Source organism: Stenotrophomonas sp. PD6, assembly GCF_049199305.1.
In the GTDB taxonomy this organism is placed as follows: Bacteria; Pseudomonadota; Gammaproteobacteria; order Xanthomonadales; family Xanthomonadaceae; genus Stenotrophomonas.
The window spans coordinates 525510-581458 of the sequence record NZ_JBLZQD010000001.1; the positions used below are offsets into that span (position 1 = coordinate 525510).

50 protein-coding genes and 9 tRNA genes (1 of these 59 only partly in view) are annotated in these 55949 nt (G+C 64.7%); 36 read left to right on the forward strand and 23 right to left on the reverse strand.

Features of this window, described 5'->3' with window-relative positions; genetic code table 11:
• Positions 1-129: 129 nt before the first annotated feature.
• Positions 130-2949 carry a beta-glucosidase family protein gene (locus ACOZHM_RS02125; RefSeq protein ID WP_421567296.1) on the reverse strand — a complete coding sequence of 940 codons (2820 nt, stop codon included), beginning with the start codon at positions 2947-2949 and terminating at the stop codon, positions 130-132.
• A 360-nt stretch (positions 2950-3309) separates the two neighbouring features.
• On the opposite strand from ACOZHM_RS02125, the gene ACOZHM_RS02130 reads away from it, so the two are divergent.
• Both ACOZHM_RS02130 and ACOZHM_RS02135 read left to right on the forward strand, forming a co-directional pair.
• Positions 3310-3723: a type II toxin-antitoxin system MqsR family toxin gene (locus ACOZHM_RS02130; protein ID WP_421567297.1), complete on the forward strand. Its 414-nt coding sequence runs from the start codon at positions 3310-3312 to the stop codon at positions 3721-3723.
• Positions 3724-3725: 2 nt separating this feature from the next.
• Positions 3726-4205, forward strand: a complete 480-nt coding sequence (locus tag ACOZHM_RS02135; RefSeq protein ID WP_421567298.1) for a type II TA system antitoxin MqsA family protein — start codon at positions 3726-3728, stop codon at positions 4203-4205.
• On the opposite strand, the gene ACOZHM_RS02140 is transcribed toward ACOZHM_RS02135, so the two are convergent.
• On the reverse strand, positions 4169-4639 hold the full coding sequence (locus ACOZHM_RS02140; RefSeq protein WP_421567299.1) for a winged helix-turn-helix transcriptional regulator: 471 nt from the start codon (positions 4637-4639) through the stop codon (positions 4169-4171). The two genes, ACOZHM_RS02135 and ACOZHM_RS02140, sit on opposite strands and share 37 nt — an antisense overlap.
• Before the next feature lie 74 nt (positions 4640-4713).
• Here ACOZHM_RS02140 and ACOZHM_RS02145 point away from each other — a divergent pair, with 74 nt between their 5' ends.
• The 6 genes from ACOZHM_RS02145 (at position 4714) to ACOZHM_RS02170 (ending at position 12825) form a co-directional block, all read left to right on the forward strand.
• The gene (locus tag ACOZHM_RS02145; RefSeq protein ID WP_421567300.1) at positions 4714-5895 is read left to right on the forward strand and encodes an MFS transporter; all 1182 of its coding nucleotides are present in this window, start codon (positions 4714-4716) and stop codon (positions 5893-5895) included.
• A 103-nt stretch (positions 5896-5998) separates the two neighbouring features.
• A complete protein-coding gene (gene imuA / locus ACOZHM_RS02150) occupies positions 5999-6616 on the forward strand; it encodes a translesion DNA synthesis-associated protein ImuA (protein ID WP_421567301.1) in 618 nt (205 codons plus the stop codon).
• A gap of 9 nt (positions 6617-6625) precedes the next feature.
• Positions 6626-8044, forward strand: a complete 1419-nt coding sequence (locus ACOZHM_RS02155) for a Y-family DNA polymerase (protein ID WP_421567302.1) — start codon at positions 6626-6628, stop codon at positions 8042-8044.
• Positions 8041-11157, forward strand: coding sequence for an error-prone DNA polymerase (locus ACOZHM_RS02160; RefSeq protein WP_421567303.1), 3117 nt, complete (start codon positions 8041-8043; stop codon positions 11155-11157). Before ACOZHM_RS02155 ends, ACOZHM_RS02160 begins: the two co-directional genes overlap by 4 nt.
• Positions 11158-11332: 175 nt before the next feature.
• The gene (locus ACOZHM_RS02165; RefSeq protein ID WP_421567304.1) at positions 11333-11839 is read left to right on the forward strand and encodes a hypothetical protein; all 507 of its coding nucleotides are present in this window, start codon (positions 11333-11335) and stop codon (positions 11837-11839) included.
• A 218-nt stretch (positions 11840-12057) separates the two neighbouring features.
• Complete coding sequence (locus ACOZHM_RS02170) at positions 12058-12825, forward strand: YggS family pyridoxal phosphate-dependent enzyme (RefSeq protein WP_421567305.1); 768 nt, start codon at positions 12058-12060, stop codon at positions 12823-12825.
• A 92-nt stretch (positions 12826-12917) separates the two neighbouring features.
• Here the strand turns inward: ACOZHM_RS02170 and ACOZHM_RS02175 are convergent, their stop codons facing one another.
• On the reverse strand, positions 12918-13826 hold the full coding sequence (locus ACOZHM_RS02175) for a LysR substrate-binding domain-containing protein (protein ID WP_421567306.1): 909 nt from the start codon (positions 13824-13826) through the stop codon (positions 12918-12920).
• 98 nt (positions 13827-13924) lie between these two features.
• Here ACOZHM_RS02175 and ACOZHM_RS02180 point away from each other — a divergent pair, with 98 nt between their 5' ends.
• Entirely contained in the window at positions 13925-14092 is a 168-nt protein-coding gene (locus tag ACOZHM_RS02180; protein ID WP_421567307.1) for a hypothetical protein, read from the forward strand.
• Positions 14093-14209: 117 nt separating this feature from the next.
• Here the strand turns inward: ACOZHM_RS02180 and ACOZHM_RS02185 are convergent, their stop codons facing one another.
• The 3 genes from ACOZHM_RS02185 to ACOZHM_RS02195 all read right to left on the reverse strand — a co-directional run bounded on the left by ACOZHM_RS02185 (position 14210) and on the right by ACOZHM_RS02195 (position 17593).
• Positions 14210-16387 (reverse strand): hypothetical protein, encoded by a 2178-nt coding sequence (locus ACOZHM_RS02185; RefSeq protein WP_421567308.1) that lies wholly within the window; start codon positions 16385-16387, stop codon positions 14210-14212.
• Between the two features lie 114 nt (positions 16388-16501).
• Positions 16502-16906: a VOC family protein gene (locus tag ACOZHM_RS02190; RefSeq protein WP_421567309.1), complete on the reverse strand. Its 405-nt coding sequence runs from the start codon at positions 16904-16906 to the stop codon at positions 16502-16504.
• Between the two features lie 138 nt (positions 16907-17044).
• Positions 17045-17593, reverse strand: coding sequence for an acyloxyacyl hydrolase (locus tag ACOZHM_RS02195; protein WP_421567310.1), 549 nt, complete (start codon positions 17591-17593; stop codon positions 17045-17047).
• Between the two features lie 271 nt (positions 17594-17864).
• Here ACOZHM_RS02195 and ACOZHM_RS02200 point away from each other — a divergent pair, with 271 nt between their 5' ends.
• From ACOZHM_RS02200 to ACOZHM_RS02210, 3 genes are read left to right on the forward strand one after another with little or no spacing between them, the layout of a single operon-like run.
• Positions 17865-18329, forward strand: coding sequence for a DUF2975 domain-containing protein (locus tag ACOZHM_RS02200; protein WP_421567477.1), 465 nt, complete (start codon positions 17865-17867; stop codon positions 18327-18329).
• On the forward strand, positions 18329-18547 hold the full coding sequence (locus tag ACOZHM_RS02205; protein ID WP_421567311.1) for a helix-turn-helix domain-containing protein: 219 nt from the start codon (positions 18329-18331) through the stop codon (positions 18545-18547). Before ACOZHM_RS02200 ends, ACOZHM_RS02205 begins: the two co-directional genes overlap by 1 nt.
• A complete protein-coding gene (locus tag ACOZHM_RS02210) occupies positions 18547-20079 on the forward strand; it encodes a TerC family protein (RefSeq protein ID WP_421567312.1) in 1533 nt (510 codons plus the stop codon). The genes ACOZHM_RS02205 and ACOZHM_RS02210 overlap by 1 nt, the downstream gene beginning before the upstream one ends.
• 7 nt (positions 20080-20086) lie before the next feature.
• Here the strand turns inward: ACOZHM_RS02210 and ACOZHM_RS02215 are convergent, their stop codons facing one another.
• Positions 20087-20482: a RidA family protein gene (locus tag ACOZHM_RS02215; protein ID WP_421567313.1), complete on the reverse strand. Its 396-nt coding sequence runs from the start codon at positions 20480-20482 to the stop codon at positions 20087-20089.
• 130 nt (positions 20483-20612) lie between these two features.
• Here ACOZHM_RS02215 and ACOZHM_RS02220 point away from each other — a divergent pair, with 130 nt between their 5' ends.
• The 3 genes from ACOZHM_RS02220 to ACOZHM_RS02230 all read left to right on the forward strand — a co-directional run bounded on the left by ACOZHM_RS02220 (position 20613) and on the right by ACOZHM_RS02230 (position 23181).
• Positions 20613-21533 carry a LysR substrate-binding domain-containing protein gene (locus ACOZHM_RS02220; RefSeq protein ID WP_421567314.1) on the forward strand — a complete coding sequence of 307 codons (921 nt, stop codon included), beginning with the start codon at positions 20613-20615 and terminating at the stop codon, positions 21531-21533.
• A gap of 245 nt (positions 21534-21778) precedes the next feature.
• Positions 21779-22522 (forward strand): hypothetical protein, encoded by a 744-nt coding sequence (locus ACOZHM_RS02225; RefSeq protein WP_421567315.1) that lies wholly within the window; start codon positions 21779-21781, stop codon positions 22520-22522.
• Positions 22519-23181 carry a hypothetical protein gene (locus ACOZHM_RS02230; protein WP_421567316.1) on the forward strand — a complete coding sequence of 221 codons (663 nt, stop codon included), beginning with the start codon at positions 22519-22521 and terminating at the stop codon, positions 23179-23181. The genes ACOZHM_RS02225 and ACOZHM_RS02230 overlap by 4 nt, the downstream gene beginning before the upstream one ends.
• A 66-nt stretch (positions 23182-23247) precedes the next feature.
• Here ACOZHM_RS02230 and ACOZHM_RS02235 read toward each other — a convergent pair whose 3' ends face one another.
• Positions 23248-23613 carry a hypothetical protein gene (locus tag ACOZHM_RS02235; RefSeq protein WP_421567317.1) on the reverse strand — a complete coding sequence of 122 codons (366 nt, stop codon included), beginning with the start codon at positions 23611-23613 and terminating at the stop codon, positions 23248-23250.
• 186 nt (positions 23614-23799) lie between these two features.
• Here ACOZHM_RS02235 and ACOZHM_RS02240 point away from each other — a divergent pair, with 186 nt between their 5' ends.
• Positions 23800-24924 carry a sensor histidine kinase gene (locus tag ACOZHM_RS02240; RefSeq protein ID WP_421567318.1) on the forward strand — a complete coding sequence of 375 codons (1125 nt, stop codon included), beginning with the start codon at positions 23800-23802 and terminating at the stop codon, positions 24922-24924.
• Positions 24921-25700: a LytR/AlgR family response regulator transcription factor gene (locus ACOZHM_RS02245; protein ID WP_421567319.1), complete on the forward strand. Its 780-nt coding sequence runs from the start codon at positions 24921-24923 to the stop codon at positions 25698-25700. The genes ACOZHM_RS02240 and ACOZHM_RS02245 overlap by 4 nt, the downstream gene beginning before the upstream one ends.
• A gap of 59 nt (positions 25701-25759) precedes the next feature.
• On the opposite strand, the gene map is transcribed toward ACOZHM_RS02245, so the two are convergent.
• The 8 genes from map to ACOZHM_RS02285 all read right to left on the reverse strand — a co-directional run bounded on the left by map (position 25760) and on the right by ACOZHM_RS02285 (position 35125).
• Positions 25760-26530, reverse strand: a complete 771-nt coding sequence (map, locus tag ACOZHM_RS02250) for a type I methionyl aminopeptidase (RefSeq protein WP_421567320.1) — start codon at positions 26528-26530, stop codon at positions 25760-25762.
• Positions 26527-26739, reverse strand: a complete 213-nt coding sequence (locus ACOZHM_RS02255) for a ParD-like family protein (protein WP_068852612.1) — start codon at positions 26737-26739, stop codon at positions 26527-26529. Before ACOZHM_RS02255 ends, map begins: the two co-directional genes overlap by 4 nt.
• Before the next feature lie 63 nt (positions 26740-26802).
• Entirely contained in the window at positions 26803-27705 is a 903-nt protein-coding gene (locus tag ACOZHM_RS02260; protein ID WP_421567321.1) for a cation diffusion facilitator family transporter, read from the reverse strand.
• A gap of 26 nt (positions 27706-27731) precedes the next feature.
• Positions 27732-30020: an Orn/Lys/Arg decarboxylase N-terminal domain-containing protein gene (locus ACOZHM_RS02265; protein WP_421567322.1), complete on the reverse strand. Its 2289-nt coding sequence runs from the start codon at positions 30018-30020 to the stop codon at positions 27732-27734.
• A 21-nt stretch (positions 30021-30041) separates the two neighbouring features.
• The gene (adiC, locus tag ACOZHM_RS02270; protein ID WP_421567323.1) at positions 30042-31391 is read right to left on the reverse strand and encodes an arginine/agmatine antiporter; all 1350 of its coding nucleotides are present in this window, start codon (positions 31389-31391) and stop codon (positions 30042-30044) included.
• 13 nt (positions 31392-31404) lie between these two features.
• Positions 31405-32838: a DcaP family trimeric outer membrane transporter gene (locus ACOZHM_RS02275; protein WP_421567324.1), complete on the reverse strand. Its 1434-nt coding sequence runs from the start codon at positions 32836-32838 to the stop codon at positions 31405-31407.
• A gap of 326 nt (positions 32839-33164) precedes the next feature.
• Positions 33165-33986, reverse strand: a complete 822-nt coding sequence (gene dsbG, locus ACOZHM_RS02280) for a thiol:disulfide interchange protein DsbG (protein ID WP_421567325.1) — start codon at positions 33984-33986, stop codon at positions 33165-33167.
• 68 nt (positions 33987-34054) lie between these two features.
• Complete coding sequence (locus tag ACOZHM_RS02285; protein ID WP_421567326.1) at positions 34055-35125, reverse strand: GlxA family transcriptional regulator; 1071 nt, start codon at positions 35123-35125, stop codon at positions 34055-34057.
• 217 nt (positions 35126-35342) lie between these two features.
• Here ACOZHM_RS02285 and ACOZHM_RS02290 point away from each other — a divergent pair, with 217 nt between their 5' ends.
• The 11 genes from ACOZHM_RS02290 (at position 35343) to ACOZHM_RS02340 (ending at position 40298) form a co-directional block, all read left to right on the forward strand.
• Positions 35343-35741 (forward strand): heavy metal-responsive transcriptional regulator, encoded by a 399-nt coding sequence (locus ACOZHM_RS02290; protein WP_421567327.1) that lies wholly within the window; start codon positions 35343-35345, stop codon positions 35739-35741.
• Positions 35738-38089, forward strand: coding sequence for a heavy metal translocating P-type ATPase (locus tag ACOZHM_RS02295; protein WP_421567328.1), 2352 nt, complete (start codon positions 35738-35740; stop codon positions 38087-38089). The genes ACOZHM_RS02290 and ACOZHM_RS02295 overlap by 4 nt, the downstream gene beginning before the upstream one ends.
• Positions 38090-38142: 53 nt before the next feature.
• A tRNA-Ala gene (locus ACOZHM_RS02300) sits at positions 38143-38218 on the forward strand.
• A gap of 54 nt (positions 38219-38272) precedes the next feature.
• Positions 38273-38348 (forward strand) — tRNA-Glu (locus tag ACOZHM_RS02305).
• A gap of 110 nt (positions 38349-38458) precedes the next feature.
• Positions 38459-38534 (forward strand) — tRNA-Ala (locus tag ACOZHM_RS02310).
• Positions 38535-38585: 51 nt separating this feature from the next.
• Positions 38586-38661: transfer RNA gene (locus ACOZHM_RS02315), tRNA-Glu, on the forward strand.
• Between the two features lie 63 nt (positions 38662-38724).
• Positions 38725-38800 (forward strand) — tRNA-Ala (locus tag ACOZHM_RS02320).
• Between the two features lie 52 nt (positions 38801-38852).
• A tRNA-Glu gene (locus ACOZHM_RS02325) sits at positions 38853-38928 on the forward strand.
• A gap of 119 nt (positions 38929-39047) precedes the next feature.
• Positions 39048-39123, forward strand: a tRNA-Ala gene (locus tag ACOZHM_RS02330).
• A 56-nt stretch (positions 39124-39179) separates the two neighbouring features.
• A tRNA-Glu gene (locus tag ACOZHM_RS02335) sits at positions 39180-39255 on the forward strand.
• Positions 39256-39341: 86 nt separating this feature from the next.
• The gene (locus tag ACOZHM_RS02340) at positions 39342-40298 is read left to right on the forward strand and encodes an SOS response-associated peptidase family protein (protein ID WP_421567329.1); all 957 of its coding nucleotides are present in this window, start codon (positions 39342-39344) and stop codon (positions 40296-40298) included.
• Positions 40299-40305: 7 nt separating this feature from the next.
• Here the strand turns inward: ACOZHM_RS02340 and ACOZHM_RS02345 are convergent, their stop codons facing one another.
• Positions 40306-40686: a response regulator gene (locus tag ACOZHM_RS02345; RefSeq protein ID WP_421567330.1), complete on the reverse strand. Its 381-nt coding sequence runs from the start codon at positions 40684-40686 to the stop codon at positions 40306-40308.
• A 125-nt stretch (positions 40687-40811) separates the two neighbouring features.
• Here ACOZHM_RS02345 and ACOZHM_RS02350 point away from each other — a divergent pair.
• The 3 genes from ACOZHM_RS02350 to ACOZHM_RS02360 all read left to right on the forward strand — a co-directional run bounded on the left by ACOZHM_RS02350 (position 40812) and on the right by ACOZHM_RS02360 (position 42667).
• Positions 40812-40898 (forward strand) — tRNA-Leu (locus ACOZHM_RS02350).
• An 85-nt stretch (positions 40899-40983) separates the two neighbouring features.
• On the forward strand, positions 40984-42342 hold the full coding sequence (locus tag ACOZHM_RS02355) for a DUF6538 domain-containing protein (RefSeq protein WP_421567331.1): 1359 nt from the start codon (positions 40984-40986) through the stop codon (positions 42340-42342).
• Positions 42343-42394: 52 nt separating this feature from the next.
• Positions 42395-42667 carry a hypothetical protein gene (locus ACOZHM_RS02360; RefSeq protein ID WP_421567332.1) on the forward strand — a complete coding sequence of 91 codons (273 nt, stop codon included), beginning with the start codon at positions 42395-42397 and terminating at the stop codon, positions 42665-42667.
• 70 nt (positions 42668-42737) lie between these two features.
• Here ACOZHM_RS02360 and ACOZHM_RS02365 read toward each other — a convergent pair whose 3' ends face one another.
• The 3 genes from ACOZHM_RS02365 to ACOZHM_RS02375 form a co-directional block, all read right to left on the reverse strand.
• Positions 42738-43394, reverse strand: coding sequence for a hypothetical protein (locus ACOZHM_RS02365; RefSeq protein ID WP_421567333.1), 657 nt, complete (start codon positions 43392-43394; stop codon positions 42738-42740).
• A gap of 104 nt (positions 43395-43498) precedes the next feature.
• Entirely contained in the window at positions 43499-44179 is a 681-nt protein-coding gene (locus tag ACOZHM_RS02370; protein ID WP_421567334.1) for a S1 family peptidase, read from the reverse strand.
• Complete coding sequence (locus tag ACOZHM_RS02375; protein ID WP_421567335.1) at positions 44176-44613, reverse strand: hypothetical protein; 438 nt, start codon at positions 44611-44613, stop codon at positions 44176-44178. The genes ACOZHM_RS02370 and ACOZHM_RS02375 overlap by 4 nt, the downstream gene beginning before the upstream one ends.
• A 287-nt stretch (positions 44614-44900) precedes the next feature.
• Here ACOZHM_RS02375 and ACOZHM_RS02380 point away from each other — a divergent pair, with 287 nt between their 5' ends.
• The 4 genes from ACOZHM_RS02380 to ACOZHM_RS02395 all read left to right on the forward strand — a co-directional run bounded on the left by ACOZHM_RS02380 (position 44901) and on the right by ACOZHM_RS02395 (position 51242).
• A complete protein-coding gene (locus ACOZHM_RS02380) occupies positions 44901-45575 on the forward strand; it encodes a recombinase family protein (protein WP_421567336.1) in 675 nt (224 codons plus the stop codon).
• Positions 45576-45643: 68 nt separating this feature from the next.
• Positions 45644-47959, forward strand: a complete 2316-nt coding sequence (locus ACOZHM_RS02385; RefSeq protein ID WP_421567337.1) for an AAA family ATPase — start codon at positions 45644-45646, stop codon at positions 47957-47959.
• A gap of 385 nt (positions 47960-48344) precedes the next feature.
• Positions 48345-49358, forward strand: coding sequence for a hypothetical protein (locus tag ACOZHM_RS02390; RefSeq protein ID WP_421567338.1), 1014 nt, complete (start codon positions 48345-48347; stop codon positions 49356-49358).
• 1338 nt (positions 49359-50696) lie between these two features.
• Complete coding sequence (locus ACOZHM_RS02395) at positions 50697-51242, forward strand: hypothetical protein (RefSeq protein WP_421567339.1); 546 nt, start codon at positions 50697-50699, stop codon at positions 51240-51242.
• 145 nt (positions 51243-51387) lie between these two features.
• Here the strand turns inward: ACOZHM_RS02395 and ACOZHM_RS02400 are convergent, their stop codons facing one another.
• Together ACOZHM_RS02400 and ACOZHM_RS02405 are read right to left on the reverse strand one after the other, a co-directional pair.
• Positions 51388-53319, reverse strand: a complete 1932-nt coding sequence (locus ACOZHM_RS02400; protein ID WP_421567340.1) for an endonuclease NucS domain-containing protein — start codon at positions 53317-53319, stop codon at positions 51388-51390.
• Positions 53320-53995: 676 nt separating this feature from the next.
• The gene (locus ACOZHM_RS02405) at positions 53996-54625 is read right to left on the reverse strand and encodes a hypothetical protein (RefSeq protein WP_421567341.1); all 630 of its coding nucleotides are present in this window, start codon (positions 54623-54625) and stop codon (positions 53996-53998) included.
• A 339-nt stretch (positions 54626-54964) separates the two neighbouring features.
• Between ACOZHM_RS02405 and ACOZHM_RS02410 the strand changes: the two genes are divergently transcribed.
• Entirely contained in the window at positions 54965-55408 is a 444-nt protein-coding gene (locus ACOZHM_RS02410; protein ID WP_421567342.1) for a hypothetical protein, read from the forward strand.
• 14 nt (positions 55409-55422) lie between these two features.
• Here the strand turns inward: ACOZHM_RS02410 and ACOZHM_RS02415 are convergent, their stop codons facing one another.
• Positions 55423-55949, reverse strand: the end of a protein-coding gene (locus tag ACOZHM_RS02415; RefSeq protein ID WP_421567343.1) for a DUF1214 domain-containing protein. Its footprint extends 853 nt past the window's final position; the window shows 527 of its 1380 coding nt (coding positions 854-1380); the start codon falls outside the window, past its right edge — the gene reads right to left on this strand; its stop codon occupies positions 55423-55425.

Below are 55949 nucleotides of genomic sequence, written 5' to 3' on the forward strand. Positions count from 1 at the left end.
GGGGGGGGGGGGGGGGGGGCGGGCCCCCCCCCCCCCCCCCCCCCCCCCCCCCCAAACCAGACTCACTCGCAGACCAGGGCTTTTGGTAGCAATGCGTGAGCGCAAGAAGCGCCCACGCATCACATCACATCAACGAACCACACCACCACTCAACACCATCGGCGTGGTCTGCAGCGGTTCGTTGGCCGAGCGCGAGAGCTGCAGTTCGTAGCGGCCTTCGGCGATCTTCCACTGCTTGTCGGCCGTGTCGAAACTGGCCAGCGCCTTGGGTTCGGCTTCGATGCGGATCCGGCGCGATTCGCCCGGCTGCAGCGTGACCTTCTGGAAACCGATCAGGCGAATCGGCGTCGTGCTGCCTTCGGGCAGCTTCAGGTACAGCTGCGCCACGTCCGCACCGGCCACCTTGCCGGTGTTGCGGATGTCGACCGTGGCCACCAGGCGCTGGCCCATCGCCGTGTAGCTCAGGTTCTCGTACTGGAACTGCGTGTAGGACAGCCCGTGGCCGAACGCGAACTGCGGCACCAGGCCCTTCGCCGCGAACCACTTGTAGCCGACGTTGGCACCTTCGATGTTGTAATCGATCGTGTCGTCCGGCTTCTGCTTCGGATTGAAGCCCAGGCCGTTCACGTGCGGGCGCGGCAGCTGGCTGGCGTCCACCGGCCAGGTGACCGGCAGGCGGCCGGAGGGATTGACCTTGCCGGTCAGCAGTGCCGCGATGCCTTCACCGCCGCGGATGCCCGGGTACCACGCCTGCAGTACCGCCGGCACCTGCTGCAGCCACGGCAGTTCCACCGGGCCGTTGGTTTCCAGCACCACCACCGTCTTCGGGTTGGCCTTGGCCACCCCGGCGATCAGCGCGTCCTGCTTGTCGGGCAACTGCATGTGCGGCAGATCGACCGATTCGGCCGACCACTGCGTCGCGAACACGATCGCCACGTCCGCAGCCGCTGCAGCGCGCGCGGCGGCGGCCACGTCACGGCCGTCCAGGTACTCGATCGTCGCGTCGGGGCGCTCGGCACGCAGTGCCTCCAGCGGCGACGACGGGTGGAAGATCACCGGGCCCGGCCAGGTCGTCGGCAGCACGCCCGGCACCGCATTGGTGCCCTTTGCCGTCCAGCCCACCATCGACGAACCACCGCCACCGATCACACCCTTGTCCGCATGCCCACCGATGATCACGATGCGCTGCACGTCCTTGCCCAGCGGCAGCAGATCACCGGCGTTGCGCAGCAGCACGCTGCCCTCTTCCACTGTGCGCTGCGCGGCCAGGAAGCCGGCTTCATCGTCGATCGGCACGTGCTGCGGCGGCAGGTCGAAGTTGCCGTGCGCGAACATCGTGCGCAGGATGCGCGCCACCATGTCGTTCAGCCGTGCCTGCGGCACCGTGCCACCGGCCACGGCCAGGCGCAGCGGTTCATCGAAGAACACCGCCTTGTCGAACACCTCGCCTGCCGACTGCTGGTCCAGGCCGGCCAGGGCCGCCTTCGAACCGCTGTGCACGCCGCCCCAGTCGGACATCACGAAGCCGGGGAACTTCCATTCCTGCTTGAGCACCTGGTTCATCAGGTAATCGTGCTCGCAGCCGTAGATGCCGTTGATGCGGTTGTACGAACACATCACCGAACCGGGCTTGCCCGCGTCCAGCGCGATCTCGAACGCCAGCAGATCCGACTCGCGCATTGCCTGCTCGCCGATCTCCGCGCTGTGGAAATTGCGCGAGGTTTCCATGTCGTTGAGCGCGAAGTGCTTCATCGTCGAAATCACGTGCTGGCTCTGCACGCCGCGGATCGATTCGCCCACCAGGCGACCGGCCAGCACCGGGTCTTCGCCGGCATATTCGAAGTTGCGGCCGTTGCGCGGGTCGCGCTGCAGGTTCACGCTGCCGGCCAGCAGGATGTTGAAGCGCTGCTGCCAAGCCTCGCGGCCCATCGTCGCGCCGCCCGCAAAGGCGATATCCGGATTCCAGCTCGACGCGGTCGCCGGGCCCGACGGCATCGCCGTGGCATGGTCGCCCTTGCGAATCCCACCCGGGTTGGTCACGCCCACGCCGGCATCGGCCGACTGCTGCGACGGAATGCCCAGTCGCGCCACGCCAGGCACGAAACCGGCCGAACCGACCGCGCCTTCCGGCAACGGCCCGCCGTCCTTGCCCAGCCCGAAGTAGCTGTGCAGCATCTGGAATTTCTCGTCCACCGTCATGCGCGCTACCAGCAGCTTGGCGCGCGCGTCGGCGTTCAGGCCGGTGTCCATCCACGGCGTCTCGCCGCCCGTCGGTGCGGTGTAGCCCAGGGTCAGCAACTGGCCGGCAATGCTCGCATCGTCGGTCAGGCGCAGCTTGACCGCCTTGCTGCTGGCCGCCTCGAAGCCTTGGCTGTAACCGGCACCCTTGGCCACCGGCGCGAACCCGGCGGCCGTGGCGGTGGCCGCGTCCGTGCCCAACAGCACGGCGGGTGCACCCAGCCGCGAGCTGTCCACCAGCGCCTTGACCGGTACGCTGTCGGCACCGCTGGCGCGCGTATACAGCGCCACCACGTTGCGCCCGTCATTGAGGCGCAGGTAGTTCAGGCCCGGTGCTTCCACGCCCGACTCGGCTTCCACCGGCAGCCGCGACAGCACGATGCTGCCACGCTGCTCGGCTGCCGCCGGATCGGCGCTGACGAAGCGATAGGTGTAGCCCAGCTGGTCGGCCAGTGCCGCCAGCGGGTCCGGCGCATGCGCGGTGTCCGAGGTGTCGGCCGGTCGGGTCACGTTGCCGATGGTCAGCGCATCCACGTCCAGCGCCTGCAGCTGCGCGGCGACGTCCTTGGCGTCCAGGTAATCGGGCGCCTTCTCCAGGCTCAGCACGGTGAAGGCGGCGCCACCGGCGACGGGGGCGGCGGCCAGCGCGGAGGCCGACAGCGACAGAGCGATGGCGGCCGTCAGGGCCAGGGGCTTTGTAATCGTTTTCATAAGCGGGCGAAACACCTTTGCTGACGCAGAAAATCCAGGGAGTCTTGCCGCAGAAGGGTGCAGCGCCGTCATGGCGGATGCCGGCGCGTTTCCGCACTCGGCATCGGGAACTACACAAGTGCGGCAGCTACGACCAGGCCCCTCCGCCCGTCGCTACAGCCACCCCACCTGCAGGGCGCCGTCACCGGCACCCATCCTGTGAAGAGTCGTCCACCGCGTTCATCCGTGTCAACAGCGCGTTCAGGTTCAGAACTCGGGGAGTGCTGCCTATCGAACAGCCCAGATGCATAGAAACGTTTGCCTTGCGGACAACGTTTTAACCTTTAAGGTGTATATTCATTCTGACCACGGACGGACGCGATGCTCACGTCGCCCCCTCACGCCCGGACCGGTGCATCGCCAGGTGGCACCACCCGACGCCCCGATGGAGTTTGGGAAAAGCAGACGCCTGAGTATCCGCTGTCACAGGTCAAACAGGTTGTGCGGCAACTGGGAGCCCGTGTTTTCGGATTCAAGGCAGTGGCTGGCATGGCTGCAATGGAACTGGCTCCGCATCAAGCAGTAAAGGCGATTCTGGCCCTGCAGCCTGATCAGTTCTTCAAATCCATGACGGCCAAGAACGACCCAACACACACCCTTTGGCAAGACGTCTATCACGGACCTACTGAAAACGGGCTGGCCTACATCAAGTTCATGCTCTGGTTTCCCCCTGCTGCATCCAGCACTGCAATCAGCCCCTCTCCCAAGCTCGTTATTTCATTCAAGAAGTTATGACCATGACGACTGAACATGACTGCCCCACTCTCGCCCCCGGTCAATGCCCGGCATGCGGCGCGACCGGTTCATTGGTTGCCTTCATCGGCACGCTGCCCCTTGCCAGCGGCGGTCGGTTGATCGAGGTCACCCACCTGGTCGGTGAGCGCTGTGAGCGCTGCGAAGAAAGATTTCTGGATGACGCCAGCCAGGCCCGCTATCTGGCTGCCGCAGATGATCTGGTGTACCAGGTCCGATTGGACGCCGGCGCGGAACTGCGGCGGGTGCGTCGAAAGCTGCGCCTGAGTCAGCATGAGGCCGCGGCCATCGCAGGGGGCGGCCCCAATGCATTTTCCCGATATGAAACGGGCAAGGCGCAGCCGGTGGCGGCGGTATTCAACCTTTTCCACCTCCTTGATCGCCATCCGGACCTGCTCGGAGAGATCCGGGAGGCAACCGCCCGCTTTCAACTCAAGGTCAAGCCGGCGCTCAAAGGCACCTGATCCGGCTTGATCACCTCGGTCTCGGCCGCCGCCACCGGCCGTCCGTCGGCGTCGCGCGGGAGCAGCGGCGCCAATGGCCGCCCGTCAGCGATCACCTGCAGGTGCGAACGCGGTTCAGCCGGGTCGAACAGGTAGCCCTCGCCCCACTGACGCAGCGCCACCACCAGCGGGAACAGCGCCTGGCCCTGCGCGGTGAGCACATAGTCGTGATACCGGCTGCCATCGGCGGCCGCCTGCTGGGTCAGCACATTGGCATCCTGCAGCGCCTGCAGGCGCTGGCTGAGCATGCTGCGCGACATTCCCAGGCCGCGCTGGAAATCACTGAAGCGGCGCACGCCATCGAACGCGTCGCGCACGATCAGCAGCGACCAGCGATCACCAATCAGGTCCAGCGCGCGCGCCACCGGGCAGGTCTGGTTGAGGTCTTCACTCATGGGGGGTCTCCTTTTGTAGTTTCATTTTAGAACCAAACGGCGCAGACTCAATTGGTTCTATTTTGAGACCATCAATGTCCACCTCGCTCCCCCTTCCCCGCCTCGCCTCCTCGCTGCTGATCCTGTTCGCCTGTGCCGCCGGACTCAGCGTGGCCAACGTCTATTACGCCCAGCCGCTGCTCGATGCCCTGGCCGCCGACCTGCACATCGGCGTGGCCTGGATCGGCGCGGTCATCGCGGCCACCCAGCTCGGCTCGGTAGCGGCGCTGCTGTGGCTGGTTCCGCTGGGCGACCGGAGGGAGCGGCGGCGGTTGATGCTGCTGCAGACCCTTGCCCTGGTGCTGGCGCTGCTGTGCGTGGCAGCTGCGGGCTCGGCGCTGGGCTTGCTGCTGGCCATGCTCGCGGTCGGCCTGCTCGGGACCGCGATGACGCAGGGGCTGATCGCCTACGCCGCCGCCGTCGCCGCGCCGCATGAGCGCGGCCGCGTGGTCGGTGTTGCGCAGGCCGGTGTGGTGGCCGGCCTGCTGCTGGCGCGGGTGGTCGCCGGTGGCGTCGCCGACCTGGGTGGGTGGCGTGCGGTCTACCTGCTTTCCGCCGCCCTCATGGTGGCGACCGGCGTACTGCTGTGGCGGCACCTGCCAAGGCTGCCGATGCCGACGGCATCGTCCCGGGTATCGCTGCCTGCCCTGCTGCGCCACAGCCCGGTGCTGCGCCGGCGCGGCATGCTGGGGCTGTTGATGTTCACCGCCTTCGGCCTGTTCTGGAGCAGCATGGCCTTGCCCTTGAGTGCGCCGCCCTTCCAGTTCGGGCATGCCGCGATCGGTGCGTTCGCGCTGGTCGGCCTGCTCGGCGCGCTGGCCGCCGCACGCAGCGGGCACTGGAGCGACCGCGGGCACGCCGACCGGGTGTCGCTGGGCGCCTTGCTGCTGTTGCTGTTGAGCTGGTGGCCACTGTCGGCGCTGCACGCCGGGGTGGGCTGGCTGGTGCTGGGGGTGCTGCTGCTCGACCTGGCCGTGCAGGCCCTGCATGTCACCAACCAGAGCCTGATCCTGGCCGCCGCGCCCGCACAGGCGCAGGCACAGGCGATCGCGGCCTACATGCTGTTCTATGCCGCCGGCAGCGGGTTGGGCGCGCTGGCGGGAAGCGCCCTGTATGCCGCCCACGGGTGGCCTGCGGTGTGTTGGGCGGGGGCGATGGTGTCGGCGCTGGCGTTGGGGGTGGGGATTGCTATTAGCAATTTTGCTAATAGCGGGTAGCATGTCGTTCTCAGCCCTTGATATTTCCGCTGCCGATACTGCCTGCCATGCACCGGTTCCCTGCCCGCTTCCCGCTGTTCCAGCCCGCCCAGGCGGTGCGCTGATGGCCGCCGTCATGGCCCTGGAGCAGCTGCTGGAAAGCCGCCAGGTCTGGCGCGGGCAACCGCGCGGAGCCCCGGCGGAACTGGCGACCCACCCCACCGGGCACCCCGCGCTGGATGCGCGCCTGCCCGGCGGTGGCTGGCCGCCGGCGGCGCTGTCGGAGGTGCTGCTGGCCGCGCCCGGCCAGGGCGAGCTGGCGCTGGTCTGGCCGACCCTGGCCCGGCTGAGCCAGCTGCGGCAGACCGTGGTACTGATCGCTCCCCCGCACCTGCCGCACGCCCCCGCCTGGGCCGGGGCCGGCGTGTCGCTGGGCCAGCTGCAGGTGGTGCATGCCACGCCGCGCGAGGCACTGTGGGCGGCCGAACAATGCATGCGCTCGGCCGCCTGTGCCGCCGTGCTGTGCTGGCCCGGGCATGCCGACGACCGCGCCCTGCGCCGGCTGCAGGTGGCGGCCGAAACCGGGCAGTGCCTGGGCCTGGCCTTCCGCGACGCCCGCCAGGCACGCAATCCCTCCCCCGCGCCGCTGCGCCTGCAGCTGGACGCCGGCCAGGTGCGGGTGCTCAAGTGTCGTGGCGGGCAGGCACCGGCGCAGCCGCTGCCGCTGGCTCTGGCACATTGAGGCGCCGCCATGCAGTGGGCCTGCCTGTTGCTGCCTCAACTGGCGCTGGACGCCGCCCTGCGCCAGCAGCCGGATCCGCGCGCGCCGCTGGTGCTGGTCACCGGCCCCGCGCAGCGCCGTGTGCTGCACGCGGTCAGCCCGGCCGCCCGCCAGCTCGGCCTGCGCCGCGGCATGCTGCTGTCGGCCGCGCAGGTGCTGACCCGCGACATGCTCACGGTGGATTACGACCCGCGCGCCGAACAGGACACCCGCCAGCTGCTGGCCAGCTGGCTGTACGGCATCAGCTCGCAGGTGAGCCTGGCATTTCCGCATGCGCTGGCCCTGGAAATCGGCGCCAGCCGCGCGTTGTTCGGTGACTGGCCGGCGATCGAACGGCGCCTGCGCGAAGGATTGAAGGAGCTCGGTTTCCGCCACCGCCTGGTCGCCGCGCCGAACCCGCATGCGGCCTGGGTGTTGACCCGCGTGCATGCGCAGCTGGGTGTGGATGCGGATGGGCTGGAGGCGGCGCTGGCGCAGATCCCGATCGACCGCAGCGGGTTGCCGGCCGAGGCCGTCACGGTATTGGTCCGTTCCGGGCTGCGTACGCTGGGCAGCGCCTTTGCATTGCCGCGCGACAGCCTGGCCCGGCGCTTTCCCGCGCAGGTACTGAGCCACCTGGATGCGCTGCGCGGCATCGGCACCCTCACGCCGCTGCAGTATTTCCGCCCCCCGGACCGGTTCGATGCGCGCATCGAGTTCGAGTACGAGATCGAATCGACCCAGGCGCTGCTGTTCCCGTTGCGCCGGCTGACCGCCGACCTGGCCGCGTTCCTGTGCTCGCGCGATGGCGGCGCGCAGCAGTTCGACCTGTGGTTCGAGCACGACCAGCATCCGGATACCCGACTGACCGTTGGCCTGCTCGCCCCCGAACGCGATGCGGCGATGCTGTTCGAACTGGCGCGCAACCGCGTCGACCACCTGCGCCTGCCCGCCGGCAGCCGGGGCCTGCGCCTGCAGGCCGAGCACCTGCCGCCGTTCGTGCCGGCCGCGCGTGACCTGTTCGACCCGCGTCCGCAGCAGGCGATGCCGTGGGAACAGCTGCGCGAACGCCTGCGCGCCCGGCTTGGCGACGATGCCGTGCAGGGCGTGGGGCTGCGCGCCGAACATCGCCCCGAACGCGCCACCGGCCCCGCCGCCCCGGCGAGCAAAGCCCCACCGCCCTTGCTGCCGCTGCGCCCCGGCTGGCTGCTGGCCCATCCCCAGCCGCTGTACGACCCGGACCTGCGCATTCTGTCGGGCCCGGAGCGGATCGAATCGGGCTGGTGGGACGAGGACGATGTGCGCCGCGATTACTACGTGGTGGAAACCGGCCTCGGCCAGCGCGGCTGGGCCTACACCGCCGCCGGGGCGCGGCATGGGCCGTTCATGCTGCACGGCTGGTTCGCATGAATAGCGCCCTGCCCGACTATGCCGAACTGCATTGCCTGTCGGCCTTCAGTTTCCAGCGCGGTGCCTCCATCGCCGAGGAGCTGTTCGCGCGTGCGAAGGAACAGGGCTACCAGGCCCTGGCGATCACCGACGAATGTTCGCTGGCCGGCATCGTGCGCGCCTGGCAGGCCGCTAAGAAACACGAACTCGCCTTGATCACCGGTGCCGAGTTCCAGGTCGAAGACGGCCCCAAGCTGGTGCTGCTGTGTACCGACCAGGCCGCCTATGCCGGCTTGTGCCAGCTGATCACCACCTGCCGCCGGCGAGCGCCCAAGGGCGAATACCGCTGCCTGCGCGAGGACTTCGATGCCCTGCCCGACAGCCTGCTGTGTTTGTGGCCGGCGCGTTCGCCCAGCGCGGCCGATGCGGCCTGGCTGCACGCGCGCTTCCCGCACCGGCTGTGGCTGGCGGTGGAGCTGCACCGCGACGCCGACGACGTGGAGCGGCTGGAATCGCTGCTGGAATTCGGCTACACCCACGACCTGCCGCTGGTGGCCAGCGGCGATGTGCACATGCACGTGCGCCGCCGCCGCGCGCTGCAGGACACGCTCACCGCGATCCGCCAGCACTGCACCATCGCCGATGCCGGCTGGCACCTGTTTCCCAATGGCGAACGCCACCTGCGCACCCGCCAGGCGCTGGCCGCGCTGTACCCGGCCGAGCTGCTGGAGGAAACCCTGCGCGTGGCCGAGCGCTGCCGGTTCGATCTTTCCCAGCTGCAGTACACCTACCCGCGCGAGCTGGTGCCCGAGGGCCATGACCCGGCCAGCTGGCTGCGGGTGCTGGTGGAAGACGGCATGCGCTGGCGCTGGCCGGACGGGGCCAGCGCCACCCAGCGCAGGCAGATCGAACACGAGCTCGGGCTGATCCACACCAAGCAGTACGAGTCCTACTTCCTTACCGTGCACGACATCGTGCGCTTCGCCCGCAGCCAGCAGATCCTGTGCCAGGGCCGCGGTTCGGCGGCCAACTCCTCGGTCTGTTTCGTGCTGGGCGTGACCGAGATCGACCCCAGCCACATGGAACTGCTGTTCGAGCGCTTCATTTCCGCCGAGCGCGACGAACCGCCGGACATCGACATCGATTTCGAACACGAACGCCGCGAGGAAGTGCTGCAGTACGTGTTCAACCGCTATGGCCGCGAACGCGCCGCGCTCACCGCCGTGGCGATCAGCTATCGCGGCCGCAGCGCGGTGCGCGATGTGGCCCGCGTACTCGGCCTGCCGCCGGACCAGGTCAACGAACTGGCCGCCTGCCTGGACCGCTGGAGCAGCCATGAGCCGCTGCCCGAGGCCCTGCGCGAACGCGGCTTCGACCCGGACACGCCGCTGATGCGGCGGGTGGTGGCGCTGACCGCCGAACTGGTCGATTTCCCGCGCCACCTGTCCCAGCATCCCGGCGGGTTCGTGATCTCCGAGCACCCGCTGTCCACGCTGGTGCCGGTCGAGAACGCGGCCATGGCCGACCGCACCGTGATCCAGTGGGACAAGGACGACCTGGATGCCACCGGCTTGATGAAGGTCGACTGCCTGGCGCTGGGCATGCTCACCGCCGTACGCAAATGCCTGGCGATGCTGGAGGCACGCGGGGTGCGCGGCCAGGACGGACGCGTGCTGGCCATGGCGTCCCTGCCGGCCGATGACACGCCCACCTACGACATGATCTGCCGCGCCGATACGCTGGGCGTGTTCCAGATCGAATCGCGCGCGCAGATGGCCATGCTGCCGCGCATGCAGCCGCGCTGCTTCTACGACCTGGTGATCGAAGTGGCGATCGTGCGGCCCGGGCCGATCCAGGGCGACATGGTCCACCCCTACCTCAACCGGCGAAAGCGGCTCAAGGAAGAAGGGATCGAAGAAATCGACTACCCGCCCGAACTGGAAAAGGTGTTCAAGCGCACCCTGGGCGTGCCGCTGTTCCAGGAACAGGTGATGCAGCTGGCGGTGGCCGCGGCCGGCTTCAGCCCGGGCGAAGCCGATGCGTTGCGCCGTTCGATGGCGGCGTGGAAGCGCCACGGCGGGCTGGAGCCGCACCGCGACAAGCTGCTGGCCGGCATGGCGGAGCGCGGCTACAGCCGCGAATACGGCGAGCGCCTGTTCGAGCAGATCAAGGGCTTCGGCAGTTATGGCTTCCCCGAAAGCCACGCGGCCAGCTTCGCGCTGATCACCTACGTGAGCTGCTGGCTGAAGTGCCACCACCCGTCCGCGTTCGCGGCCAGCCTGATCAACAGCCAGCCGCTGGGCTTCTACACCCCCGACCAGATCCTGCAGGACGCGCGCCGCCATGGCGTCCCGGTGCTGCCGGTGGATGTGCGCCACAGCGACTGGGACTGCACGCTGGTGACGGCCACGCAGGCCGATGCCCTGCCGGGCATCCGGCTCGGCCTGCGCATGATCGACGGCTTCAGCGAAGCGGTGGCCAACGAGGTGATGCAGGCCCGCGCACGGCAGGCCTTCGACAGCGTGGCCGATCTCAGCCAACGCGCGCGGCTGGACCGCCGCCACCAGGGACTGCTGGCCGACGCCGGCGCGCTCAAGGGGTTGAGCGGGCACCGCCACCGCGCGCGCTGGGATGTGTCGGGCGTGGAAAAGCCGCTGCCGCTGTTCGACACCGTCCGCGCCACCGCCGACCCGGTCGTGGCACTGCCGGCGCCGAGCGCGTTCGAGGACATGCAGGCCGACTACAACAGCACCGGCACCACCCTGGGCCAGCACATGGTGTCGTTCATCCGCGCCGAGCTGCAGGCGCGCCGCTGCCAGCGTTCCGACGAACTGGCGCAGCTGCCGCACGGGCGCAGCGTGCGCTTTGCCGGGCTGGTGCGCATGCGCCAGCGCCCGCAGACCGCGAGCGGGGTGACCTTCCTGACCCTGGAAGACGAAAGCGGCATGGTCAACGCGGTGGTCTGGCGCAAGACCGCCGACCGCCAGCACCGCGTGCTGGTGGAGGCGCAGCTGATGCAGATCGATGGCCGGCTGGAACGGGTGGATGGCGTGCAGCACCTGATCGTGCAGCGCATGCACAACCTCGATGCGCTCATCGACGGCGTGCGCACCCACAGCAGAGACTTCCATTGATCCACCGGCCACGTAGAGCGGGGCTCTGCCCCGCTGCTGTGGCCGCAACCCGCCATCTGCCCCGCTGCCACGCTGTGACCGATTTCACGCTGGCGACAGATACAGACTTTTCCGACTGGTGCCGCGAACACCGCTTCGGCTATCGTCGCTGCCATCCAAGGATCCGGAGCCGGTCATGTCGCGCGCACTCACCCTCACCACCCTGGCCGTGTCCAGCCTCGCACTGCTCGTGTCGGGCTATACCGCCGTGCGGCTGCATCAGAGCCAGTCCGACCAGCGCGTCATCACCGCCCGCGGCCTGATCATCCAGGACGGCAGCGGCCAGGCCCGGGTCATCCTCGGTGCGCCGCTGCCCGATCCGCTCAGCAAGGGGGTCTCGCAGGGCCCGCGTGCCTCGCCCTTGTCGGGCGTCGCACTGCTCGGTGCAGACGGCTCCGAGCGTGGCAGCTATGGCACCGCCGATGTGGGCGACGAAGCCACGCTGACCCTCGACGACGCCAACGGCACCACCGAAGTATTCAAGATCACCGCCAACCCCGACCGCGGCGCCACCCTGGTGATCAAGCACCAGAACAACACCGGCGCCATGCTCACCTCCTGGCAGGGCAAGCCCGAGCTGATCTTCCTCAACGACAACGGGCAGTCGCATTACATACGGCCAGGGACGGCTGCGGCGCCCTGACGGTGGGCGGCTTCGTTCTGGTTTAGACGCCGGTTGGGCGATGGGAGCCGCATTGCATTGGCCTTGGATGCTTGTGCCGCGCTGCGCGCGGTTGACACGCATGGCGTGTCACTACGAATTGTTACGGGCCCATTGGGATTGGATCAATCCACCATGCGGCAGCGACCGTTACGCGTCGGCGTGCGAAAATGCGTGCCGCGATTGTTCTGGAACATGCCATGTCCATCGTCTCCTCCTCCTGGCCGCAGGCCACCACCGTTGAGGATTTCCGTCGCAACCTGGACGCGGTGCAGGCGCGCATTGCCGCGGCGTGCGCACGCGCCGGGCGCGACCCGGCCGGGGTGCGGCTGCTGCCGGTCAGCAAGACCGTGGACGAGGCCCGCCTGCGTCTTGCGGTGGCCGCCGGGTGCACCACGCTGGGCGAGAACAAGGTGCAGGAAGCCAAGGGCAAGGCCGAGGCGATGGCCGATCTGGGCATCCAGTGGTCGGTGATTGGCCACCTGCAGACCAACAAGGCCCGCGACGTGGCCCGCTTCGCCAGCGAGTTCCAGGCGCTGGACAGCCTGCGCGTGGCGCAGGCACTGGACCAGCGGCTGGCACAGGAAAACCGCACGCTGGATGTATTCGTGCAGGTCAACACCTCTGGCGAAGCAAGCAAGTACGGTCTTGACCCGATCGAGGTGGCCGATTTCATCCAGCAGCTGCCGGCATTCACCCACCTGCGTGTGCGCGGGCTGATGACGCTGGCGCTGTTCTCTGCTGATCCCGAGCAGGTACGGCCGTGTTTTGTGCGGCTGCGCGAGCTGCGTGATCGCCTGCGCCCGACCCTGCCGGCAGGCATCCAGCTGGACGAGTTGTCGATGGGTATGTCCGGCGATTTCGAAATCGCCATCGAGGAAGGCGCCACCGTGGTCCGGGTGGGCCAGGCGATCTTCGGTGCGCGCACGACGCCTGACAGCCAGTATTGGCCGACGCCGGTTGGTTGATCCGGATCCGCGAAGCCACCCATGGGGTGGCTCTACCGCGGAATTGCCGTAGAGCCACTCCATGGGTGGCTGCGCAATACCGCATCGCGCCCTCACCCCCACGGCGCTACCAGCGTCTTCATATGCCGCGCATGCTCCACCGCCTGCGCATGCAACCACTCACGAAACGCCAGGAACCCCTGATGCGTTGACGAGCGCGGCGGATACACCAACCAATGCGACCAGCGCGTCTTCAGGCGCTGCGGCGACAACGCGATCAACTGCCCCGAATCCAGCAGCAGCCGCGCCCGCGTCACCCGCCCCAGCGCCACGCCGAATCCATCCAGCGCCGCACGGTGGTGCGCTTCGGAATCATTGAGCATTGCCACATACCGCGGCGGCGCCGTATCGCCGATCAACGCGAACCAGCGGTGCCATTCCCCGTCGGGATCGCCCAGCAGCGGCCACTGCGACAACGGCCGCGCGCCCACCCCGCCCATCCGTTCCACCAGCGAAGGACTCGCCATCGGCATCAGCCACTCGTCGAACAGCGGCTCGGCATGCAGCCCAGTCCACTGCCCGGCCCCGACCCGCAACGCGGCATCCACCTGCAGTTGCCGCTCGAAATCGGTCAGGCGCTCGCTGGACTCCAGGTTGAACTCGATCTGTGGCTGCGCGGCGACGAACGAACCCAGGCGCGGCACCAACCAGTTGGACGCCATCGACGGCAGCGCACTCACTGTGAGCACCCGGTCATGCCGCGCACCGAACGGCTGCAGCGCCTGTGCGATGGCATCCAGATGCGGCCCCACCTGCTCCAGCAGGCGCTGCCCCTCCGGCGTCACCCGCACCCCGCGTGGCTGCCGCTGCAACAACGCATAGCCCAGGCGTTGCTCCAGCTGGCGCATCTGGTGGCTGAGCGCGCTGACCGTCAGGTTCAGTGATTCGGCCGCACGGGTGAGGTTGCCCATGCGGGCGGCGACCACGAAATTCTGCAGCGGCTGAAGGGGGATGCGGGACATGGCGACTTGAATCCAATTCAAGTGAGGGTTGTGAAACTATCGCTTTTTCGTCGCCCATCCTGCCCCTATCGTCAATTCCACTCAAGTGGAGGACGGTCATGAACATCTACGCTGACTTGTTGTTCCTGCAGGGTCATATCGCCGATGCAGGGTTGGCGCGGCGGCTGGTGGAGCCGGTGGAGGAGGTGTTGGAGAGGGGTGTGCCGGTAGGTGGTGAAGCAGCCACCCAACAGAATCATGCCCCGTGCCCATGCGGTGAGTCCTAGGCGCGTGGCGACGCGTTCATCGGATGGGCGCACGCCGCTCATGGGGCGCGGGGTGGCTCTACCGGTTCAGTGTGCAGACGGAGACAGGTGCAGACACGGCGCGGCCGTTTCCTGACGTCAGGGAGCCGGGCTGGATTCGGGCAGCAGCCGTGGTCGCCCCTCGTACCATTCGCGGGCGCCGGCCAGGTGCCAGCTGCACTTGCCGCCGTCCATCTCGATGCCGGCGCCGAGCAGCCCCCAGCGCAGGTACAGGTCGCCGCGGCGCTGCGCCTGCTCCATATCGAGCCGCGCGCGCAGCGACAACCGCGCGTTCTCGGCCGTCAGGTCGTCCACCACCAGGTGTTCACGGCGCCAGCGCAGTTGCCCGCTGGCCTGCACCTCGCCCGAATCCAGCAGGCCCAGCACCCAGCGCGGGTATTCGCTGCGCTGTGCGAACACGCCCAGCAGCGGCCCGGCATCGCGCAGCCGCAGGTCGGCACGCGCGTCCACCTGGAACGGCGCCTGTGCATCGATATGCCCGCTGCGCACGGTCGCCTCGCCCCACCAGCCCGCCTTGGCCGTGTCATCGCCCACCTGCACGTTGCGCAGGCTGAAGGTGGTGCCCCCCAGATCGAACTGGCGGCTGTCGAAGTCGGCGCGCTGCACGCGTGCTTTTACCTGTGCGTCGCCACGCAGGGCCATGCCGGCTACCTGCATGCGAGCGCCGGTGCCGCGCAGGTCTGCCCGCCCCTGCCCGACCTGCCCGGCGCTATCCAGCGTGACGTCGCCACTGAGCAGCCCGGTGCCGCCCAGCAGCCGCATGTTGTCATTGCCCACGTAGCGGTTGTACGCGGTGAGGTCGGGCACCCGTGCATTGTCGAAATGCAGGCGCGCGCGCATGCCATCGCGCAGCTGCTGCAACCGCGCGTCTCCGCGCAGGGTCAGCGCCATCGCCTTGCCATCGAACAGCAGCGCCTTGGGTGCATCCGTCGGCGCGGCACGGAACTGGGGAATATCGACCTGCAGCTCGGCCTGTGGCGGCGCCCCGTCGACGATTCGTCCGACCGCCCGCGCCTCGCCCAGCATGCGCACGCCGGCCACCTCGGCCACCGCGGCAACCTTCGGCACATTCAACGTGCTGCCCGGCGCCAGTTGCCCGTCGGCGATGCGCAGGTCGCCCTCCAGCAGGCCACCGCCATCCAGGTGGAACCACGGCTTGCGCACGAACAGGTCCGAAATCCAGTTCAACGACTCGAACTTCCACGCGCCACGCACCTGGCCTGACAGGCGCGGCAGCAGCTCGGCCGGTGCGTCGAACGGAATCCTGCGCCCGGTCACGCGCAGGTCGGCGTGCAGTTCGCTGCCCGTCTCCGGGTCGCGTGGCAGCCGCGCCTGCACGCGCATGTCCTGCGCCACGTCCAGCTGCAGCGACAGCAGGCCACGGTCCGGGGCGTGCACGCCGGCATGCACCGGCACCCGCCAGACCACCCGGCTGCCGGGCTGCAGCACGCCGCGGTCCATCACCACGTCGGCCTTCAGCCGCGCTTCGGCCGGCATGCTGCCCACCTTGACGTGCGGGCCGGCAGTATCGATGTTGATCGCCTGGCTGCGCGCATCCACCTGCAGCTGCGCCCAGAGAATGCCGAACTTGCGCAGGCCCGGCGCGTCGTCGCGATAATGGCGCGGATAATGGAAGCGCGCGGACAGATGCGCGTCGTCGAGCAGCTTGACCCCGTCGTAGCTGACCGTGGCCTGCTCGAAACCGGCGGTGGAATCGAACAGCTCCGACGGCCCGCCGCGCAACTGCTTGAGGAAACCGACGGTACCGCTGCCCTGCCCGACCACCAGCAGCTTGCCGAAGCGCCCGCTACGGATGCTGTCGCTGTGGATCGCATCGAAGCGCAGGGTCCAGCCGCGATCGCTGCGTGGCGGCGGCGGAATTGCCTGCTCGACACGCTCCACTTCCGATTCCACGCCGCTGGCGTCGATCCGCGGAATGCGTACTTCGCGCCGGAACAGCGCCGTCAGCGAGATCCAGGCGCTGGCCCGGTCCGCACGGAAGATGTAGACGGTGCGGTTGGCCTGCCCGCGCATGCGGATGTTCCAGACCACCGCATGGCCCGGCAACAGGGTGAGGGCCGCGCCGGTCTGCATCGTGAACTTTTCAGGTTTGCGGTTGGTGACCGCATCGAACAACGGCGTGTTGAGAAACACGTTGCCGGCCACCAGGTACAGCGCGTACAGCGCCAGCAGTGCAAGCAACGCCACGCGCCATGGCCGGGGCCAGCGCCGGACGCGCTCGGGAATCAGGGGCATGGAGGTCTGCAACGAAGCGGAATGACGCCGCCACTATCGACAATTGCTCGCCTTGGCCGCGTGAACGGGGTTGCGGCATGCTATCCCGGTGCTTCAGCCACGCATGGCGTGGCTCTACCCTGCGCGGCGCTCCGGGTCCCACGCGGTCGGCTGCCACAGCTCCAGCTTGTTGCCATCCGGGTCGAGTATCCAGGCGAAGGACCCGTTCTCGTGCGTCTCCGGTCCGCTGACGATGGTCACCTCGGCCTGGCGCAGGTTCGCCAGCAACGCCTCCAGATCATCCACCCGGTAATTGATCATGAAAGGCGCATCGCTGGGACTGAACCACTGGCTGTCGGGCTCGGCCAGGGACCATACCGTCAGCCCACCGTCGTTGGCGGTGTCGTCGGGCCAGCGCAGCACCGCACCCCCGAAGTCCTCCAGCGACATGCCCAGATGCTGCTGGTACCACGCGGCCAACGCGGCCCGGTCGCCGCGACTCTTGAAGAAGACCCCACCGATTCCGGTCACCTTTGCCATCGCGATCTCCCTACGTGCGTGATGCCCCGGCGGGCCGCCGCAGGCTGGACCTGGCCGATCGTATGCCCTTGGACGCACAAATGAAAACGGCAGGCCGGTTGCCCGGCCTGCCGTTGACGGCTCAATGCAGCAGCGCGATCAGAAGCGGAACTCACCGCCGAGGCTGAAGGTGTCCACGTCCACGTCCACGCCATTGAAATCGGCCTGGCGGCGGTCGTAGTTCAGGCTCAGGCCCCAACGGCGGTTGAAGTCGTAGCCGACGTTCACGCCGTAGTACGGCTTGGTCGAGCTTTCGTCGTCGATCACGTCAAAGTCGTCTTCGCGCACCTGCGCGGTCATGCGCGCGATGCCGGCGCGGGCGCCGACGAAGAAACCGGTGTTGTCGGCGCCGAAGTTCTTCTTCGCCACCAGACCCACGCCGATCGAGACCAGGTCCAGCTGCTCGTCGTAGCCCAGGTCCTTGTTGTACAGCGAGCCGACATGGCCTTCAACGCCGATGTTCGGCGTGAACCAGTAGCCACCGCCGAGCACGGCAGCGGTATCCGACTCGCTGGCACGGTAGCCACCCACGCGGACTTCGGTGTCGCTGCTGCCCAGCTCGCCGCGGACAAAGGCGTGGCCGGCCATGGCATCGGTCGACAGGGTGGCCAGCGCGATGGCGGCGGCCAGAGTCACGTACTTCTTCATTCAGATCCTTCCAAAAGTGGTCTGCCCGTCTGGGCGGCGCCACTTTGCCGCGCATTCATGTAGATGTCAATTTTATGTTAATCCGACCTTCACGCCTCGAAGGATGCCTGCGACGCCACTGGACATGGGGCTGACTTATCGTTTATCAATAAATAGACGGCCATTGGCGGCCGTCCATTCCGGAGGCACCGTGGCACGCAGTACCGACCGACCCTCCCCGTCGGGCGACATCACCCAGTTCACCCACATCGCCATCCGCGCCGTCATGGCGGTGTGCTGGATCGGCATCCTGGCCGCGCTCTGCGCCCTGCCCGTGGTGTATTTCGACCGCAGCTGGCTGCTGCAGGCCGCCGCGGTCGATCCCCCGCACGCACAGGCCACACACTTGTTCACCCACTTCGCGCTGGGCCTGCTGGCGATCATCGTGCTGCTGACCATCGGCCTGGTGTTCCTGCGCCATCTGGCGCGCTTCGTCCGCGCCGTCCTGGGGGGCCACCCCTTCGCCCACGGTCATGCCGTACGCCTGCGCCGCATGGCCTGGCTGATGCTGGGCATGGAACTGCTGTCCATCGCGATCGGCCTGCATGCCAGCTGGATGGGGCCAGGCTTTGCATGGATGGAGGTGGGCGGCGGCATGTCCATCACCGGCCTCATCGCCGTGCTGATGCTGTTCGTGATGGCGCGCGTGTTCGATGCGGGTGCCGCGATGCGCGACGACCTCGACGGCCTGGTCTGATGGCGGTGGTCATCACCCTGGACCAGATGCTGCTCAAGCGCGGCATGACCCTGTCCGAGCTGGCCACGCGGGTGGACATCACCCTGGCCAATCTGTCGATCCTCAAGACCGGCAAGGCCAAGGCCATCCGCTTCTCCACGCTGGATGCCATCTGCCGCGAACTGAAGTGCCAACCCGGCGACCTGCTGGCGCACGACCCTGGTGAGGATGACCTGTAATGGACTGGCTGGCTGACCCCAACATCTGGATGGGGCTTGCAACCCTGGTGGTGCTCGAAATCGTCCTGGGCATCGACAACCTGGTGTTCATTGCGATCCTGGCCGACAAGCTGCCCCCGCATCAGCGCGACCGCGCCCGGTTGATCGGCCTGGGGCTGGCCCTGCTGATGCGGCTGGTGCTGCTGGCCGCGCTGGCCTGGATCATGAAGCTCACCGAGCCACTGCTGGCTCTGCTCGGCCACAGCTTCTCGGGACGCGACCTCATCCTGCTCGGCGGCGGCCTGTTCCTGCTGTTCAAGGGCACCATGGAGCTGCACGAGCGCCTGGAAGGCCGCGAGCACAACGACGGCGGGGCCAAGGTCTACGCCGGTTTCGCCACCGTGGTGGCGCAGATCGTGGTGCTCGATGCGGTGTTCTCGCTCGATTCGGTGATCACCGCCGTCGGCATGGTCGACAACCTCGGCGTGATGTACGCCGCGGTGACGATTGCGATGGCGGTGATGATGCTGGCCAGCAAGCCGCTCACCCGCTTCGTCAACCGCCACCCCACGGTGGTGGTGCTGTGCCTGGGCTTCCTGCTGATGATCGGCTTCAGCCTGGTGGCCGAAGGCCTGGGCTTCAAGATTCCCAAGGGCTACCTGTACGCGGCGATCGCCTTCTCGATCCTGGTGGAAGCATTCAACCAGTGGGTGCGCTTCAATCGCGAGCGCAATGAACAGCGCCTGCCGTTCCGCCAGCGCACCGCCGACGCCGTGCTGCGCCTGCTCGGCGCCTCCCGGGCGCAGCAGCGCGATGGCGATGAAGCGCACGGCGCGGGCACCGACGAAGAGCGCCTGGAACCGGCCGAGCAGGACATGATCCGCAGCGTGCTCGGTCTGGCCGACCGCCCGGTGTCCAGCGTCATGACCGTGCGTGCCGATGTGGAATGGATCGACCTCAGCCGCGGCCCGGAACATGCGATGGAACGCCTGGTGGCGTCGCCGCACACGCGCCTGCTGGTCGCCGAACGCGATCTGGACCAGGTGCTGGGCATTGTGCAGAGCCGCGACCTGTTGGCCGGCGTGCTGCAGGGCAAGCCCTTGCAGCTGCGCGAAAGCCTGCGCGCGCCCGCCTACGTGATGTCCAGTGCGAGCGTGCTGCAGGCGCTGGAGATCATCCGCGAGCACCCGGTGCCCGTGGCGGTCGCCGTCGACGAATACGGCTCGGTCGAAGGTCTGGTCACCGCCAACGACCTGCTGGCGGCGATCGCCGGCGACCTGGCCGACACCCAGGATGCGCGCTACGGCATCGAGGCGATCAGCGACGGCAGGTGGGACGCCGACGGCGCGCTCACCCTGGACGATCTGCAGCGGCTGGCAGGCATCGCGCTGCCGCGCCAGCGCGGCTACCAGACGCTGGCCGGGCTGGTGCTGCAGCACTTGGATCGCCTGCCGGTCGAAGGCGATGCGGTCGAGCACGCCGGTTACCGGCTGGAGGTGCAGGCCATGGACCGCCGACGGATCACCCGGCTGCGGGTCCACGCGATGCCATGACGCGGTCTTACTGCGGGGGCAGCTTGGCCACGACCTTGAACTCCACGTCGAAGCCGCTCAGCCAGGTTACGCCCACCGCGGTCAGCGTCGGGTGCGGCGCATCGCCCCAGTACTCCGGCACGATCGCCCAGACCCGCTCCAGGATGCGGTCGGGGTCGATCATGAAGACCGTCACATCGACCACGTCGGCGAAGGTGCACCCGGCCGCGGCGAGCACCGCGTTGAGGTTCTCGAACAGGCGGTGCACCTGCGCCTCGAGCCCGGGTTCCGGCGAGCCGTCCTCGCGGCTGCCGACCTGGCCGGACACGAACAGCAGGCCGTTGGCGCGCACGGCCGGGGAATAGCGGTAGCGCTGGTACAGGTCCTGCCGGCCGGCGGGAAAAACGACGTCGCGGGTGGTCATTGCAGTCTCCAGGGGCCGGTGGCCCAGTGATGTGATGTCGTCACGGTAAGCGCCGCACCGGCCCTTGATAAACGACCACGACTGACCATCACTGTTTGTAGAATCCAAACAATTCCCCGCAGGAGCGCAGATGGACCGGTTCGATGCCATGCAGGCCTTCGCCCGGGTCGTGGAGACCGGCAGCTTCACCAGGGCCGCGCAGACCCTGCACATGAGCCGTACCACCGTGACCCAGCTGGTGCAGCAGTTGGAGGCACGGCTGCGCGTGCGCCTGCTCAACCGCACCACGCGCCAGGTCAATGTCACGGCCGACGGCGCGGCCTACTACGAACACGTGGCCCGCCTGCTGGCCGCGCTGGATGACGCCGAGACCAGTCTGTCCAGCTTCGCCGCCAGCCCACGCGGCCGGCTGCGGGTGGATGTGCCGGCGCCGCTGGCGCGCTTCCTGCTGGTACCTGCCCTGCCCGATTTCCACGCGCAGTACCCGGACATCCAGCTCGACCTGGGGGTCAGCGACCGCAACGTGGATCTGATCGACGAGAACGTGGACTGCGTGATCCGCGGCGGCGTGATTGCCGACACCTCGCTGGTCGCGCGTCACATCGGCGACCTGCAGGCCGGCCTCTATGCCGCGCCGCTGTACCTGGACACCGTGGGCCTGCCTGACCATCCCAAGGCACTGGAGGCACCGCCGCATCGCATCGTCGGCTACCGCGGCTCGCGCCGCGCGGGCGCGATGCCGTACACGCTGCATCGCGGCGTGGAAACGCTCACCGTCAACGGCCACCATGTGCTGGCCGTCGACGACGGCAACGCCTACCTCGCCGCCGGCGTCGCCGGCCTGGGCGTGTTGTGGCTGCCCGACTACGTGGCCGCCGCGCATGCGCAGCGCGGTGAACTGGTGCGCGTACTTACCGACTGGCAGGTGGCGCCCATGCCATTGCACATCGCGTTCCGCCCCAACCGCCACGTCAGCGCCAAGCTGCGCGTGTTCGTCGATTGGGTGGCAGCGCTGATGGCCGGGCATGTACCGGTGATCGGGCGTCCCTGATCGCCGATCGGGCCAGCGCGGGATTATGTTCATGCGCATGACAGGTATTATCTTTTCCCGCAAGTGCATTTTGCGTTCCCATCCCCCACTGGCGGGGCGAATTCTGCTCGGTTAATCTCGCCGGGTTCCGGACATTTCCGGGACGGATCCTGGGGGGGGATCTGCCAGTCGCGGAGCGGCTGGTTTGGTACGGCCATGCATGGCGGACTCTCCTGGGCAACTATTACCCAGGGGGGAAATCTTTGATGAAGCGTTTCGCTTTTCGGCGTTGGTGTGTGGGTGTGGCCCTGATGGCCGGGTTGACCGGCTGCGTCAGCTTGCCACCGCAACAGGCGTACAACCGCGACGCCACGCCGCCGATCAAGACCATTGTCGTGCTGCCCACCCGCCCGTTCGAAACGGACGTGCTGATGATGAATCACCCCGGCGCCAATTTCGGTTTGATTGGTGGATTGATCGCGGCCGGCGACATGTCGAGCAAGCGCGGCCGCCTGCAAGCCGCTTTCACTGCAGCCAGCTTCGATCCCGGGCTGTACTTCAAGGAAAGTCTCACCCAGCGGATGGCCGAACGGGGCTACACCCTGGTGTGGCCCACCCACTTGATCGAGGCCAAGGGCGCCGGTACCGACCGCGGCGCGTTCGGACTGCGCAAGGGCTACGCGAGCAGCCCACAGGGCGATGCACAGTTGGACATCAGCCTCAACTTCGTCGGCTACGCCGCCGCTGGCGCCGGTGACAACGCTCCGTACCGGCCCATGTTCAGCGTCGCCGCACGGCTGATCAGTCCCGACGGCAAGCAGAATTACTTCACCGACTTCGTGGTGTACAACAACGTGCTCAACCAGCCCAAGGTGATCACACTGGAACCGGAGGTGCGCCGCTTCGCCTATGCGGATTTCGACGCGCTTGAGGCCGCTGGTGCCGAAACGGTGGAAGGCATGAAGCTCGCCATCGACCGCACCAGTGATGCACTGGTGCGCCAACTGTGAGCCGCCTTTCCATCCTGCTCCTGCTGGCGCTCGTCGCCAGCGGGCTGTCCGGGTGCGGCCGCCAGGTGTACCGGGCGGCGGTGCCCAACACCACCCTGAACTGCGTGAGCGGACTGGATGCGGTCTCCAGTCGTCCGCTGACCTACCTGGCGCCCAAGGAAGACGCGCTGGACCGACGCATGGAGTTCGCCGAGGTCGCAGCCTGCGTCACACTCGACGGCACGGCGCTGCCCGTAGCCCTTTACCGCCTGGATGCGCTCGAAGGGCCAACGGAGATCGATATCCGGGTACTGCTTTCCGAAGGCGGCACCTTCGCTGCCAGCGCCGAGCTGCTCGATGCCGGCTTCCAGCCGGTGAAGCACCACGGCTTCACCGACTTTGTCCGTCGTACCAACGAATACTCGCTGTCGGTATTCGTGGATCCAGCACGGCCGCAGGCGCCCCGCTACCTGCTGCTGCGTCCAGATGCCGCAGTCGTGGGCCAGGATGATCGGTCCATTACCTCGCAATCGTCGGCGTTCATGCTGCCCGGGGGCGGCGCCTACCGGTTTGGCAAGGAGACTACCCGCTCGCGTCCACTGATCGGCGCAGGCCAGCTCCAGGTCGTCGCCTACCGCGCTCGCCGCGCGGCATTCGAGAACGATGGAACCGCCCGCTAGCGTAGAGCCACCCCGTGGGTGGCTGCTCTTCGTTTCGGCACCGCGACAGCCACGCAGGGCGTGGCTCTACCGGTCGGCGACACCGCGGTCTGCGGCGTGCGTCGCGGTGCGGCGCGGCAGCGGCGCGATCACCAGCGCGTCGCCGGTGCATGCATCCACGTCGCGATAGAGCGCGGTGCGGCCGTTGCGGAACTGCAGGCGCAGGTCGAAACGGCAGCCGGTATCGGCCAGACGCACGGTGGTGGCGTCGCCGCCGCCGGCCAGCGTGTCAATCGGGCGCGGTTCGAACGTCGTTCCGCCGGCGGGGGCCACCGCGACGGCCACCACGCTGTCATGCGCACGGTTGATCAGGGAGAGGTAGCGCGCCTCTCCCGCTTGGGCGGTGGCGGCAGACAGCAGCGCGGCGATCAGGGCGGTACGGATCAGGGTCATGGCAACGGCTCCGGCGGTTGAGGTTGCCTGCATCACGCGCCCTGCCGCGTGTGGCCGCCACCCATCCGGGACGAATCGTCGCCATGGCGGGACCAATCGTAATGGGCCCTCATGGCGCTTCTCCACACAACACCACGCGCCTAAGATGGCCCTGCCCCGCCGTGCCGGGCGCTCCGGATACCGGCCATGAACGTTCGCCTTGGCAGCACCTCGATCAGCCTCTCCCGCTACCTCGTCCTGTGGACGGCGGTCGTGTTCGTCTTCGCCATCCAGCGTTCACTCAGCGATGGGCTGCATGGGCCGAGCTGGCCCTTCATCGACCACCTGCGCTGGGCGATGATCCAGTGGTACACCTGGGCCGCGCTCGCGCCGCTGGTATTCCGGCTCGCCGAACGGCACCCGATGAACCCGTCCCGGCGCTTTCGCGGACTCGGCGCGCAGGTGCTGGCCAGCCTCACCGTCACCTCCGCGGCGATGGTCATCGGCGCGCTGGCCTCCACCCTGTTCGAGCCTAGCGGGTTCTTCGAGCAGCTGTGGTACTTCATCGCGCAGCACTTCGCCACCGGGATGCTCACCTACTGGGCCCTGTTCTCGATCCAGCAGGCGCTGCACTTCCATGCCGAGAAGGCGCGCCGGGAAGTGGAGGCAAGCCGCTTGGCCACCGAGCTGGCGCAATCACGCCTGCTTGCACTGAAGTCGCAGCTGCAGCCGCATTTCCTGTTCAACACGCTGCACGCCATCATTACCCTGCTCGACGAGGACACGCTGTCGGCCGAGCAGATGCTGCTGCGCCTGAGCGAACTGCTGCGCGCGTTCCTGGAGGATTACGACGGCCAGGAGATTCCGCTGCGCCAGGAACTGGACCTGATCGAGCTGTACCTCGGCATCCAGCGCGTGCGCTTCAAGGACCGCCTCACCACCCGGACCTACATCGCCCCCGATACCCTGGACTGCGCGGTGCCGAGCCTGTTGCTGCAGCCGCTGGTGGAAAACGCGGTGCGCCACGGCATCGGCCAGCGCGTGGGCGGCGACGTGATCGAGATCGAGACCCGGCGCGAGGGCGACGTGCTGTGCATCGAAGTACGCAACCGCAACAGCACGCTGGCACCGGAGTCCGCTGCGCCGGACGGCCACGGCATCGGCATGTCAAATACCCGCCTGCGCCTGAAGGAGCTGTATGGCGACAACGCCGACGTGCGGCTCGACATGATCTGGCCCGAGGGCGTGGCCTGCCGCGTCCGCCTGCCGTTCCGCGCACTCGAATCCGACGATGAATCGCCCGAATTCGGCGGCAGGGTGACACCGGCATGAGCATCGGCGTGCTGGTGGTGGACGACGAGCCGATCGCGCGGCGCGCGATTGTGCGACTGCTGGCCGAGGACCCCGAGCTTGAACTGCTGGGCGAATGCGGCGATGGGGTGTCCGCGGTTGCCGCGATCCGCGCGCAGTCGCCGGACCTGGTCTTCCTCGACATCCAGATGCCGGCGATCACCGGCTTGGACGTGGTAGCCACCATCGGTGCCGAGCGCATGCCGGCCACCGTGTTCGTGACCGCCTACGAGCAGTACGCAGTGAAGGCCTTCGAGGCCAATGCCGTGGACTACCTGGTCAAGCCCTTCAGCCGCGAGCGCTTCGCCGCCACCCTGCAGCGTGCCAAACAGCGGCTGTCGAGCACCGGGGGCAGCAGCGCGCTGGCCTCGGCGCAGATCCTGCAGGCACTGGACGCGCTGCGCCAACGCGATGAGGTTCTGCAGCGCATTCCGGTGCGCGTGGACGAGCACGTGGTCCTCATCGACGTGGACGACATCGTGTGGATCAAGGCCGCCCGCAACACAGTGGAGATCCACCTCGCCGGTGGCATGCATGAGCACCGCGGCACCATGGCCGCCCTCGCCGCCCGGCTCGATCCGCGCCACTTCGCCCGGGTGCACCGTTCGGCCATCGTCAATATCCGCCGGGTCAAGGCGATCCACCCGTGGTTCAACGGCCACCATGTGGTCACGCTGGACACCGGCCAACAGCTGCGCATGAGCCGCTACCAGAACGAGGCGTTCCTCAAGCTGGTGTCCACCCGCACCACCCCGTAGCGCCGGGCTCTGCCCGGCTGCATTTCTTCGGTGGGTCTGGAGCCACGCATGGCGTGGCTCTACGCCTTTTGCATTCTCTCGTCGGCCCGCAACGTCAGCACCTCCACCCCATCGGCGGTGACCAGCACGGTGTGCTCGCTCTGCGCCGAGAGCTTGCCGTCGCGGGTGGTGACGGTCCAGCCGTCTTCGCTCATGTCGATCGCCGCGCGTCCCTGGTTGATCATCGGTTCGATGGTGAAGGTCATGCCCTCTTCCAGCACTTCCCCGGCGCCGCGCTTGCCGTAGTGCAACACCTGCGGTTCTTCGTGCATCTCGCGGCCGATGCCATGCCCGCAGAATTCGCGGACCACGCTGTAGCCATGCGCCTTGGCATGCTGCTGGATCGCAAAGCCGATATCGCCCAGCGTTGCCCCCGGCCGCACCACTGCGATGCCTTTCCACATCGCCTCGCGGGTCACCCGCACCAGTCGTTTGGCCTGGAAGTCGACCTCGCCGATCAGGTACATCTTGCTGGAATCGGCGATGTAGCCGTTCTTCTCCAGGGTGATGTCCAGATTCACGATGCTGCCGGCGCGCAAAATCTCTTCGGCAGACGGAACCCCGTGACAGACCACATTGTCGACGGAGCTGTTGAGCACGTAGGCAAAGCCGTACTGTCCCTTGCTCGCCGGTCGCGCGTGCAGCGTATCGACGATGAAGCGCTCCACCCAGTCGTTCACCTGCAGCGTGCTCATGCCTTCCAGCGGCAGCCGGTCCAGCGCCTCGAACACCGACGCCAGCAGCCGCCCGGACGCCCGCATCAGCGCCTGCTCTTCAACGGTCTTGATCACGCCACCGCCACCCGCAGCGCGCCCGGATCCACCCCGGCCGCCCGCAGTTCGCGGTTCACGATCTCCTGGTAGCTCATGCCTGGGTTCATCTCGCACAGCATGCCGACCTTGATCCAGAAACCGGCCTGCGCATTGATCGAGCGCCCGGAAACACCGCTGGCGCGGCGCAGGTTGTCGTGCAGTTCGTCGTCGATATTGACGATGCCCATGGCAAGTCCCGAATATGGAATATACACATCATATACGTTTCGTATATTATGGACCAGCCCCGCTCAGGTCCAGGCCGGGTCCGCCGTGAAGTCGATGGTCAGCCAGAACTCGCTGCCGCGCGCGTCGAGTCGCTCGGCAATCTCGTCGCGCAGCGCATCCACATTGCCGATGGTGCCGATCACGGTATCCGGGTGGGTCAGGATATGGATCTCGACAAAGCGCATGCGCCCCATCTTGGCCACGTGGCTGGTGAAATCCAGGTAGCCATGTTCGGCCACGAATTGCTTCATCACCGTCTGCACGCGCGCGTCCAGGCTGTCGGGCGCCACCTGCAGCACTTCGCGCATCGCCTTCCATGCGCCGCGCAGCGGCACCGGCAGCACCGCGATGCTGATCACTGCCAGCACCAGCGGATCCAGATAGGGAATCCAGTGTTCGTGCCCGCCACCGCGCAGCATCAGCGCGATCACGAAGGCCAGCACCACCGCCAGGCTCATCATCCCGCTCAGCAGCCAGGCACGAACGTCCAGCCACAGCAGCGCCGACTGCAGCCGAATCGCGCGGGTGCGCACGAATGCCGCCATGCCCAGGTTGCTCACGCACAGCAGGCTGGCCCACATCAACGCCGGCCCGGCCTGCACGGCGTGGCCGCCGGTGGTGAGCCCGATAATGGAATTGGCCACCGCGTAGATGCAGGCCAGGGCCAGGATCGCGCCGCCGAGGGCCTCCACCATGGGTTCCAGGTGCCAGTAACCGTACTGGAACCGCGTACTGCCCTCGCGTCCCAGCAGCCGCAGCACGGCCAGCGCCACCAGCGTCAAGGCGACGTCGACCAGGCTGTACACCCCGTCGAACAGGATCGCCTGCGATCCCACCAGCAGGCCGCCGGTGAAACCGGTGGCGCTGACCGCCACCGTCACCCCGATCGAGAATTTCAGGACCCGCTGTTCGCGTGTTGTCTCCATCACCTGCCGAAGACCCCGATCATGACTCAGGTCTTCAGCACCTCCACCTTGTAGCTCGGCACGTCGCCGTCACGGTCGATGATAAGCCCGTGCACGTCCGACTCGAAGCCCGGGAAGCGCGCGTTCTGCTCGCGGGCGATGCGCAGCGACTGGATGATCGGCTCGTCGGCAGCACCGAAACGCTCGCCCGGCATGATGGTTGGAATGCCCGGCGGGTACGGTACCAGCATGGTGCCGGCAATGCGCCCGCTGACCGCCTCGATGTCGATCCGTTCGATCTGCCCTCGAACGAGATGGTCGTACGCCTCGGCCGGGGTCATCACCGGTTCGGGCAGGTCCACGTACATCGCGCGCATCACCTGGGCCACCGCGAACTCGCGATTGAACCCGTGCAACGCGCTGCACAGATCCCGCAAGCCCCAACCGGCGTAGGCGACCGGATAGTCGGCGGCCAGCTGCGGCAGCGCGCGGGTCAGCGGTGCGTTGGTGTCGAACAGCTCCTTGAAGGCCATCAGCTCGGTGACCAGCGTGCTCCACTTGCCCTTGGTGATGCCCATCGAGAACAGGAACAGCACCGAGTACAGGTTGGTCTTCTCCACCGTGATCCCGCGCGTCCACAGGAACTTGCTGAGCACGGCGGCGGGAATCCCCAACTCGCCGAGGTCGCCGTCAATGGACAGCCCCGGCGTGAGCAGGGTCACCTTGATCGGATCGATCAGCACATAGTCTTCGACCAGTCCGTCGAAGCCATGCCAGTGCGCATCCGGCTGCAGATACCATTCCGCCCGCTTGGCCACCATCGGCGCGGGCGCATCGCCCTTGGCCAGCGAGCGCTCCAGTTTGTCCGGCTGCCATACGCTGAACCACCAGTCGTCGCGGCCCAGGTCCTCGCGCACGTGCAGCATGGCGCGGCGGAACGCGATCGCCTCATCGTGCATCTCCTGCACCAGCGACTCGCCGGCCGCGCCTTCCATCATCTTCGAGGCCACATCGCAGGCCGCGATCACGCCGTAGTGCGGGCTGGTGGTGGTGTGCATCATGAACGCCTCGTTGAAGCGCTCGGCATCCAGCGTGCGCGTGGCCGCGTTGCGCACGTGGATCATCGAGGCCTGCGAGAACGCGGCCAGCAGCTTGTGGGTGGAATGGGTGGTGAAGATGATTGCGTCCTGGCCACGCGGCTTGCCCTTAGCCATGCCGTAGTGGTTTTCATAGAACGGATGGAACGCGGCATACGCGTACCACGCTTCATCGAAGTGCAGGAAGTCCACCGCGCTGCCGATTTCATCGGCGATCTTCTCGGCGTTGTAGCACAGCCCGTCATAGGTGGAATTGGTCACCACCGCGATGCGCGGCTTCGAACCGGCACGGAACGCTTTGCTCGCCAGCGGATTGGCGGCGATGGCCTGCTGCAGTGCCTCGGGCGTGAACTGGTCCAGGCTGATCGGCCCGATGATGCCGTGCGCGTTGCGGCTGGGGGTGAAGTACACCGGCACGCCGCCGGTCATGATCAGCGAATGCAGCAGCGACTTGTGGCAGTTGCGGTCGACGAATACCACGTCGCCACGGCCGACCGTGCCATGCCAGACGATCTTGTTGGCGGTGGAGGTACCATTGGTGACGAAGAAGGTATGGTCGGCGCCGAAGTTGCGCGCCGCTTCATCCTCGGCTTCCTTGATCGGCCCGCTGTGGTCGAGCAGCGAGCCCAGCTCCGGCACCGAGATCGACAGGTCGCTGCGCAGCGTGTTCTCGCCATAGAACTGATGGAAGGCGCGCCCCACCGGCGACTTGGTGAAGGCCACCCCGCCGGCGTGGCCCGGCGTGTGCCACGAATAGTTGGATTCGGCGGTGTGGTGGATAAGCGCCTTGAAGAACGGCGGCAGCAGCTGCCGCATGTAGTCCTCGGCCGCGCGCATCACCTGGCGGGAGATGAAGCTCTTGGTGTCTTCGAACAGGAAGATGTAGCCGTGGATGTACTTGAGCAGCTTGCTGGGCACTTTTTCGATGGTGCGGCGCTCGCCGTACAGGAACACCGGCAGGCCAGCGCGGCGCGCGCTCTGTTCGCGCAGGAAGCCCAGCAGGCGCTGGAACTCACCGGGCTCATCCTCGGTGCCGTCGATGGAGATCAGCACCGCCGATGCCGCCACATAGGTGCGGGCGCCCGCCTGCGCGTCGGCCAGGGTGAGCCCGCACAGCACGCGCTGCTCGCTGCCGCGCAGCTCCTCGACCAGCGCACGGATCAGGATGCCGCCGATGCGCGGCGATTCGTAGTCGGCATCGATGACGATGACCGGGTAATCCAGAGACTTGAAGTACACAGCATTTCTCCTGGGGGAAAGTCACGAAAGCGTCGTGCTGCCGGGCGTGCCCAGCGGCGGCAGCTGGCCACGCTGGCGGCGGCGCTCCTCGCTGAAGAACGGGTAGAACACGGTGATGAACAGCACGAACAGGAAGGCGTACTGCACGATGCTGCCGGACGAGCCGAAGATGGCCCACAGGCAATACACGACGGTGATGCTGGTCAGGAACCAGAAGGCGCCGGTATGCACCAGGGTGTGCGAACGTTCGACCACGAAGTAGCAGGCCACGCAGGAATAGATGTACGGCAGCAGGGTCAGCACCACCGCCGCGGAGGTGATCACATCGAACTGCGCCGAGGCCGTCTCCGAGGTGGAGGTCACCAGCACCGCGATCGTCATCAGCACCGCCACGATCAGCACGCCCTTCACCGGCACGTCATCCTTGTTGGTCTTGCTGAAGATGCCCGGGAACAGGCCGTCGTCGGAGGCGGCCTTGGCGCTCTGCGCGGTCAGCAGGATCCAGCCGCCCAGCGAACCGGCCGCGCCGACGAACGCGCACAGGCTGACCAGCGCCCCGCCCCAGCCGCCCACCGCATTGGCGGCCGCCAGCGCGAACGGTGCGTCGGACACCTGCAGGTCGCCATTGGGCACCATGCCCATGATCACCGACGAGCTGGCGATGTAGGCCACGGCCGCCAGGAACACGCCGGCCAGGGTGGCGCGCGCCACGTTCTTCTCCGGGTTCTCGACCACACCGGCGGTGACCGATGCCGATTCCACGCCGATGAAGGCCCACAGCGTCAGCGCGGCCGCACTGGAGATCGCACCGAAGTTGGATTCGCCCGACACGTTGTAGGCGCCCTTGAAGATGGTCGGGTCGAAGAAGAACCAGCCGAAGATGGCGATGCCCAGGATCGGCACCAGCGCGAAGCTGGTGGTCACCGTCTGCACACGGCTGACGAATGCCGGGCCGATCACGTTGGCGAAGCTGAGTGCCCACACCAGCACCAGCACCGCGATGCAGCGCGGCAACGGCTGGGACAGGATGGGGAAGAAGTAGCTGAAGTAGCCCACCGCCGCGATCGGGATGGCCACGTTGCCGATCCAGTTGGCGAACCAGTAGATGGTGTTGGTCTGGAAGCCCATGTAGGGACCGAACCAGTCGCGCGCATAGGCGTAGGGGCCGCCCGCCATGGGCGCCAGCTTGCCCAGCTTGGCGAACACGAACGCCAGCAGCAGCGCGCCGGCGGTGGTCACCAGCCAGCCCCAGATGGAGGCGGTGCCGATCTTGGCCAGGCTGGAAGGCAGCAGGAACACGCCCGAGCCCATCATGTTGCCGGCCACCAGGAAGGTGGCACCAACCACCCCGATTTTCTTCGCTTGCGCCATGACGGTCTCTCCGCTACTTGATGAAGTTGTATTGCAGGCTGCCCTGCAGTCGCATCGTGTCGCCGCGTTGCCCATCCTGTTGTTCGAGCTGCCCGTACAGCAGTTCCATGCCCATCGTCCACGACGGTGCCGGGCTCCAGATCAGGTTGAAGACGCCGTAGCGGCTCTGCCGGAACGCGTCCGCCGCCAGCGCGGCGTTGCGTGCCATCGTCAGCTGGCCGTAGATCAGGTTCGATCGCCACAGCGGCGACCAGTAGTGGGTGTAGCCGACGAAACCGCCCTGAAGCGAGAGTGCGTGCAGCCGACCGTCCAGCCCGATCACCGCGTCCAGCCCGGAACCGGTCAGGTCGGCGGTATAGCGGCTGAGGCCCTTGCCGCCCAGCAGGCCGAACAGCACCAGGTCCTGCTCGCCCACCGTGGCCGAGCCGCTGAGCTGCGCGCCGCCACCGAGGCGCCGGTCGTCGCGCTGGTCGCCGTCGTAGCCGAGGCTGCGTGCCACGCCACCCAATTGCAGGTGGCCCCAGTCGCGCTCCATGCGGGCGGTGACGGTCACGTCGGGCAAGCGGTTGGCCGACACCGTGTCGTCGGTGGTGCCGGCCAGTTGTGCGTCGGGATCCTCCGCCGCCACGGTCAGCGTGTTGCCCTTGCCCATCGCGAAGCTGTGGTGGATACCGGCGACCAGCAGGTAGCCGGCCCCACCAGGCCCGGCGAAGTCGAGCGTGTCGGGCAGGCTGTCGGCATCCATGAAGGTCGCGTAGCCGTAGCCGGCATACGTGTTGCCGAGCTGGCCGTAGGCATGCCGCAACCGGAACTGGTAGCCGTCGCTGCTGCCAAAGAAGTCATTCTCCAGATAGAAGCGCAGATTGCCGCGCGTGGTCGGGCGCCGCGCTTCGAAGCTGAAGCGCGTCTGCTTGGCGTGCAGGTTGAAGTTGGACACATCGCGGTGGCTGCTGCCGACCGGGATGGAGGAAGTCACGAACTGGTCTTCGTCGCCGGCGGCGCGCGCATCGGCGATCGCATCGAGCTTGGCGTAGCCGCCGATGCGGATCAGCGTGTCGGTATTGGGGATCGCGAGAAAGCCCTTCAGCTCCGGGTCGGTAGGCCCGGCCGCACTGTCGGGGCGCGAAGCCGCCGACGAGGGGTCGGCCACCGAATCGCGCGGTGGCAGGATCGCGTGACCGGTGCCGGGCACCTGGGTACCGACGGCCTGGGTCAGTGTCGCGGCGGGTGCAATGGCGGTAGGCGCGACGGCGGCGAGCGCCGGGCGCGACGCAGGCGTCTTGCCCTCGGCCGTTTCCAGCGCATCGAGGCGCTGCTCCATCGCTTCCAGGGTCTGCCGCAGGGTGCGGATGTCCTGCCGCAAGGCGTCGGCGGAATCCTGCGCGTGTACGGGTGCGGCGAACACCGCCATGGCACCGATCAGCAGCACTACAGAAGAGCAACGCATCACGTCCTCCCTGAACCGCAGACGATTCTGCCGTCCAGGGTTGACACGCTTGCGCGTGCCGCCCTCGCCGGCAACCCGGTACTGCATCGCAGGAGAACAATGACCGCAGCGAACCCGGCGATCCTTTCCTATCGCCGTACTACCGTCGGCCGCTCACCCGCGTGGGATTCCCTCCTCATCCCGGGTGGCGCGCTGGACAACCGCGTGCCAGCGCCCTGAGTAGCAAGCACGAGGTGAGTGTTTCGTGAAGTTGATTTAGATCACGCAACGCGCGGACGAGTTCACGCGGCGCCTGGACCGGCGCGCCGCGCTTTGCGCGGACTCGATCAACGCGGACCCATCACCTTTTCCATGTCCTCGCCCTGCGGCATGCCGGACACGCGCTGCACGACACCGTGGGCGTCACGGAACAGGATGCCGGGCGTGCCCTGGAAACCCAGCTCCACCATCAGCACCTGGTTGGCGTCGAGCTTGTTGGCCAGCGCCGGCGTGATCGTGGCGGCCGGCTTGATCCCGCCCTTGCTGAAGTCGTGTTCGTTCTGCAGGAATACCGCGCTCGGGTTCGGCGCACCGAGGATCGCCGCCGCCTTGGCGGGGCTGTCTTCGCGGATCACGCCCACCATCACATGGCGCAACTGGACCTTGCCGCTGTCCACCCACGGGCGTGCGGCCTCCCAGAACCGGTGGCAGTACGGGCAGTTGGCGTCGCTGAAGGTGTACACCACGCGCGGCGCGTCCGAGCGCCCATCACGCACCCATGCGCTGCCGTCCAGGCGCGACCAGACCCGGTCGGACATCGGCTTGGCCACCAGCTTGTCCAGCGGCGCGGCGCCGACATCCTCGCCCTTCTCATTGAAGAGCGTGCCTACCATCACATTCTTGCCATCGGAGGTGACGTACGCCGCCGCCGGCTGCTGCCCGCCGACCACGCCGGCAAAGCCCCGCAGGCCGCCGGGCGCATCGAACTCGCCGATCACCTCGAACCCCTGCTTCTCAATGCCCTGCAACACGGCCGGCCGCGTGGCTGCACCCGCCGACGGCGCGCTCTTCGGCGCGGCCGGCGTCTGCGCCTGGCTGCACGCGGCCACAGCCAGCAACAGCGATGCGGCCAACACGGAGCCCAACACGGGCGAAGTCTTCAACAACATGGCAACTCCTGGGGTTCGAGAACAACAATCGAACCACAGGGTAGTCGATACGGCGCCCGGTGCAGCGCTCAGGCGGCCGAGCGCAACGGTTCGGACGCCTGCCGCGTGGGCGGCATACGCGAACGCTCGCGACGCTGGGCGAAGATCTGGCGGCGATAGCGCGCCGGCGTCACCCCGACGATGCGCAGGAACAGGCGGCGGAACGCACTCTGGTCCGAATAGCCCACCGTCCACGACACTTCGTCGACAGCACCACCGGCCTGCAGCAGCAACTGGGCCTTGGCGATACGCAGCCGCTGGCAGTACGCGATCGGGCGCAACCCGGTGGCCTTCAGGAAGCGTCGCTGCAGCGTGCGCGGCTCCAGGCCGGAGGCCTCACAGATGTCCTGCAGGGTGACGCCCCGGGCCGCGATGCGGTGCAGCCAGCGCTGCGCCTTCAGCACGCCGCGGTCGCCGTGGGCGAAGTTGGGGCTGAAGCGCTCCAGGTCTTCCTGCACGCCGCGCGGAATGACCAGCTGCAATTGCTGGATCGCCGCGCTCATCACGTTCTGCCCGTAGATCCGCGCCAGCAGGCGCAGGCTCAGGTACTTCCAGGCGTCCGGACCGGAGGCGGTCATCAGGTCGCCGTCGTCCACCAGCGCACGCTCGCTCGGCTGCCAGCTGGGAACGACCGATGCCAGCGAGGGGGACCGCGACAGGTCCGGCACGCTCACCGCACGCCCGCTCAACACGCCGGCCGAGGCCAGCAGCAGACCACCCTCTTCGCAGCCGGCCAGCAGGCTGCCGGCATCGTGGCTGTCGCGGATCCAGTTCAGCATGCGCTCGTCGGGCTGCATGAGCGGCCAGCTGGGTTCATTGCCGGGGACCACGATCACCGCGGGCGGGGTGTCGCCGAACAGTTCGGCCCCCGCCACGCGCTGCATGCCGTGGCCACGCGTGGACAACGTCCAACGGGTCACCAGCATGCGCGCGCCGGTCCGTTTGCCGGCGGCGGCGGTACGGTTGCAGCGCTGGGCCAGCTCGGAAAGCACCGGCGCGGCGGCGCGGAGGCTGCCGGGGTATTCCAGCACGGCAACTTCCATCAGGGTCGGGGAGGAGGACTTGGGGATGGGCGACGAAGGGGGGGAAGAGGCATCCATGGCTACGCTCCTGGAACGGCTGCTGAGACCGGCAAACCCTGCGAGGTCAAGGCTTGGCGGCGATTCCAATGGAGCGTACGGAGCGCCTCCCGCAGCAGCTATGAAACAAGTTGTAATTTTGGCCCGGTAACGACATTTCGCCGGAATGCGTCAAAACCCTTGACTCTTGACCAGACTCAAGGGTTCACACTGGCCGCCTGCTCCCCGCGAGACCGCCATGAACATCGGACAACTCGCACGCCAGGCCGGCGTGCCCATCGACACCGTGCGCTACTACGAGCGCCAGCACCTGCTGCCCACCGCCCAGCGCAGTGCCGGCGGCTACCGGGTCTTCAGCGACAGTGACCTGACCCGCCTGCAGTTCATCCGCCGCGCCAAGGCTCTGGGCTTCAGCCTGGACGAGATCGGCGAACTGCTGGGCCTTAGCGACCAGCGCGGCCAGGACATGGCACAGGTCCGCGACAGCGCGGTGCACAAGCTGCACGACATCGAGCAGCGCATCGACGAGCTGCAGCGCATGCATGCCGCGCTGAAACAGCTGGTCGACGCCTGCCCCGGCCATGGCGGGCTGGAGCAGTGCCCGATCCTGGCCGCACTGACGGAGCCGCGCCAATGAACACCTCCCCCGCGCACGGCCACGCACCGCGTGGCGGCAGCTGCTGCGGCAGTCACGGCGCGAACGATGCGGCAACGGTGAAGGACCTGGTGTGCGGCATGGACGTCAACCCAGCCACCACGCCGCATCACGCCCGTCATGACGATAAGGACTACCCCTTCTGCAGCGACGGTTGCCGGCGGAAATTCGTCGCCGATCCGCAGCGCTATCTGCACCCGGCCGCGCACGTGGCCGAGCCCGTGCCGGCCGGCACCCGCTACACCTGTCCGATGGACCCGGAAATCGTGCAGGACGGTCCGGGCACCTGCCCGATCTGCGGCATGGCGCTGGAGCCGATGATGCCCAGCCTGGACGACGGCGAAAACCCGGAGCTCACCGACTTCCGCCGTCGCTTCTGGTGGAGCCTGCCGTTGAGCGTGGCGACGATGGCGCTGGCGATGCTGGCCATGACCCCGCTGCTGCACGGATTGGCGCCGGACGTGCGGGTCTGGATCGAGCTGGCGCTGGCCAGCCCGGTGGTGCTGTGGGCGGGCTGGCCGTTCCTGCAGCGCTGGGGCCAGTCGATCCGCAACCGCAGCCCCAACATGTGGACGCTGATCGGCACCGGCGTGGTGGCCGCCTACGGCTACAGCGTCGTGGCCACCTTCGCGCCGTCGCTGTTCCCGCCCTCGTTCCAGCAGCACGGCCATGTCGGGGTGTACTTCGAAGCGGCGGCGGTGATCATCTCGCTGACCCTGCTCGGCCAGCTGATGGAGCTGCGTGCCCGCGCGCAGACCTCGGCGGCGATCAAGGCGCTGCTGGGGCTGGCCCCGAAAACGGCGCGCGTGCTGCGCGACGATGGCCAGGAGGAAGACGTGGCGATCACTGCGCTGCAACCCGGCGATCGCCTGCGCGTGCGTCCCGGCGAAAAGGTGCCGGTGGACGGCAGCGTGCTGGAAGGCCGCTCCAGCGTGGACGAATCGATGCTGACCGGGGAACCGGTGCCTGTGATCAAGACCGTGGGCGATGCGGTGATCGGCGCCACGCTCAACGGGACCGGCAGCCTGGTGATCCGCGCCGAGCGGCTGGGTGACGACAGCATGCTGTCGCAGATCGTGCAGCTGGTGGCGCAGGCGCAGCGCTCGCGCGCACCGATGCAGCGCATGGCCGACAAAGTCGCCTACTGGTTTGTGCTGGCCGTGCTCGGCATCGCCGTGCTGACGCTCTTCGCCTGGGGCCTGTTCGGTCCGGCGCCGTCGTGGACGCATGGCGTGCTCAGTGCGGTGGCGGTGTTGATCATCGCCTGTCCCTGCGCGCTGGGACTGGCCACGCCGATGACGATCATGGTCGCCACCGGCCGCGCGGCGCAGCATGGCGTGCTGTTCCGCGATGCCGAGGCCATCGAGGCACTGCGGGGCATCGACACGCTGGTGGTGGACAAGACCGGCACGCTCACCGAAGGCCGGCCGGCATTCCGCGACGTGCAGGCGCTGGCGCCCTTCACCGCCGACGATGTGCTGCAGTGGGCCGCCAGTCTCGACCAGGGCAGCGAGCATCCGCTGGCGGCGGCCATCGTGGCCGAAGCACGGCGGCGCGGCCTGCCGCTGGAAGCGGTGACCGAATTCGATTCGCTCACCGGCGTGGGCGTGCGTGGCACCGTGGCGGGCAAGGCCTTGCTGCTCGGCAACGCGGCGCTGATGCACGATCACGGCATCGCGCTCGACGCACTGCAGGCAGATGCGGAAACACTGCGGCGTGCCGCAGCCAGCGTCATGTACCTGGCCGTGGACGGTACGTTGGCCGGCCTGCTCGCGGTTGCCGATCCGATCAAGGCGTCCACCGCCGAGGCGATCGCGCAATTGCAGAACGATGGGCTGCGCATCGTCATGGCGACGGGCGACGGCGAGGCCACCGCAGCGTCGATGGCGCGCGCGCTCCATCTGGATGAGGTGCACGGCGAGATGCGCCCGGCCGACAAGGCCGCGCTGATCCGCACGCTGCAGTCGCAGGGGCGCAAGGTGGCGATGGCCGGTGATGGCATCAACGACGCCCCTGCCCTGGCCAGCGCCGACGTGGGCATCGCCATGGGCAACGGCACCGATGTGGCCATGTCCAGTGCCCAGGTGACGCTGGTCAAGGGCGACCTGCGCGGCATTCTGCGTGCGCGCCAGCTGTCCGCCGCCAGCGTGCGCAACATGCGCCAGAACCTGGGGTTTGCCTTCCTCTACAACGGGCTGGGCATTCCAGTGGCCGCGGGCGTGCTGTATCCGTTCGGCATCACGTTGTCGCCGATGCTGGCGGCGGTGGCGATGAGCCTGAGCTCGGTGTCGGTGATCAGCAACGCACTGCGTCTGCGTCACCAACGCTAATTTTCTCTTGCCAATCGAAAACACCGTCGCTATGATTTCGCTCCTCACGACGTGGGGCCATAGCTCAGCTGGGAGAGCGCCTGCATGGCATGCAGGAGGTCGGCGGTTCGATCCCGCCTGGCTCCACCACTCCAATCATTAGGCCGATTGGAAGGTAGTGAACACAATTCAAGCTTTAAGTGCGTCCCCATCGTCTAGAGGCCTAGGACATCACCCTTTCACGGTGGCGACCGGGGTTCGAATCCCCGTGGGGACGCCAGTTGCAGACAAAAAGCCCTGACTTCGGTCGGGGCTTTTTCTTTGTGTTTATTGCTCGAAAACACTTGGCGAAATCTCTTCACACGCGTAGAATTCCGCCTCCAGCATCGTGGGGCCATAGCTCAGCTGGGAGAGCGCCTGCATGGCATGCAGGAGGTCGGCGGTTCGATCCCGCCTGGCTCCACCACTCCGGACCTTAGGCCGTTTGGAGTGCTGAAAAATTTGATGAGTTTCATGCGTCCCCATCGTCTAGAGGCCTAGGACATCACCCTTTCACGGTGGCGACCGGGGTTCGAATCCCCGTGGGGACGCCACTCATCAAAAGCTTCCCATTCAGGCAAATCAACGCTAAGATGGTCGGCTTGCAGTAACAACGTGGGGCCATAGCTCAGCTGGGAGAGCGCCTGCATGGCATGCAGGAGGTCGGCGGTTCGATCCCGCCTGGCTCCACCACTTCTCCGGACATTAGGCCGTCCGACAGAAGCAGAAATTCAAAGTTTCGTGCGTCCCCATCGTCTAGAGGCCTAGGACATCACCCTTTCACGGTGGCGACCGGGGTTCGAATCCCCGTGGGGACGCCAATAAACGCAGAAGACCCCGGCAATGCCGGGGTTTTTTGTAGCTGCCCGGTGAGAATTTTCCTGAAAGACTTTCATTTTTCAGAAATCTTGATATATTAGGCGGCTCGCAGCATCAACGTGGGGCCATAGCTCAGCTGGGAGAGCGCCTGCATGGCATGCAGGAGGTCGGCGGTTCGATCCCGCCTGGCTCCACCAACATCCGGTCATTAGGCCGATCGGATGGATGCGGCATAAAAAATTCAGTTTCGTGCGTCCCCATCGTCTAGAGGCCTAGGACATCACCCTTTCACGGTGGCGACCGGGGTTCGAATCCCCGTGGGGACGCCAATACAACGCAAACAGCCCTGGCCTCGGCCGGGGCTTTTTGTTTGATAGCGTATCGATCAACGATCGACACCTCCCGGGGAATGCGCATGTGCTACTCCGCCCAGATCCGCGCCGACTACACCAAGCTGGTGCGTGAGTTCGGCGCCATGATGTCGCTGGATGAGTTTGCCCAGCTGTATGCGCACGATGCCGGCAAGCAGCGGCCCAAGACGCCCAAGGCGATGGACGATGGCTTCGCCGGCGCGCGCACCGCGCAGGGCCAGGACATCGTGGCAAAGATCCAGCAGTGGCATGCAGAAGAAATGCAGGCGCTGGATGAGGAGATCCGCGTGCAGGGTGCGCGCCTGAAACAGGCGGAAGAAGCCCTCGCCCACCGCCCTACCCAGAAGGCACGCAATGAGATCCGCGTGGCCGGCAACCGGGTCGAACGTGCGCAGGCGCGCTTGAGTGATCTGCATCGCAGCGGCCTGTTGCCGCGCGACAGCCGCATCTTTCCCGGCGTCTATGCACCGGTTATCGTGTCCGAGCACGGCCAGCGCGTGATCAAGCCGATGCGCTACCAGTGCCGGTTGCCGGACAAACCGGCGCGCAATGACACGCTTTACCCCGGCACGTACAACGCGCGGCGCGACAGCCTGGAAGCCTATTGGAAGAACGCCTTCGGCCACCACCATGGCGTGGTCGTGGTGCAATCGTTCTATGAGCACGTGCCGCGCCATGCACTGGAACAGCGGGTGCTGGTGCCCGGCGAAGCGGCGCAGAATGTGGTGCTGGAATTCCGTGCCCAGCCGCCGCGCGATCTGCTGATCGCCTGCCTGTGGTCGGAATGGGAAGGGCCCGAGGGTCGGCTGCTGTCGTTCGCCGCCATTACCGATGAGCCGCCGCCTGATGTGGCCGCGGCCGGGCACGACCGCTGCATCGTGCCGATCCGCCGCGAGAATCTGGATGCGTGGTTGAATCCCGACCCGCAGGACCTGGCCACGCAGTACCGGATCCTGGATGATCGCGAGCCCGTGGAACTGGGCTACGCGGAAGTGGCTTGAAGCGCCTTCAACTGGCGACCGAGGTGCCCTGCAGCGCGCGCGTCAGGGCGGCATTCAATTCCGAGGTCAGATACGGCTTGGTCAGCAGCACCCCGGAGCGGAAAGCCTCCGGCAGGTGGTCCAGCGCCATGCCCGTGGCCAGCACGAAGGGGATGCGCCGGGCGGCCAGCGCCTGTGCGACCGGGTCACTGGTTTCGTGGTTGGCCAGGCGGTAATCCAGCAGGGCGATCTGCGGATGGGTTTCCTCCAGCAGGCGCAGTGCCTCGCTGACGGACGCGGCCTGGCCGACGACTACCGCCCCGGACTGCGCCAGCTGCATCTGCAGCAGCGCCGCGCTCATCTCGTCGTTTTCGACCACGAGTATCCGAAGGTCCTGCAGCCCGCTCATCACGGCTCCCTGTATGGTTCAGGGCCATGAGTATAGCGTCGCGTCGAAATGAAGGCCGCGCACCGGGTGAACGGTTCAGACCCGAGCATTCTCGTAAATTTTTGTATACACTACGCGGCCAGCCAGCCGAAGTGGCGGAATCGGTAGACGCAGCGGACTCAAAATCCGCCGCCCTTAAAAGCGTGTGGGTTCGAGTCCCACCTTCGGCACCACTGGCACCTAAGTAGTTGAAACCCTTGTCAGAGAAGGGTCTCAGAGGCAGACTTCCAGAACTGCTTCCAGAACAACTACCAGAACGTGTCCGCACCGCAGTACCTCACCCGACGCAGGAATGGCGTCTATTACGTCCAAGTCCCAGTACCTCTCCGCCTTCGAGCGGTAGTGGGTCAGCGGCTGCTTGAGCGCTCCCTCAGAACGCGCGACGAAGCTGCGGCCAACAGGCTCAAGCATGCCGTCATTGCAGACTTCCAGCGCCAGATCGCGTGCGCTGAGAAGGCTCCCCTCCCCGTCTCCGGATCTTCAGCCCTCTTGGCGCTCGCTCGCGAAGTGCAGGCTGGTCGCGAGTCTGAGGAAGGGTTTGACGCCTCCGCGAACAGGTATTTGTCGGGACACCCGCTAGACAGCGAGGGTGATCCGATCTTGGCTCAAGTGGATCTCGTAAACGTGCGGAAGGCTTACTCCATTGCGAGCGGCTCCTCGGCACTGCTTCTCGAAAGCTTGGCCGAAGGCTGGCTGTTGCTTCTGAAGAGCAAGCGAATCAAGAGCCAGACCGTAGAAGAGCGGCGGTCACACCTTCGGCGTCTCATTTCATTCGTAGGCAACGACGCACGGCCGGATGCGCTGACTGATGAGTGCGCGATCCGCTTCGTCGAGCAGGTATTGAATCCGGCTGATCTAGTGCTCGACCGGAAGCGCTTCATCCTGGCCACCTGCAACAACTTCAGTCGCTGGCTCAAGGTCAAAGGTCTACTCAAGGCTAGCCCCTTCGCCGACCTGGGAATGCTGGTACACGCAGAGCACAGGGACGCCCCTAAGCCCAGCGTATGGACACCTGACCAGCTCGAGACCCTCCTCAGGGCGCTGCCTGTCAGCGATCCAATGTGGTCAATCGTGGCCCTGGCCGCCTACACGGGTGCTCGTCCTCAGGAACTGTGCAATGTCCGGCTTCAGGACGTCACTGCCGCAACGCTCACCATTCCGAAAAGCAAGACCACCGATGGCGAGCGGACCATCCCCATTCCGCAAATCTTGTTGCCGTTGGTCGACGCACTGAAAACCAACAGTTACGATGGCTACCTGATCAGCGGACTAATGCCTGCCGGTCCGGATAAGAACCGTTTCAAGCTCCTTGGCAAGCGCCTGGGCACAGCAATGGATCGTGTATGGCCTGACGGAAAGCCCACCTTCTATCAGCTGAGACATACCGCAATCACACTGATGAGCGAGGCCGGAAACCCGCTCTGGGTAGTTCGAGCGGTCATTGGCCAGAAGGGCAAGTCGATTCTGGAAGTCCACTATCTCGCCAAAGAGAACATGGACTTGATGAGCAAAACGCTATCCGCCGTCACATTCGGTCCCGACGTCGACGCATACGTGCGCGCCGAAGGTGCCTCGGCATCAATCTCACGAAGGTCTAGCTCTCGCCGCCAAGGCTAAGTCTGAGACTTCGTTACATACACTTGTTTCGCAACCAACACAGGGGTAAACAATGGCAGTACAAATCGATTACGTAGTGTCGTTCACATTCAACGAGGACCAACTCCCGGCTTTGAGGGTGGAGGCGCAGCAACGGTTCGACTCGGCCACTGGAGAAGAGCGAAAGCTGGCCGGCTTTGGAGACGTTCAGTTCGACCCTAGCGATGTTCACCACTGCGCGCAGATCCTGCTCCGTGATGCCGATGACCTCATCGGTGGAGGTAAACTCGAATACCAGGAAGCCTCTTGGGGAGTGGCTGGAGTAAATGAGGTCGCGGAGTTCTAGGTTCGAATCAATGGGCGATTGATCGTCCGGCCTTCATCGCTGAAGGGGCGACAGATCACTTGACCTGTCGCTACACCTTTTTCCTCCCGTTTCGTACGGCGCGAAACATACGATCAACGCGGTCGCCTAGGAGATTGAACATCTCCTTCGCATGCCCCAACTCGAATGACTCGGGCCTGCGTCTGCGCCAAAACGTCACCTGTTCTCCCAGCTGTAACGTAAGACCGCTCCAGTTTGGATCGAGGCCCCGGTCCGACGCGGCAACCAGGAAGGTGAGGTGGGGCAGCTGAATCAGGTGTAGCGGATGTTCGCCCCCCTTGAGATGCGGAGCGCTGACCATGCCCCCCAAATCACCTCTCGTAACGATGACTGCAACCTGTCGTCCGGCGTGGATTGTGGATATCCCGCGCTCGAGCGCGTAGCGAGCCTCCGCTTCGATAACCTTGCAGTCTGTCCGCCGATGCTCTGGCCGGTCGCTAAGACTTGCCCGAAACAACACATTCATTGCAAAGGAATGAAGCAAACCAGCGTTCGCGTCGAATGTGGGAAAAGCAAGCGTTTCGTGCCGGATGTCGAACGGCATTCCCCACGACAGTGCGGCGCGCCTGAACTTGACGCCGTACTCATCCGCTGGTCCGAACCGCTTCTCGCATGCAGAGCACGCCAAGTTGTCGTCAAAGATGCCTCCATCTGCGTAACTGGCCCGAGCACCTCGGAAGGTCGACATCGCAACTAGTCCATTCCCAGCCACCTCACGTGTCATCGAGTTCGGGTATATGTGGCAACGGATCAGCTTTGGGACTTCACGCTGGCAAACCTTGCAGAATGCCATCAGGATTGCCGCGCCATTCGATTAGCGAGCTCTACGGCCAGCTTGATGTTGTAGGCTTTCAGCAACCCAGTATTCACCTCTATGTAATCGCCGGTCGGCTCTCCATCATTCTTCGAAAGTACGGGCTCTCGCTCGGTGCGATAGCCAGAGATCACTCCGGCGATCTGAAGGCTGTTCGGCTCACCTATTGGCGAGAACACCACCGGGCCACCTGAGAAGCCCTCATTGCACAGGGTGTCCACGAAGAGCACTCCTGAATCGCCTGCGCCAAGGCTTGCTGCAGTTCCCCGCTTGAGCAGCGCACATGGGTATCCGTTTAGCATTGACCCGACATCCTCGTGCATCTTGTAAGGAAACCCAAGGATGTAGACGTCCTGTCCAAGCACGTACCGGGCGATGCTGGGCGATATCTTCAGATGCTCAGGAGTGAGTCTTTCATGCAACCGGATGACCGCTATGTCCGCTTCGCTTTTGCTGAACTCGATGGCGGCGGGGTCTAATGTGATCCACCTGTTGTACCGAAAGACAGAGATGGGATGAGTCGCGGCCGCCAAGTCGAAGAGGTGTCTGGCTGTAACCAGGAACTCCGCCCCCTCCACATCTATTGTGAACGCCGTGCCGTATTGGGCCGCCTTGATGAAGAAGACCCTCGCGAGAGTATTGGTCTGAATCGGGATCATTTGCCGGCCAGCTCCAGCACCGTACGCACGACGGCTCCAAGGGTTTCGGGGGTTGCCAGCGCGGCGCGCAGCCGAGCGCCCCAGGACTGCGGCGTCTGCGTGCCTGCGAACGCCAAGGGCGTTGCCTCTTGGCCAAGGATGGCGAGACCGGCGGCAGTGAGGCGCACGTCCATGAAGGGTTGAATGGGGCCGGTATTCTCGGCGCGAACGCCGACGCTCAAAAGGTTCTGCTCTTCAAGAAAGGTCACCGTGTCATGCACAAGCTCTCCCATGTCGAAGGCCTCCTGTTCTTCAGATTCAACTTGTTCGGCCACCTCAGCGCCGATCTCGATGGGGCTAAGGTCGATAGGAGTCGGGAAGCCTTCGTAGAGCTTGGCGAGGACGACTGCGGTGATATGGTCGAACAGTTCGACTTTCCGTGGGCGGGCTGCCAAGTGACACCTCCGGAGATTTTGGGTGAAGCGTGAGGCCGCCCGGTGCGGTAATCAAGAGGGTGCCGATTTCCATTAAAAAATGTTCGGGGGCGTGGATAGTCGGACGTTCGCGAAATCCCCCCTGCCCCCCCCTGGCTCCGCCCGGATGCCGGAGGTGCCGGGGATCCCTGCGCGCTTCGCCGCCTGAGCAACGGACCCCCACTCCTACCCATCGCGCAGTTGGGCTCTTGACCCTACTCCGCCTGCTGTACAAAATAGCCTAACGACCGTTAGGTAGATTTGTACAAATGAACTTCGTTGGCTACGTCCGCGTCTCAACCGCTCGCCAAGGGCAGTCTGGGTTGGGCATGGAAGCTCAGGGGGCCGCCATTGATCGCCACGTCCGGGCACGAAACGGTGTCCTGCGCGATGTATTCACGGAGGTGGAAAGTGGCAGTGTCAACCTACGCCCCCGACTCGCAGAGGGATTGGCTCTGGCCAAGTTGACAGGCTCCATTCTTGTCATTGCGAAGCTGGACCGCCTTTCTCGCAATGCATCGTTTCTGCTGGCTCTCCAAGACAGCGGAGTTAAGTTCGTTGCCACAGATATGCCTGACGCCAACGAGCTCACGGTGGGAATCATGGCGCTTGTAGCTCAGCAGGAGCGCCAAGCCATCTCGCAGCGAACCAAGGACGCTCTACAGGCAGCAAAGGCAAGGGGAACCAAGCTGGGAAATCCGAACGGTGCCGCCGCGTTGCGGCGTGCCGGAGCCGGTAACAATGCCGCCGTCCTTGCGGTGAAAGACGCGGCCGATGCTCACTCGGAGAGTCTGCGGGAACTTGTGGATGCGATACAGCGAAGTGGCAAAACCAGTCTGGGTCAGCTCGCCGATGAGCTAAACAGAAGAGCCATCCTGACGCAGAGAAACAAGAAGTGGCACCGATCCACGGTCTCCAACTTGCTTAGGAGGCTGGCCCGGTAGGAGTTCTTGGATATATGCTTGGGCGCACGCCCCATCGGGCGTAGGCCAGTATTGCCAGGGGGGCGAAGATGCTGAAGAAAGTGGTGCAGCTCACGAACTTGGGGCTCTTGCGGAACGGCGTCCCGAAGCCAGCGGAGTTCGGGGAGATCACGCTCATCTACGGCGAAAACGGTCGCGGAAAATCTACGTTCGCTTCCATCCTGAAGGCATTGGGAAAATCAGACGTAGATGCGATTCTCGATGCTAGGACCATCGATTCCGACGATGCGCCCGCCCTCCAGATTGTGTGCGCTGACGGGACGGGCCGACCCATTAATCTTAAGCTTAATGCCGGAACGTTGTCCGGACAGCCTCCAGAGTTTCACGTTTTCGACCCCGGCTTCATCGACGAGAACGTGTATGCAGGCCAGGAAGTCCTACCTGATCAGCGCGAGGCGCTCATTCACTTCGCCCTGGGAAGTAGCTCTGTCGGACTGGAAAAGGGCATAGCGGAGCTTACAAAGAAAATCTCAGAAGCGGGTAAGGCACTGACGGCTGCCGAAAAGGTACTCAAGGCGCATGCCGGGGCCTTGACCGTCGCCAAGTTCATTGCCCTGCCAGTCGCGCAGGATGTCAGCCCTCAGGTGGAGGCGGTCAGAGCAAAGCTTGGGGCTGCGAAAAATGCTGCTGCAATCTCCCAGAGGCCGCTTCCGGAGCCGGTGCAGCTAGTGGAGCTGGATGTCGATGCATTTTGCGCGATCTTGGCATCAAGCTTTTCTGAGGTTGCCGCCGAAGCGCGATCAGCAGTCCAGGCCCATATTGCGCTGCACCAAAATCCTCCCGGCATCGAGGATTGGGTGTCCAAGGGTCTCAAATATGGCTTTGACCACGGCTGCCCTCTCTGCGGCCAAGACACCTCCACAGCTCCACTGATCACTGCTTACGAGGCGTACTTCAGCGATGCATATGAGCGGTACATGCTCCGAGTCAGCGCTTTGGGGCGGGGTGTAGAACAGAAGTTCTCCGAGAGTAAGATTCATGCGCTGGAGTCTGCACTCAAGTCCAATCAAGCAAGGGTTGAGTCTTGGGCGAATCAACTCGATGTCAGCCTGCCGGGCTTGGACCTAAATGACTTCGTTGAAACATTTCAAGCTACGCGTGCTCTCGCCGAGGAAGCTGCTGCTCACAAGGTGTCCAATCCGCTGACGCCGGTGGGAGATGATGAGCTGAGATCAAAACTCCAAGGCTTACTGGACAAGCTGGCATCAATCGTATCCTCAGAAAATGGCGAGATCTCCCGAGTCAATGCTCAGATCGCTGCATTTAAACAGCAGATCGGCAATGAATCCGAGCAGGCTCTTGCTGCCAAACTCGCGGAGCTCGAAGGGACGGTCCGCAGGCAGACGCCTGAGGCCGCAGTAGCCATCCATGAGTTCAAAGAGGCAGAAGCAAGCAAGAAGGAGCTTGAGGCGAGCAAGCGGCAGAAGAGAGAGGAAGTCGACGGTTTGATGCCCGCTACGCTCGCCCGATATGAGAAGCGTATCAACTCTCTTTTGGGCGCGTTTGGCGCTGGCTTCCGCATTGCAGACCTTAAGGGCGACTACACTGGCGGTCCACTGAGATCGATTTATGGCGTTGAGGTTAGAGGCAAGCGTATCAAGCTGGGAAAGCGCGGCGACAAAGGTCCCACCTTCCGCACTATGCTCAGTGAGGCGGATAAGAGAACTCTTGCGCTAGCGCTTTTCCTAGCCAAGCTTCTGGAAGTGGGAGACGCGCTCACTGGTCAGGTGGTGGTCTTTGACGACCCCGTATCCAGCTTGGACGCGAATCGAAGAAGAATGACGCTCAGTGCCATCCTCGACATTTCAAAGATGGGGGCTCAAGTTGTCGTCCTCTCACACGACGCGCAGTTCCTATTCGAGCTCAGAGAGGCAGCTTCAAAGGGGGAGACGGCAAGTCAGGCCAGAACGCATCAGATTGGCCATGTCTCGGACGGGTACTCCGAGCTAGGGCCGGACTGGGACATTGACCAGTTCTGCGAGAGTGACTACTACCGACGACACAGAATAGTCAGCGAGTTCGTGAACGGGCGGTCCACTGCTTCAGTGCAGGAGGTTCAGTCTTCAATCCGTGTGATGCTGGAGGGCTTCTTCAAGCAGCGTTTTCCACCCCCTATCCTGCCACCACGCGCGAACTTAGGTGAGATCATCTCGCGACTGGACGCGGCTTCACCTGGTGAATCCCTCTACAGGGCCAAGGGCTGCGTTAGAAATCTCAGTCAGGTCAACGACGTGGCCAAGGACTACCACCATGAAGACGGCGTGCCCAGGGTGGAGCGCAGCGAAACCGAGCTTCGGGTCTACGCGCAGATGGCGCTGGAGCTGATCTACGGTGAGGGTCATTAGGGCGAGGGAGACTTAACGCGCCTATTCCTTTGGGGAAGTGCGTGCTGATATGCTCGCGCCCCCGCGCCACCCAACGGGGCGCTGACTTTTGCAATAGATGGACATCAGCTCACGCGTCTCAACACCCCGAGATCGACCGTTCGACCCCTCTAGAATCCCCAGCTCTGCCGCCGCTCTGGATCTCATCAGTGAGGTTCTGAATCGGGTGGCTCTTACAGAGCGGCGCGCCCGGCGCAGACGGGGCGAGGCTCAGAAAACTCACCGGGAGGCGACAGCCGCACTCGTAAGCGACCTCATCTGTAGGTCCCTACGGGAGCCTGGAGGATGGCTGACGGTTGAGATGTCCAAGGCAGATCTCTCACGAGCCAATCGGCGAGCACCCTTCTTGACTGAGCAGTTTCGAGTGTTGGTGCAGTCGCTAGGTCAAGCATCTGTCGGAGCCTTGGAACTGCGGCTAGGCCACAGATCAGCGTTCGAAAGCGTGCGATCAACGGTCAGGGCAGCTCCTTGGCTGATCGAACAGGCAGATGAGCGCCTTCTTTCTTTGGGAGACTTCGCGCGCAATCCAAGCCTGCAGGGAGATCCCCTTGTCCTGCGCGGACGGAAAGTTGCGGGTCAGGCTGCCGAACTGCCGATTCCGGATACAGATGAAGCTTTTTCACTCAGGGCCGAAATGGCTGAAGTGAACGGGTGGCTCGCCACGGCGGACATTGATTACGCGGGTTGTACGGTGGAAGACCGTATCGACCTCAGCCAGCGATTCCTACGGCGAATCTTCAATGACGGTAGTTTGGAGAAGGGCGGCCGTCTTCACCATGGCTTCTGGCAGGAGATGCCCAAGAGCCGTAGGCTTCAATACCTGCGACTCCAGGGTCAGCCCATCGCTGCGGTCGACTTCGCCCAAATGTCGGTGCGCTTGGCGTATGCCCAAGTGGGGACCTGTCCTCCACAGGGCGACCTGTACTTCGTCCCCGGCGTGGGTGGATCGCGGGAGGGCGTTAAGCAAGTGATGAATGCTCTATTGGCGGGCGATAAGCTTCCGAGCCGAATGCCTCAGGGAACCCGCCACCATTTCCCGGTGAGGGTGAAGATCGAAGAGGTCATCGAAGGCATTCGGATGCGGCACCCTGCCCTCGTGCCACTCTTCGCATCCAGCCAATGGATGCATCATCAGAGCGTCGAGAGCAGAGTGATCCTAAGGTCTGTTTTGCAGTTGAAAGCACTTGGGATCGTGGCCCTCCCCATCCACGACTGCTTGCTGGTGAGGTACGACAAGGCAGAAGTAGCAAAAGAGGTCATGGAGCGAGCATTTGAAGATGTGAGCGGGGGTAAGGGACAGGCAGACGTTGACTTGTCCCCATTGGCCCAAGTCTTGGTCAAACAATCGAAGGTTGCTTGACACTCCCTCTATCTAAGATACCTACCTAAGATACCTAAGTAATCTTCCGGTTCCCCATAAGAAGGGGGCGTAAGACGAGCGATGATGAACCCAACTGTCTACAACAAGCGACGAGTCGAAATCCAGCAACGCGTCAGCGGAGCAAAGGGCTACCCCGAGTGCATCGTTGGGGATTGCGAACAGCCGACCACGGCCTACCAGCGGTCAGGATTGAACCGCAACTATTGCCGACGGCATGTAGACCACTACAAGCGGCATGGGAGCTATGCGAAACCCAGCTACTCGGCTGCGCAGCTCAACCCCTATCGCAGGAGCGCCCTCAGATGGCTTCAGGACCGCAGTGGAGAGCCTCACGTGATCGAGGCAATGGATCGTGTGGGTACCGCCTACTGGCGAGCCGGCCGACCTGTGGACGCGTTTAGGCTGGCCGGCAAGCCCCCAGCGGAGCGAGCCAAGGCACTGTGGGCCCGGCTAAGTGAAAGGAAGGTAGATCCGCTTCACTTGCTCGCCGTATGGCTGGGCGTAGCGCTTTGTCATCGGTCCGACACCCAACCGGAACGAAAGGTAACCTACAGGACTGTCCAGGCCGGTAAGGTGATTCACCGACTATCCGGCGGCACCCACAAGCGATGGGAGTCATCCGTCGGCGACGGGATCGAGGTAACGGAGCTGCATAGGTACCCGCCGAGCCGAGGAGCCGTACTTAGGCACGTCGGGGCTACAATCGCCTGGGCCGCCCAGCCCCTGATGGGAAGCGTGGAGGTCTTGGAGGCATTTCATGTACTTCAAGCTCAAACGGGCACGCGCTTGCCTCGGGCACGCAGCCGTGCAACTCCCTGAGGCACATCAAGCCAAGCTGCGATGAGCGCCCTCTCACCGGCCGCCGTTACGGCACCTTTTGGGACCAATATCTACCAAGGAGGAGGAATGATGAGCGTAGTAGAGCGGGACTCCAGGAATCGCGAGGTCCGCCATCAGATCAGACGGCTAATCGATGAAGCTATCCAAGCCAATGTCCGAGAGACAACCAGACTCGCGTCTCGGCCGCTCGTGACAGTGTCCGATCTTCTCGTTATGGTTGCGGTATTTGTTGTTGCTCTCTTGTTCGTGGCTTTGTTGCGCGCCTGAAGCGCCTTGAGAGCGCTCAAGTGACGATAGCGATCTCAATGAACCACTTTTCGCCATTTTGTTCCAGCTTCGACCGAGCCGGACTTCTCTGCACTCGGGTTGCAGACCGCAGCCACGCTCTGCCCTAATGCCTCGCCGTCAGCGCCCGGAACAAGCTAGCCCTATGCAATACTCAAATTAACTTGGATGGACCAGAAAGGGTCGAAGCCGATGGAACGCGAGCTTAATTTAACAATAAGCTATACAACGGGACTGCACAATCTCCCTTACGCGCCCGTGGAGGGTAAGGTTTTTCCATTAATTTGGCTAAGCCGAGAACCTGATCGGATCACCGAGATACCCGAGCTTGAGGGAGAGCCGGAACTGGCGAGCTTCCTTGGCACCATCAATGCACCTGGACTGCCGTTCGAGTCATTCCGCTGTGCCTTTGAAGATACTGTCCATCCGCCAACCGGCGGAGTCCTTCGACGGATGTATGTCGGCATCATCTTTCGAAATAGAGATTGGGCTTCAGATCTCACGAACTATTTCGTTCTGGCTCGCGGCCTACTCCTGAACGTTGTTCACGATCATTCATTCCCTGATGGCACAGGCCCCTTCGAGCTGCGGCTGATGAAGAATTGCCTCAAGGACGAAGGTGGGCGCATAGCGTTTTCTGCGGACGTCCAGATGGAGATGTACGGTGAAGACCAAGCGCAGATGCGCGAAGAGCTGGCGAGGCGATTGTCCGCCCTCCAGCAGGCTCTATCGTGCTGAAACGTCTACCCGCCTTTCATAGTTGCGGAACGCCAACAGCCAACGACGCCCCATCTGCGCTCCGGATTGAACTAGAACTGCTGCCGCCGACATGCTGTCCATTACAAGCGGCATAGACGCTACGCGAAGCCCAGGTTTCGTCCAGTCAGACATCAGGAGGCGCTCCGGCCACGAGCAGCCATCCCTCGTTGGTATTCAGATAAAGCTGCCCGAATCCCCAGCCTATCCTTGTACCATGAGTGTGAAAGCAATCTGCACACATGAAACCCCACGCGCCCTCTCCGGAGATCGATCCATCGACCATGTACTTCTCCTCTGCGAGACTGCAACCGCAGATATCGCAGTACTCAGATGCACCGCTAAAGTACTTTTTGCAAGCCGGAGCGACTGTGGAGCTCACAAGATCGTCAAGCATTAGATCGGGTGACGCGCCATCAAATACTCCCTGGCCCATCCTGTGATGGACCTTCCGAAGCACGGCCTTAACTAACCTTTCGTTCTTCTCAATAAACTCTTGGAAGAGCATAGTCGGCACCACCTTATCGGTCGCCCTCCACCGCCCATTACGAAGTGCAAAGAAGGTGCGCTCCCCAAGCTCATTGATCTCGCACTTGAATGACTGATACGCGGCACCCATATCCTCTACGATATCGGCGTCGCGTTCTTCCCTTCCACCCCATGTCAGGGTGAACAGGAGATTGCAAAGATCGCCGTCGTAGTACTTGTCAATTAGCTGCCTGTAGGTGAGCGCCGTGCCGTCGGCTTGAAGTGCGCCGTAGTACGCGCGCACTGACTCTGGGTTGCGCACCCCCAAGGTGTATGTAGGGACATACAGGTACCCACTTTCGTTGATAAGTGGGTAATACATGGTTAGCAAGCCTGTGGAGGGATTGGAAACCGAGACGTCGAGGGACGCCCGTGGGTAGTCATGCAAAACCTCATCTAAGGCATGGAGAACATGACTCCTCCACGACGGATTGCCTTCTAGGCAGGAAGCAAGATCAGAACGCAGGGCAGCGACGTGTGCCTTGTTAGCAAGGTCAATTTTCCTCTTGAGAGCTTGGCCTGTAGCGCCACTTTCCCCTCTGATCTCCGAGAGAATCGAAGCGTCCGCCAGGGCCGCATTTCGCAGGAAACGGCCGCCCCTATGAAGCGAGCGCACGGTGCACCCGTCCTGCTCAATCAGCCGTGCAAACTTCGCGGCGTAACCAATCTCGAAGTAATCTCTCTCCGGCGGACTTCCGGCAGCTATAGCGTGCTCGTGTAGAACGCGCAGCTTCTCTTCTGCATCGGCATCGCGAATCTCCTCAAGCAGCTCTTCAGCCTCAACTGGATCTTCACCTTCCGACTCAATAAGCCGAACATAGTGAGCCTCGGACAGTGCTTGCATAGCAAAGTAAGCAATATACTCATAAGTGGGCATGGCAACTGCTCGATCTGGACCGAGTGTGTGACTACCCATTGCCTGCTGTATCGCTGCATGTACTTGCGCTTGATGCGTGGACGAATACCCTTCCGGCGTGAGCATCTCAACTACAACGTAGTCGCTTATGCCTTTTCGGGCGCACCACTCATGGATGGAGTCTAGGCCGCGCTCAAATGATTCTCGCGTTGCATAGAAGCCCACTTCATGCCATGGGGCAATGAAGCGGCCATGAGAGATGGGAAGTGCCTCAACAGGTGACGTCGTAAGCGTGCGAGCGCCATCTCCGACCTCCAGCAGCAGGCCTGTTACATCCAAACTCGTATCCGCAACAAACCTTGAGTAAGGGACCAATAGCTCCCTCCACTCGGTCGAGACAATGAATATGCGGATCTCATCATCCCGAGCGCCGAAGTGTGCTTTGACGCCCTCAGCATACTTATGAATTTCATGGATGGCCTCGCGGGCGCTCGCATCGCTCCTCTTCAGCTCTATCAGGACATGATGGCCGTCGGCATCCTTCGCGTAGAGATCAATGAAGCCCCGAGTCCCTAAACCTGCGGGGATGTACTGCTCAGTCTTGAGCAAGGTCAAGCCAGGGGCAATCACCGCGATGTTTTCTGCGATGTAATCACGGAGTTCTGCTTCTGTCACGACACTTCCTTGTGCAAGGCGAGGCAAGCTTCTCAGTTCGCGAACGGAGTGAACTGTGGGGGTAGACTAAGGGTAAGCTAGGGCATCTGCCATGGGTCCAGAAGCCTTCCGCCGTGAACCTCAAGCATATCCCGGATGCCAAGCAGAAGACCTTGTAGTGCTTCGCGATCCCGCCAAACATACTCATCGATCGCGCTGGGAAGCAGGACGGGCTGACCCGCTTCATCAACTATCCTAAACACGAGCGTCTGTAAGGGAGACATGCTTGCACCTGCGTGCAAGGGGGCGAACGCGCTTCGGACGGCGGCTAGTGCAGACTGCTCATTCATATGTGGCCTCTAGAGACAATTAGGACCGGGGCGTACCCGCGCAGGATAGCCGCCCGGGCCGTGTTTCGCACCCCATGGCTTCCAGAACGAGAGAGGGGTTTACTTCCAGAACGACCCTGCTTAAACGACCCTTAGATGATTGAAAGTAAAAGTATTTTTCAGATCCTTGATACAGCGTGTGCGTCTCCCACCTTCGGCACCAATGGATGCGGACGCCTCTGGATTTCCTGGGGTCTTCCGCAAAGAAGAAAAAGGCCCCGCCATCGCGGGGCTTTTTTTTGGGATTTGGCCCGTCCAAGCGCTGGCGGCTTTTCTCTCGACCGTGGCCAACTGCAGTATCACCGGTCTCACTTCCTCGCCTTGAGTGGCGCCGCCGGCGTGATATCCACATGGTTCATACAGCCAATTTTCTTGGCAGGGAAGGAATAGGCGATGATTGAATCACCCACGTGCGCCCCGAAGGAGTACCTGGCATGTTCATTGTCATCACGAGGCTGATCTAGAACGATTAGGCTGGGGTACTTGGTCCGAAGCGACTTGAACGGGACGCAGCTGCCCTTCAAATCGAAGGAAACCGCATATGCGCGCCCAGCCTTCCCCATCACGACAACCGAATTCGAAGCGGACAGAGAAGGCCCAATTTCGCTGGAAGCAGCGCGATACTCAGTACTTCCTGAAGCGCTTGTGGTCGATGCGGCGGACGCGGAAACGAGCTTGGAGACGTCACTTCCGTCGCCTGGAAGAGCAAGAGCAATTCTCTCAGAGAATGCCCATAGCTGCTTCTCTGTGACAAGGGAAGCCCGATCTTGTGCGGCAGCCGATGCTAATGGCAACAAAGACAGGCCGACTACAACAATGGAGGTTGCGTATTTCACGACCTCGCCCCCTTCTCCTTGAATAAAACGCATCGTATCGAATGTGGCCGAATCGGTGGCGACCTCAACCGCGCTGGACAGTGGCAGAGTTCCAAACGACAACGCTGACACCCAACACCGCGACCAGTAGGACGACCGCAACGCTCATCAGGAAAGCTTGCTGCCTATGAGACGCGCGCTCCCAAAGAGCACTAGCCACACACCCGGCAAGGCACGAAATCAATACGACACTTACCCCTCCGACCCACCAAAACAATCGCTCACCAACCAATACCCAAAGGACATATCCGCCTTGCACGAACGTAAGCCATAGTCCAAAGATGGCCCCCAAGAGCATGTAGACGACGACACAGAGCTTTCTCATGATTTGGCTGTAGCCGACGCTGGCCGGCTGACTCAGAACAGTGGGCAGGAAAGAGTAAACGACCTGGAGCTTCCCCGATGAGCGACGTACTCACCTATCCCCCGCACTACCCGCCCCGGCAACGTTGGGCGCGCTTCTTCATCGGGGTGCGATGGCTCGGACCAGACCTGTCGTTCTTCACCGCGCTGAAGTCGCTGCAGGGTAGTCGCGCTGCCCAGCAGATGGACCAATGGGGCGGCGGCGCCCGGCAGCGGATTGCGACGGTCGTCGGTGAAGCGTTCGCACGCCAGTTGCGGTGGCCCTCCCCGTGGTTCCTGCCGGGAGACCGCCTGGAGGTGATCGTCGGCGGACCACGCTTCGCCAGCATGGATACCCAGCAGGACATAGCCAATGCATTGGGCGAGATTCAGCAGATGCTCGGCGTCGCCCTGCCCCGCAGCTATTGGGAGATCGCCAGTGCGCGCACCTTGGGCGAGGTCGTGGATCACCTCATGGCCGAAGGCGCCTCGGATCGCCTTTAACCCGCACCGCGCCGTCAGTTTGTCTTGATCAGCGGCGGTGGGTAGTAGCTGCCATCGCTCACGCCGCCCTTCGGTCCGTAGAAGCGGAACGTTAGCCGGTAGTCCTGACCCTTCGGTGTCGGCAGCCAGTTCGGGTCCGGCGCATCGGTGGGCTTGTCGGGTGCGAAGTACAGGGTGAGCGAGCCGTCGGGGTTGTACGTCAACCAGGACTCGCGGTTGAGCAGGAAGCGGTTCTTTGGATTGGGCAACACGCGCGCGAACACCGGGTCCACCGCGATCACCGACCAGAAATAATCGGCGAAGCTCGCCGGCAGCGCCTCCTTCGGGAAGGTCATGGTGTAGCTGTGCGCGCCGTTGAGCTGGGTGTTGGTGCTGTCGAGGTTGCCCTTGAAGTACACCACGCTGTCCAGCTGGTTCGCCCAGATCCCGCCCAGGTTGATCAGGGTCCGACCGAGCCAGTCATCGCCATACGACCCGGCCACCGACGGGCGTACCCAGCCGTTGCGCACGGTGCCGTGGCCGATGGTCGCCGAGGCCTTGG

What these genes read in the sequence shown, in the direction of transcription:
- ACOZHM_RS02380 (WP_421567336.1), top strand. Translation starts at nt 44,901, where the DNA reads ATGAACTTCGTTGGCTACGTCCGCGTCTCAACCGCTCGCCAAGGGCAG.
- ACOZHM_RS02175 (WP_421567306.1), bottom strand. Translation starts at nt 13,826, where the DNA reads ATGTCCCGCATCCCCCTTCAGCCGCTGCAGAATTTCGTGGTCGCCGCC.
- ACOZHM_RS02135 (WP_421567298.1), top strand. Translation starts at nt 3,726, where the DNA reads ATGACGACTGAACATGACTGCCCCACTCTCGCCCCCGGTCAATGCCCG.
- imuA (WP_421567301.1), top strand. Translation starts at nt 5,999, where the DNA reads ATGGCCGCCGTCATGGCCCTGGAGCAGCTGCTGGAAAGCCGCCAGGTC.
- ACOZHM_RS02195 (WP_421567310.1), bottom strand. Translation starts at nt 17,593, where the DNA reads ATGAAGAAGTACGTGACTCTGGCCGCCGCCATCGCGCTGGCCACCCTG.
- ACOZHM_RS02410 (WP_421567342.1), top strand. Translation starts at nt 54,965, where the DNA reads ATGAGCGACGTACTCACCTATCCCCCGCACTACCCGCCCCGGCAACGT.
- adiC (WP_421567323.1), bottom strand. Translation starts at nt 31,391, where the DNA reads ATGGCGCAAGCGAAGAAAATCGGGGTGGTTGGTGCCACCTTCCTGGTG.
- ACOZHM_RS02235 (WP_421567317.1), bottom strand. Translation starts at nt 23,613, where the DNA reads ATGACCCTGATCCGTACCGCCCTGATCGCCGCGCTGCTGTCTGCCGCC.
- ACOZHM_RS02285 (WP_421567326.1), bottom strand. Translation starts at nt 35,125, where the DNA reads ATGGATGCCTCTTCCCCCCCTTCGTCGCCCATCCCCAAGTCCTCCTCC.
- ACOZHM_RS02340 (WP_421567329.1), top strand. Translation starts at nt 39,342, where the DNA reads ATGTGCTACTCCGCCCAGATCCGCGCCGACTACACCAAGCTGGTGCGT.
- ACOZHM_RS02240 (WP_421567318.1), top strand. Translation starts at nt 23,800, where the DNA reads ATGAACGTTCGCCTTGGCAGCACCTCGATCAGCCTCTCCCGCTACCTC.
- ACOZHM_RS02290 (WP_421567327.1), top strand. Translation starts at nt 35,343, where the DNA reads ATGAACATCGGACAACTCGCACGCCAGGCCGGCGTGCCCATCGACACC.
- ACOZHM_RS02365 (WP_421567333.1), bottom strand. Translation starts at nt 43,394, where the DNA reads ATGTCGACCTTCCGAGGTGCTCGGGCCAGTTACGCAGATGGAGGCATC.
- ACOZHM_RS02155 (WP_421567302.1), top strand. Translation starts at nt 6,626, where the DNA reads ATGCAGTGGGCCTGCCTGTTGCTGCCTCAACTGGCGCTGGACGCCGCC.
- ACOZHM_RS02145 (WP_421567300.1), top strand. Translation starts at nt 4,714, where the DNA reads ATGTCCACCTCGCTCCCCCTTCCCCGCCTCGCCTCCTCGCTGCTGATC.
- ACOZHM_RS02385 (WP_421567337.1), top strand. Translation starts at nt 45,644, where the DNA reads ATGCTGAAGAAAGTGGTGCAGCTCACGAACTTGGGGCTCTTGCGGAAC.
- ACOZHM_RS02360 (WP_421567332.1), top strand. Translation starts at nt 42,395, where the DNA reads ATGGCAGTACAAATCGATTACGTAGTGTCGTTCACATTCAACGAGGAC.
- ACOZHM_RS02205 (WP_421567311.1), top strand. Translation starts at nt 18,329, where the DNA reads ATGGCGGTGGTCATCACCCTGGACCAGATGCTGCTCAAGCGCGGCATG.
- ACOZHM_RS02260 (WP_421567321.1), bottom strand. Translation starts at nt 27,705, where the DNA reads ATGGAGACAACACGCGAACAGCGGGTCCTGAAATTCTCGATCGGGGTG.
- ACOZHM_RS02215 (WP_421567313.1), bottom strand. Translation starts at nt 20,482, where the DNA reads ATGACCACCCGCGACGTCGTTTTTCCCGCCGGCCGGCAGGACCTGTAC.
- ACOZHM_RS02275 (WP_421567324.1), bottom strand. Translation starts at nt 32,838, where the DNA reads ATGCGTTGCTCTTCTGTAGTGCTGCTGATCGGTGCCATGGCGGTGTTC.
- ACOZHM_RS02170 (WP_421567305.1), top strand. Translation starts at nt 12,058, where the DNA reads ATGTCCATCGTCTCCTCCTCCTGGCCGCAGGCCACCACCGTTGAGGAT.
- dsbG (WP_421567325.1), bottom strand. Translation starts at nt 33,986, where the DNA reads ATGTTGTTGAAGACTTCGCCCGTGTTGGGCTCCGTGTTGGCCGCATCG.
- ACOZHM_RS02180 (WP_421567307.1), top strand. Translation starts at nt 13,925, where the DNA reads ATGAACATCTACGCTGACTTGTTGTTCCTGCAGGGTCATATCGCCGAT.
- ACOZHM_RS02345 (WP_421567330.1), bottom strand. Translation starts at nt 40,686, where the DNA reads ATGAGCGGGCTGCAGGACCTTCGGATACTCGTGGTCGAAAACGACGAG.
- ACOZHM_RS02245 (WP_421567319.1), top strand. Translation starts at nt 24,921, where the DNA reads ATGAGCATCGGCGTGCTGGTGGTGGACGACGAGCCGATCGCGCGGCGC.
- ACOZHM_RS02370 (WP_421567334.1), bottom strand. Translation starts at nt 44,179, where the DNA reads ATGATCCCGATTCAGACCAATACTCTCGCGAGGGTCTTCTTCATCAAG.
- ACOZHM_RS02225 (WP_421567315.1), top strand. Translation starts at nt 21,779, where the DNA reads ATGAAGCGTTTCGCTTTTCGGCGTTGGTGTGTGGGTGTGGCCCTGATG.
- ACOZHM_RS02220 (WP_421567314.1), top strand. Translation starts at nt 20,613, where the DNA reads ATGGACCGGTTCGATGCCATGCAGGCCTTCGCCCGGGTCGTGGAGACC.
- ACOZHM_RS02125 (WP_421567296.1), bottom strand. Translation starts at nt 2,949, where the DNA reads ATGAAAACGATTACAAAGCCCCTGGCCCTGACGGCCGCCATCGCTCTG.
- ACOZHM_RS02185 (WP_421567308.1), bottom strand. Translation starts at nt 16,387, where the DNA reads ATGCCCCTGATTCCCGAGCGCGTCCGGCGCTGGCCCCGGCCATGGCGC.
- ACOZHM_RS02165 (WP_421567304.1), top strand. Translation starts at nt 11,333, where the DNA reads ATGTCGCGCGCACTCACCCTCACCACCCTGGCCGTGTCCAGCCTCGCA.
- ACOZHM_RS02190 (WP_421567309.1), bottom strand. Translation starts at nt 16,906, where the DNA reads ATGGCAAAGGTGACCGGAATCGGTGGGGTCTTCTTCAAGAGTCGCGGC.
- ACOZHM_RS02130 (WP_421567297.1), top strand. Translation starts at nt 3,310, where the DNA reads ATGCTCACGTCGCCCCCTCACGCCCGGACCGGTGCATCGCCAGGTGGC.
- ACOZHM_RS02140 (WP_421567299.1), bottom strand. Translation starts at nt 4,639, where the DNA reads ATGAGTGAAGACCTCAACCAGACCTGCCCGGTGGCGCGCGCGCTGGAC.
- ACOZHM_RS02395 (WP_421567339.1), top strand. Translation starts at nt 50,697, where the DNA reads ATGGAACGCGAGCTTAATTTAACAATAAGCTATACAACGGGACTGCAC.
- ACOZHM_RS02255 (WP_068852612.1), bottom strand. Translation starts at nt 26,739, where the DNA reads ATGGGCATCGTCAATATCGACGACGAACTGCACGACAACCTGCGCCGC.
- ACOZHM_RS02295 (WP_421567328.1), top strand. Translation starts at nt 35,738, where the DNA reads ATGAACACCTCCCCCGCGCACGGCCACGCACCGCGTGGCGGCAGCTGC.
- ACOZHM_RS02160 (WP_421567303.1), top strand. Translation starts at nt 8,041, where the DNA reads ATGAATAGCGCCCTGCCCGACTATGCCGAACTGCATTGCCTGTCGGCC.
- ACOZHM_RS02210 (WP_421567312.1), top strand. Translation starts at nt 18,547, where the DNA reads ATGGACTGGCTGGCTGACCCCAACATCTGGATGGGGCTTGCAACCCTG.